At 63.5% G+C, this 54,742-nt stretch carries 60 protein-coding genes (1 of these 60 cut by a window edge); 32 read left to right on the top strand and 28 right to left on the bottom strand.

Features of this window, described 5'->3' with window-relative positions; all coding sequences use genetic code 11:
* Nucleotides 1–276, top strand: the 3' end of a protein-coding gene (locus XH88_RS24845; protein WP_271670885.1) for an alpha/beta fold hydrolase. The gene continues 480 nt to the left of window position 1, outside the view; only the last 276 of its 756 coding nucleotides appear in the window; its start codon lies beyond the left edge, outside the window; its stop codon occupies nt 274–276.
* On the opposite strand, the gene XH88_RS24840 is transcribed toward XH88_RS24845, so the two are convergent.
* Complete coding sequence (locus XH88_RS24840; RefSeq protein WP_271670884.1) at nt 262–1,638, bottom strand: hypothetical protein; 1,377 nt, start codon at nt 1,636–1,638, stop codon at nt 262–264. The two genes, XH88_RS24845 and XH88_RS24840, sit on opposite strands and share 15 nt — an antisense overlap.
* Nucleotides 1,639–1,977: 339 nt before the next feature.
* Here XH88_RS24840 and cysE point away from each other — a divergent pair, with 339 nt between their 5' ends.
* The 3 genes from cysE (at nt 1,978) to XH88_RS24825 (ending at nt 4,442) form a co-directional block, all read left to right on the top strand.
* Nucleotides 1,978–2,802, top strand: a complete 825-nt coding sequence (gene cysE / locus XH88_RS24835; protein ID WP_220014608.1) for a serine O-acetyltransferase — start codon at nt 1,978–1,980, stop codon at nt 2,800–2,802.
* A gap of 123 nt (nt 2,803–2,925) precedes the next feature.
* A complete protein-coding gene (locus tag XH88_RS24830) occupies nt 2,926–3,144 on the top strand; it encodes a DUF3126 family protein (RefSeq protein WP_007602550.1) in 219 nt (72 codons plus the stop codon).
* A 92-nt stretch (nt 3,145–3,236) separates the two neighbouring features.
* A complete protein-coding gene (locus XH88_RS24825) occupies nt 3,237–4,442 on the top strand; it encodes an FAD-binding domain (protein ID WP_271670883.1) in 1,206 nt (401 codons plus the stop codon).
* 18 nt (nt 4,443–4,460) lie between these two features.
* Here XH88_RS24825 and XH88_RS24820 read toward each other — a convergent pair whose 3' ends face one another.
* Both XH88_RS24820 and XH88_RS24815 read right to left on the bottom strand, forming a co-directional pair.
* Nucleotides 4,461–4,709 (bottom strand): hotdog domain-containing protein, encoded by a 249-nt coding sequence (locus XH88_RS24820; RefSeq protein ID WP_442868468.1) that lies wholly within the window; start codon nt 4,707–4,709, stop codon nt 4,461–4,463.
* Between the two features lie 198 nt (nt 4,710–4,907).
* Complete coding sequence (locus XH88_RS24815; RefSeq protein ID WP_271670881.1) at nt 4,908–5,627, bottom strand: hypothetical protein; 720 nt, start codon at nt 5,625–5,627, stop codon at nt 4,908–4,910.
* A gap of 223 nt (nt 5,628–5,850) precedes the next feature.
* Here XH88_RS24815 and XH88_RS24810 point away from each other — a divergent pair, with 223 nt between their 5' ends.
* The 3 genes from XH88_RS24810 (at nt 5,851) to XH88_RS24800 (ending at nt 8,614) form a co-directional block, all read left to right on the top strand.
* Entirely contained in the window at nt 5,851–6,180 is a 330-nt protein-coding gene (locus XH88_RS24810) for a DUF6949 family protein (protein WP_271670880.1), read from the top strand.
* 79 nt (nt 6,181–6,259) lie between these two features.
* On the top strand, nt 6,260–6,790 hold the full coding sequence (locus XH88_RS24805) for a gamma carbonic anhydrase family protein (RefSeq protein ID WP_271670879.1): 531 nt from the start codon (nt 6,260–6,262) through the stop codon (nt 6,788–6,790).
* A 129-nt stretch (nt 6,791–6,919) separates the two neighbouring features.
* Nucleotides 6,920–8,614 (top strand): PAS-domain containing protein, encoded by a 1,695-nt coding sequence (locus tag XH88_RS24800; protein ID WP_271670878.1) that lies wholly within the window; start codon nt 6,920–6,922, stop codon nt 8,612–8,614.
* A 28-nt stretch (nt 8,615–8,642) separates the two neighbouring features.
* Here XH88_RS24800 and XH88_RS24795 read toward each other — a convergent pair whose 3' ends face one another.
* On the bottom strand, nt 8,643–8,807 hold the full coding sequence (locus tag XH88_RS24795; protein ID WP_271671015.1) for a hypothetical protein: 165 nt from the start codon (nt 8,805–8,807) through the stop codon (nt 8,643–8,645).
* Between the two features lie 116 nt (nt 8,808–8,923).
* Between XH88_RS24795 and XH88_RS24790 the strand changes: the two genes are divergently transcribed.
* Both XH88_RS24790 and XH88_RS24785 read left to right on the top strand, forming a co-directional pair.
* Nucleotides 8,924–9,229, top strand: a complete 306-nt coding sequence (locus XH88_RS24790) for a hypothetical protein (RefSeq protein ID WP_271670877.1) — start codon at nt 8,924–8,926, stop codon at nt 9,227–9,229.
* Between the two features lie 101 nt (nt 9,230–9,330).
* Nucleotides 9,331–9,699, top strand: a complete 369-nt coding sequence (locus tag XH88_RS24785; RefSeq protein ID WP_271670876.1) for a hypothetical protein — start codon at nt 9,331–9,333, stop codon at nt 9,697–9,699.
* 216 nt (nt 9,700–9,915) lie between these two features.
* Here XH88_RS24785 and XH88_RS24780 read toward each other — a convergent pair whose 3' ends face one another.
* The 6 genes from XH88_RS24780 to XH88_RS24755 form a co-directional block, all read right to left on the bottom strand.
* Nucleotides 9,916–10,410, bottom strand: a complete 495-nt coding sequence (locus XH88_RS24780) for a hypothetical protein (protein WP_271670875.1) — start codon at nt 10,408–10,410, stop codon at nt 9,916–9,918.
* A 270-nt stretch (nt 10,411–10,680) separates the two neighbouring features.
* Complete coding sequence (locus tag XH88_RS24775) at nt 10,681–11,412, bottom strand: aspartate/glutamate racemase family protein (protein WP_271670874.1); 732 nt, start codon at nt 11,410–11,412, stop codon at nt 10,681–10,683.
* A 5-nt stretch (nt 11,413–11,417) separates the two neighbouring features.
* A complete protein-coding gene (locus tag XH88_RS24770) occupies nt 11,418–12,296 on the bottom strand; it encodes an ABC transporter permease (protein ID WP_271670873.1) in 879 nt (292 codons plus the stop codon).
* Nucleotides 12,297–12,299: 3 nt separating this feature from the next.
* Nucleotides 12,300–13,259 (bottom strand): ABC transporter permease, encoded by a 960-nt coding sequence (locus XH88_RS24765; protein ID WP_271670872.1) that lies wholly within the window; start codon nt 13,257–13,259, stop codon nt 12,300–12,302.
* Nucleotides 13,259–14,548 carry an ABC transporter substrate-binding protein gene (locus tag XH88_RS24760; protein ID WP_271670871.1) on the bottom strand — a complete coding sequence of 430 codons (1,290 nt, stop codon included), beginning with the start codon at nt 14,546–14,548 and terminating at the stop codon, nt 13,259–13,261. The genes XH88_RS24765 and XH88_RS24760 overlap by 1 nt, the downstream gene beginning before the upstream one ends.
* Nucleotides 14,549–14,591: 43 nt before the next feature.
* A complete protein-coding gene (locus XH88_RS24755) occupies nt 14,592–15,578 on the bottom strand; it encodes an ABC transporter ATP-binding protein (RefSeq protein WP_271670870.1) in 987 nt (328 codons plus the stop codon).
* A gap of 265 nt (nt 15,579–15,843) precedes the next feature.
* On the opposite strand from XH88_RS24755, the gene XH88_RS24750 reads away from it, so the two are divergent.
* Nucleotides 15,844–16,551, top strand: coding sequence for a GntR family transcriptional regulator (locus tag XH88_RS24750; protein WP_271670869.1), 708 nt, complete (start codon nt 15,844–15,846; stop codon nt 16,549–16,551).
* 120 nt (nt 16,552–16,671) lie between these two features.
* Here the strand turns inward: XH88_RS24750 and XH88_RS24745 are convergent, their stop codons facing one another.
* Nucleotides 16,672–17,208 (bottom strand): peroxiredoxin-like family protein, encoded by a 537-nt coding sequence (locus XH88_RS24745; protein WP_271670868.1) that lies wholly within the window; start codon nt 17,206–17,208, stop codon nt 16,672–16,674.
* A gap of 75 nt (nt 17,209–17,283) precedes the next feature.
* On the opposite strand from XH88_RS24745, the gene XH88_RS24740 reads away from it, so the two are divergent.
* Complete coding sequence (locus tag XH88_RS24740) at nt 17,284–18,141, top strand: AraC family transcriptional regulator (protein ID WP_271670867.1); 858 nt, start codon at nt 17,284–17,286, stop codon at nt 18,139–18,141.
* A gap of 139 nt (nt 18,142–18,280) precedes the next feature.
* Here XH88_RS24740 and XH88_RS24735 read toward each other — a convergent pair whose 3' ends face one another.
* Nucleotides 18,281–18,907 carry a transglutaminase-like cysteine peptidase gene (locus XH88_RS24735; protein ID WP_271670866.1) on the bottom strand — a complete coding sequence of 209 codons (627 nt, stop codon included), beginning with the start codon at nt 18,905–18,907 and terminating at the stop codon, nt 18,281–18,283.
* Nucleotides 18,908–19,235: 328 nt separating this feature from the next.
* Nucleotides 19,236–19,847, bottom strand: a complete 612-nt coding sequence (locus XH88_RS24730; protein ID WP_271670865.1) for a PilZ domain-containing protein — start codon at nt 19,845–19,847, stop codon at nt 19,236–19,238.
* A gap of 198 nt (nt 19,848–20,045) precedes the next feature.
* Here XH88_RS24730 and XH88_RS24725 point away from each other — a divergent pair, with 198 nt between their 5' ends.
* The 4 genes from XH88_RS24725 (at nt 20,046) to XH88_RS24710 (ending at nt 24,112) form a co-directional block, all read left to right on the top strand.
* The gene (locus XH88_RS24725; RefSeq protein ID WP_271670864.1) at nt 20,046–21,197 is read left to right on the top strand and encodes a zinc-binding dehydrogenase; all 1,152 of its coding nucleotides are present in this window, start codon (nt 20,046–20,048) and stop codon (nt 21,195–21,197) included.
* Nucleotides 21,198–21,323: 126 nt separating this feature from the next.
* Complete coding sequence (locus XH88_RS24720; RefSeq protein ID WP_271670863.1) at nt 21,324–23,075, top strand: serine hydrolase; 1,752 nt, start codon at nt 21,324–21,326, stop codon at nt 23,073–23,075.
* Entirely contained in the window at nt 23,075–23,488 is a 414-nt protein-coding gene (locus XH88_RS24715) for a VOC family protein (RefSeq protein WP_271670862.1), read from the top strand. Before XH88_RS24720 ends, XH88_RS24715 begins: the two co-directional genes overlap by 1 nt.
* Before the next feature lie 111 nt (nt 23,489–23,599).
* Nucleotides 23,600–24,112: a hypothetical protein gene (locus XH88_RS24710; RefSeq protein ID WP_271670861.1), complete on the top strand. Its 513-nt coding sequence runs from the start codon at nt 23,600–23,602 to the stop codon at nt 24,110–24,112.
* Between the two features lie 11 nt (nt 24,113–24,123).
* Here XH88_RS24710 and XH88_RS24705 read toward each other — a convergent pair whose 3' ends face one another.
* Both XH88_RS24705 and XH88_RS24700 read right to left on the bottom strand, forming a co-directional pair.
* Complete coding sequence (locus tag XH88_RS24705) at nt 24,124–24,477, bottom strand: cupin domain-containing protein (protein WP_271670860.1); 354 nt, start codon at nt 24,475–24,477, stop codon at nt 24,124–24,126.
* A 73-nt stretch (nt 24,478–24,550) separates the two neighbouring features.
* On the bottom strand, nt 24,551–25,039 hold the full coding sequence (locus XH88_RS24700) for a hypothetical protein (protein ID WP_271670859.1): 489 nt from the start codon (nt 25,037–25,039) through the stop codon (nt 24,551–24,553).
* Here XH88_RS24700 and XH88_RS24695 point away from each other — a divergent pair.
* Both XH88_RS24695 and XH88_RS24690 read left to right on the top strand, forming a co-directional pair.
* Entirely contained in the window at nt 25,032–25,286 is a 255-nt protein-coding gene (locus tag XH88_RS24695) for a hypothetical protein (protein ID WP_271670858.1), read from the top strand. The genes XH88_RS24700 and XH88_RS24695 overlap by 8 nt on opposite strands.
* Before the next feature lie 83 nt (nt 25,287–25,369).
* The gene (locus tag XH88_RS24690) at nt 25,370–27,367 is read left to right on the top strand and encodes a DEAD/DEAH box helicase (protein ID WP_271670857.1); all 1,998 of its coding nucleotides are present in this window, start codon (nt 25,370–25,372) and stop codon (nt 27,365–27,367) included.
* 67 nt (nt 27,368–27,434) lie between these two features.
* Here XH88_RS24690 and XH88_RS24685 read toward each other — a convergent pair whose 3' ends face one another.
* Entirely contained in the window at nt 27,435–27,740 is a 306-nt protein-coding gene (locus tag XH88_RS24685; protein ID WP_271670856.1) for a hypothetical protein, read from the bottom strand.
* Between the two features lie 121 nt (nt 27,741–27,861).
* The gene (locus XH88_RS24680) at nt 27,862–28,365 is read right to left on the bottom strand and encodes a GNAT family N-acetyltransferase (protein WP_271670855.1); all 504 of its coding nucleotides are present in this window, start codon (nt 28,363–28,365) and stop codon (nt 27,862–27,864) included.
* Nucleotides 28,366–28,519: 154 nt separating this feature from the next.
* Between XH88_RS24680 and XH88_RS24675 the strand changes: the two genes are divergently transcribed.
* Together XH88_RS24675 and XH88_RS24670 are read left to right on the top strand one after the other, a co-directional pair.
* Complete coding sequence (locus tag XH88_RS24675; protein WP_271670854.1) at nt 28,520–28,900, top strand: COG4315 family predicted lipoprotein; 381 nt, start codon at nt 28,520–28,522, stop codon at nt 28,898–28,900.
* 351 nt (nt 28,901–29,251) lie between these two features.
* Nucleotides 29,252–29,743, top strand: a complete 492-nt coding sequence (locus XH88_RS24670) for a phasin (RefSeq protein WP_271670853.1) — start codon at nt 29,252–29,254, stop codon at nt 29,741–29,743.
* Nucleotides 29,744–30,020: 277 nt separating this feature from the next.
* Here the strand turns inward: XH88_RS24670 and XH88_RS24660 are convergent, their stop codons facing one another.
* Together XH88_RS24660 and XH88_RS24655 are read right to left on the bottom strand one after the other, a co-directional pair.
* Nucleotides 30,021–30,812, bottom strand: coding sequence for a Crp/Fnr family transcriptional regulator (locus tag XH88_RS24660; RefSeq protein WP_271671010.1), 792 nt, complete (start codon nt 30,810–30,812; stop codon nt 30,021–30,023).
* A gap of 197 nt (nt 30,813–31,009) precedes the next feature.
* Complete coding sequence (locus tag XH88_RS24655; RefSeq protein ID WP_271670851.1) at nt 31,010–31,564, bottom strand: PAS domain-containing protein; 555 nt, start codon at nt 31,562–31,564, stop codon at nt 31,010–31,012.
* Between the two features lie 451 nt (nt 31,565–32,015).
* Between XH88_RS24655 and XH88_RS24650 the strand changes: the two genes are divergently transcribed.
* Nucleotides 32,016–32,825, top strand: coding sequence for a rhomboid family intramembrane serine protease (locus XH88_RS24650; RefSeq protein ID WP_271670850.1), 810 nt, complete (start codon nt 32,016–32,018; stop codon nt 32,823–32,825).
* A gap of 188 nt (nt 32,826–33,013) precedes the next feature.
* Complete coding sequence (locus XH88_RS24645; protein ID WP_271670849.1) at nt 33,014–33,442, top strand: CBS domain-containing protein; 429 nt, start codon at nt 33,014–33,016, stop codon at nt 33,440–33,442.
* 7 nt (nt 33,443–33,449) lie between these two features.
* Here the strand turns inward: XH88_RS24645 and XH88_RS24640 are convergent, their stop codons facing one another.
* Complete coding sequence (locus XH88_RS24640; RefSeq protein WP_271670848.1) at nt 33,450–34,478, bottom strand: patatin-like phospholipase family protein; 1,029 nt, start codon at nt 34,476–34,478, stop codon at nt 33,450–33,452.
* Nucleotides 34,479–34,724: 246 nt separating this feature from the next.
* Here XH88_RS24640 and XH88_RS24635 point away from each other — a divergent pair, with 246 nt between their 5' ends.
* Both XH88_RS24635 and XH88_RS24630 read left to right on the top strand, forming a co-directional pair.
* Complete coding sequence (locus tag XH88_RS24635) at nt 34,725–35,792, top strand: hypothetical protein (RefSeq protein WP_271670847.1); 1,068 nt, start codon at nt 34,725–34,727, stop codon at nt 35,790–35,792.
* A gap of 331 nt (nt 35,793–36,123) precedes the next feature.
* Nucleotides 36,124–36,387: a hypothetical protein gene (locus tag XH88_RS24630; protein WP_271670846.1), complete on the top strand. Its 264-nt coding sequence runs from the start codon at nt 36,124–36,126 to the stop codon at nt 36,385–36,387.
* 140 nt (nt 36,388–36,527) lie between these two features.
* Here XH88_RS24630 and XH88_RS24625 read toward each other — a convergent pair whose 3' ends face one another.
* A complete protein-coding gene (locus XH88_RS24625; protein ID WP_271670845.1) occupies nt 36,528–36,971 on the bottom strand; it encodes a hypothetical protein in 444 nt (147 codons plus the stop codon).
* Between the two features lie 355 nt (nt 36,972–37,326).
* Here XH88_RS24625 and XH88_RS24620 point away from each other — a divergent pair, with 355 nt between their 5' ends.
* Complete coding sequence (locus XH88_RS24620; RefSeq protein WP_271670844.1) at nt 37,327–39,789, top strand: putative bifunctional diguanylate cyclase/phosphodiesterase; 2,463 nt, start codon at nt 37,327–37,329, stop codon at nt 39,787–39,789.
* Here the strand turns inward: XH88_RS24620 and XH88_RS24615 are convergent.
* From XH88_RS24615 to thrS, 3 genes are all read right to left on the bottom strand, one after another.
* On the bottom strand, nt 39,775–41,043 hold the full coding sequence (locus XH88_RS24615) for a serine hydrolase domain-containing protein (protein WP_271670843.1): 1,269 nt from the start codon (nt 41,041–41,043) through the stop codon (nt 39,775–39,777). The genes XH88_RS24620 and XH88_RS24615 overlap by 15 nt on opposite strands.
* A gap of 63 nt (nt 41,044–41,106) precedes the next feature.
* Nucleotides 41,107–41,670 (bottom strand): nitroreductase family protein, encoded by a 564-nt coding sequence (locus XH88_RS24610; RefSeq protein WP_271670842.1) that lies wholly within the window; start codon nt 41,668–41,670, stop codon nt 41,107–41,109.
* Between the two features lie 93 nt (nt 41,671–41,763).
* A complete protein-coding gene (gene thrS / locus XH88_RS24605) occupies nt 41,764–43,806 on the bottom strand; it encodes a threonine--tRNA ligase (protein WP_271670841.1) in 2,043 nt (680 codons plus the stop codon).
* 186 nt (nt 43,807–43,992) lie between these two features.
* On the opposite strand from thrS, the gene XH88_RS24600 reads away from it, so the two are divergent.
* Entirely contained in the window at nt 43,993–45,168 is a 1,176-nt protein-coding gene (locus tag XH88_RS24600; protein WP_271670840.1) for an MFS transporter, read from the top strand.
* A 91-nt stretch (nt 45,169–45,259) separates the two neighbouring features.
* The gene (locus XH88_RS24595; RefSeq protein WP_271670839.1) at nt 45,260–45,652 is read left to right on the top strand and encodes a hypothetical protein; all 393 of its coding nucleotides are present in this window, start codon (nt 45,260–45,262) and stop codon (nt 45,650–45,652) included.
* A 15-nt stretch (nt 45,653–45,667) separates the two neighbouring features.
* Here the strand turns inward: XH88_RS24595 and XH88_RS24590 are convergent, their stop codons facing one another.
* On the bottom strand, nt 45,668–47,011 hold the full coding sequence (locus XH88_RS24590) for an alpha/beta hydrolase (RefSeq protein ID WP_271670838.1): 1,344 nt from the start codon (nt 47,009–47,011) through the stop codon (nt 45,668–45,670).
* Between the two features lie 334 nt (nt 47,012–47,345).
* On the opposite strand from XH88_RS24590, the gene XH88_RS24585 reads away from it, so the two are divergent.
* The gene (locus XH88_RS24585) at nt 47,346–48,713 is read left to right on the top strand and encodes an APC family permease (RefSeq protein ID WP_271670837.1); all 1,368 of its coding nucleotides are present in this window, start codon (nt 47,346–47,348) and stop codon (nt 48,711–48,713) included.
* 2 nt (nt 48,714–48,715) lie between these two features.
* The gene (locus XH88_RS24580) at nt 48,716–49,930 is read left to right on the top strand and encodes a hypothetical protein (protein WP_271670836.1); all 1,215 of its coding nucleotides are present in this window, start codon (nt 48,716–48,718) and stop codon (nt 49,928–49,930) included.
* On the opposite strand, the gene XH88_RS24575 is transcribed toward XH88_RS24580, so the two are convergent.
* The gene (locus XH88_RS24575) at nt 49,931–50,143 is read right to left on the bottom strand and encodes a hypothetical protein (protein WP_271670835.1); all 213 of its coding nucleotides are present in this window, start codon (nt 50,141–50,143) and stop codon (nt 49,931–49,933) included.
* 91 nt (nt 50,144–50,234) lie between these two features.
* Nucleotides 50,235–50,573 carry a membrane protein insertion efficiency factor YidD gene (yidD, locus tag XH88_RS24570; protein ID WP_271670834.1) on the bottom strand — a complete coding sequence of 113 codons (339 nt, stop codon included), beginning with the start codon at nt 50,571–50,573 and terminating at the stop codon, nt 50,235–50,237.
* A gap of 241 nt (nt 50,574–50,814) precedes the next feature.
* Between yidD and XH88_RS24565 the strand changes: the two genes are divergently transcribed.
* The gene (locus XH88_RS24565) at nt 50,815–51,714 is read left to right on the top strand and encodes a hypothetical protein (protein WP_271670833.1); all 900 of its coding nucleotides are present in this window, start codon (nt 50,815–50,817) and stop codon (nt 51,712–51,714) included.
* A 5-nt stretch (nt 51,715–51,719) separates the two neighbouring features.
* Here the strand turns inward: XH88_RS24565 and XH88_RS24560 are convergent, their stop codons facing one another.
* Nucleotides 51,720–52,175, bottom strand: coding sequence for an iron-sulfur cluster assembly scaffold protein (locus tag XH88_RS24560; protein ID WP_271670832.1), 456 nt, complete (start codon nt 52,173–52,175; stop codon nt 51,720–51,722).
* A gap of 240 nt (nt 52,176–52,415) precedes the next feature.
* Between XH88_RS24560 and folE the strand changes: the two genes are divergently transcribed.
* The 3 genes from folE to XH88_RS24545 all read left to right on the top strand — a co-directional run bounded on the left by folE (nt 52,416) and on the right by XH88_RS24545 (nt 54,702).
* Nucleotides 52,416–53,108: a GTP cyclohydrolase I FolE gene (gene folE, locus XH88_RS24555; RefSeq protein WP_271670831.1), complete on the top strand. Its 693-nt coding sequence runs from the start codon at nt 52,416–52,418 to the stop codon at nt 53,106–53,108.
* Between the two features lie 27 nt (nt 53,109–53,135).
* On the top strand, nt 53,136–53,558 hold the full coding sequence (gene hisI / locus XH88_RS24550; protein ID WP_271670830.1) for a phosphoribosyl-AMP cyclohydrolase: 423 nt from the start codon (nt 53,136–53,138) through the stop codon (nt 53,556–53,558).
* Between the two features lie 124 nt (nt 53,559–53,682).
* Nucleotides 53,683–54,702, top strand: a complete 1,020-nt coding sequence (locus XH88_RS24545) for a lytic transglycosylase domain-containing protein (protein WP_271670829.1) — start codon at nt 53,683–53,685, stop codon at nt 54,700–54,702.
* Nucleotides 54,703–54,742 lie beyond the last annotated feature (40 nt).

The following is a 54,742-nucleotide window of genomic DNA, read 5'->3' as shown; positions in this document are numbered from 1 at the left end:
GCCTTTGCCGATCAGACCCGCTCGGATCGGCGTGCGCTCGCAGCCTGCCTGCGCGGCACGCGCGATCTCATGACCAGGCAAGAGGCCGCCCGCATCGAGGTGCCCGTGCTGATCGCGGTCGGCTCGACCGACGACGTTGCGGGCTCGGCCAGCGCGTTAGGTGAGATCATCCCCGGTTCGGAAGTGCTCGATATTCCGGGCCGCGATCACATGCGCGCGGTCGGGGACAAGGTCTACAAAGCAGGCGTTTTGGATTTCCTGTCACGCCGCGGGTGAAGTCTCGTTGGCCGACCCGTCGTCGCCAGGCGAGCGAAACAGCGCCATCAGCACCACGAAGGTCGCCACCCATACCATGCGGGCCCCGTAGCGGTCGTGCGGCCCCGAGATCACGCCGCAGATGAAGGCATTGCCGAGCAATGCCAGCGTTACGGTCGTCGCCAGCAGAGTCAGATCGTCCAGCCTGCGATGGGCGAGTGCATGTCCAAGCAGCGCGACCAGCGCCAGCATCGAGATCAGCGCGACCGGCACGTGCAGCCAGTTGACGTAGTCGAAATTGAGGCCCCAATGTTGCTGGCGCGCAGCGCGCATCGGTGCCACCTGTGCAGGGATGTAGCGTTCGATGATGCCGTAGGTGTGCGGGATCCAGACGCTGGAGCCTTCGCCGGTCGCGACGTGAAGCAATTGCTGGCCCATCGCCCGCAGCGCCGCACCGGCTTGCCATGCTGGATAATCGGCGAGTGAATGCACGACGATGTAACCCATCTCGTCGTTGAGCCCATCGAAGCGGCCGAGCGTGTTGAACATGCTTTTGCCCCACAGGAATTCGTCGGCGGTTGCCGGCAGCTCGTTGCGATAGGGGCAGAGCTTGAAGTTCTCGTGGGGGCAGTGGTCATTCAGGAAACGTGCGACGATGCCGTCCTGCATCATGCGGCCGAATGCGACGCCGTAGCCGCCGGGTGTCCAGGCCCATTTGCCCGACAGCGCATGGTCGGCCGAGATCAGCATCAGGGCGCCAACGACGATCGTGAGGCTCGCCTGGGCGAGGCCAGCGATCGGAAGGCGATGCCGAAGGAACGGGCGCATGGTCCAGCCAACCACGCAGAGCCCGAGCAGCACGCCGAGCGTGGCGCTGTGGGTTGCGGCGGAGAAGGCGGTGAAGACGAACAGCGAGGCCTTCTCCAGCCCCGAGATACGATTGCCCCCGACGACCAGGAGAAACAACGACAGCACCGACAGCCCGGCAAAGATGTCCGTGAGCAGCATGCTCGCCAGCCAGGGCAGGGCGGTCGACAGGATCAGCACCAGGCTGATCGCGACGAAGCGGAAGGTTTGCATCATCGAGAGCACGCGCAGCGTCAGTTGCAGCAGCCACAGCGTTGCCAGCGACTGGAGCGCGAGGTTGATCCAGAAGCCAAAACCTTCGCCAAAGTGCAGGTAGATGCCGAATACGGTGGAGCGGCTGGGGACGAGATAGCCCTCGTACCAGCGCGCCAGATAGCCGCCGGTATCCCATTGCAACAGCGGATAGCCGTTCCAGAACGCCGGCGCGATCATGAGGAGGGGGAGCGCCACCGCCGCCAGCCGCAGCCAAAACGTACCCGCGGCGCGCGCGCGCAATTGATCGGTGGTGATGCTCAAAATCGCTCCGTCCTCTCTCGGACCATGCCCGCAATAACGGTTGTGACGAAATTCACCAATAGTTTGACGCCGCCCGGCTTGAATTTGGCGAGACTCTGACCATTTTGAGCCGACCTTGCCGTCGGGGGCGCTAGAAAAACCTGTTGTGTTTCAAAGATTTGGCATGCTTTCGCGGGGCAAGGCGCTGTTCACTCTCAGGCAAGCCCGTCAGGACTTTGTCGCCTACACTGTGCTATAGAGCGTTTTCGAGCGAAGTGGATACCGGTTCGCGTAAAGAAAACGCGACAAAACAAAAAACCTAGAGCCAACAAAACCAGCCAATTCGAAAGAGCGAATCCCATGGCAGTGCATCAGGTCAATCCCGGAGGAAAGCTCGCAACGCTCGATCCGATCTGGGACCGGATCCGCGGCGAAGCCGAGGACATCGTCCACCGCGAGCCCGAGCTTGCGACCTTCATTTATTCGACGGTGCTGCATCACAGCCGCCTCGAAGATTCGGTGGTCCACCGCGTCGCCGACCGGCTCGATCACTCCGCGCTGTCGGGCGACCTGGTGCGGCAGACCTATGACGAGGCGCTGCGCGATGATCCCGATCTCGGCAACGCCTTCCGCGCCGATCTCGTCGCCGTCTACGACCGCGATCCCGCGACCTCGCGCTTCATCGATCCCTTGCTCTACTTCAAGGGCTTTCACGCCATCCAGACCCATCGGCTCGCGCACTGGCTCTATCTGAAGGGCCGCAAGGATTTTGCGTATTACCTCCAGAGCCGCGCCTCTGCGGTGTTCCAGACCGACATCAATCCCGCCGCGCGCATCGGCCGCGGCATCTTCCTCGACCATGCCACCGGCTTCGTCTGCGGCGAGACGGCGGTGATCGAGGACGACGTTTCGATCCTGCACGGCGTCACCCTCGGCGGTACCGGCAAGGAGAACGAGGACCGCCATCCGAAGATTCGTCACGGCGTGCTGATCGGCGCCGGCGCAAAGATCCTCGGCAATATCGAGATCGGTCATTGTGCGCGCATCGCGGCCGGCTCGGTCGTGGTGAAGCCGGTGCCGCACAACGTCACGGTCGCGGGCGTACCCGCCAAGATCGTCGGCGAGGCCGGCTGCGCGGAGCCGTCGCGCACCATGGACCAGATGATCAACGCGATGGGGCTTTGAGCTCGTCAGGAAGGGCCGGGTTCTCGGGCCCTTGTCGTCCCCAAATTCTTTGGCAATTCATGCTGGCGGTTCGTCGCGTCTCGTCCTAAAACCCGCCGACCAAATTTCGATCGGAGACTTGCCGTGGACGTCAAAGAAGTCAGAAAGCTGGATGCGTATCTGAAGCGCGTATTCGGCAATCCCAAGATCCGCGTCGTGCCGCGGCCGAAGAAGGATGACAGCGCCGAGGTCTATATCGGCGAGGAGTTCATCGGCGTGCTGTTCGTCGATGACGAGGACGACGATCGCTCATTCCAGTTCCAGATGGCGATCCTCGAAGACGATCTCGTCGATCAGGAATAGTCCGGCTGGCTCGGTGACGCGGAACTTCCCGCGTCATCACACGTGGTTGACGTGGCGATGCAATCGATCGCCGCACCTCCCATATCCTCTTCATGAAGACTGTGCTGATCTCCGGGGCGGGGATCGCAGGGCCAACCTTGGCGTATTGGCTCAAGCGCGCCGGCTACGTGCCGACGCTGGTGGAGCGTGCGCCCGTGCTTCGTCGCGGCGGCTACGTCATCGATTTCTGGGGACTGGGCTACGATATCGCCGAACGCATGGGCCTGCTGCCGGCGATCGATCGGGCCGGCTATCATGTGCGCGAGTTGCGGATCGTCGATGAGGGCGGTCGGCGGGTTGCCGGTTTCGGTACACGCGTGTTCGACGAGCTCACGGGCGGACGCTTTGTCACCTTGGCGCGAAGCGATCTGTCACGCCTGCTGTACGAAAAGATCAGCGCTTCCACGGAGGTCATCTTCGACGACGAGATCGTTGTGCTCGAGGAGCGGGACGACGAGATCGGGGTCCGCTTGCTGCGTGGCGGAGAGCGCCGTTTCGATCTCGTGATCGGGGCTGATGGTTTGCATTCACAAGTACGGCGCCTTGTGTTCGGGCCGCAACCGGCTTTCGAACGTCATCTCGGATACGGCGTCGCCGCGTTCGAGGTTCATGGTTACGACAGGCGCGACGAAAATACGTATCTCATGCACACCGAGCCGGGCCGCATGATCGGGCGCTTTGCCCTGCATGATAATCGAACGCTGTTCCTTTTCATCTTCGCCGACGAGGCCGGTCGATGGCCGACGACGCATGCCGATCAGAAGGCAAAGCTGCGCGACATCTATCGCGGCGCGCGATGGGAGTGGCCAAAGATTCTGGACGAACTGGAGCGCAGCAATGATCTCTATTTCGACCGTGTCAGTCAGATCAAGATGGATGGGTGGTCGAAAAACCGCATTGCCCTGATTGGCGATGCGGCCTTCTGCGTCTCGCTGGCGGCCGGGCAGGGCTCGGCTTTGGCCATGATCTCCGCGTTCGTGCTTGCGGGCGAGCTCGCGCGCGCTGACGGGCACCACCGGGAAGCCTTCAAGGCCTACGAGGCCCGGCTTCGGAGCTATATCGCCGCCAAGCAGCGCGGAGCTGAGCGCTTCGCCGCAGCCTTTGCGCCGAGGACCTCATCCGGTCTTTGGTTTCGAAATCAGGTCGTCAGGACCTTCTCATGGCCGGGCGCGGCAAGACTGATGGTTGGTCGCGACATCGCGGACAGGCTGGACCTGCCGGACTATCGCTGGGACCGGCGCGATACGGCGAGCGCCTGAGCTGGCGACCTCCGGGATTTATCTCTTCGCAAGAATGCGCAGCCGCGCGGTAGCGTCGGCAACCGCGATGTACCGCATGTCGACGAGTTCGGCCCGCACGACCACGTCGCGCTCCGTCTGCTCGACGACGCGCGCCCGCGCCGTGATCGGTCCGACTGCCGCCGGTTTCAGGAAGCACGTATCGAGCTTCTTGGTGACCACGGTCAGGCCGGGCGCAAGCGCAGCGCGGCAATGCCTGTCGCCGAGACGCGTGTCATCATGGCGTATGATTTGCCTTGATGGCCGTCGGCTGGGAGCACAGCTCCTGCATCATTCGAATTTTCCGATGCTGGCATCATGCCCCTGTTTTGCCCGACAGGTCGAGTCGCAATTCGTAAAAATCGAAGAAGTGAAAAATACGAAGAAGCGCCAGTCGCTTGGTTACTGTGCATGGGGTTGTTTTCGATTTCTTTGTCGCGGCCGGGCTCAGCCGTGCGGCCCGCGCAGCTGCGCCGTCAGCCTGTCCATGGCGTCCGCGACGTCGCGCCATTGCGACAGCCAGCTGCGCGGAAAGCGGAAGGTGAGGTCGGCGGCGCCGACGCGGCGCTCGGACAGGCAGGTGCCGGGCGTGGCTGCATCGCGCGTGCAACGTGCCGTCAGCGCGGGGGATGTCGCCGAATATAGATCCTCGCTGCCATAGGGCGTGTCGCTGCGGAACGGGCGCATCGTCAATCCGTCGCCAGATGTCGTCGCGGCCTGGTCGAGATAGCGCGGATAGATCGTCGACGTTCGCTGCTCCGGCGAGAGCGCATCGTGATGCGCTGATATCGACAGGAAGATGCGATCGATCGGCTGCATGGCCGTATCGACGGTGTCCGCGGTCACGTGCCGCGGTCCGTTCGGTGCTTGCAGCGAGGGATAGAGGAAATCGAGATCGATGCGCTCCTGCGGTCCGGAGTGCCGCTGGATCTTCATCCGGATCGCAGAGATCGGCAGATTGAACAGCGTCCCCCCGACGCTGACCGGCAGCTTGTCCGGCGCGTCCGCACCGCCCGTGCTCCAGGTCGGCCACAGCAGATAGGCGACCAGTGCGACCGCGCTTGCCGCGAAAACGATGGTGAGTGCGAACGGGACGATATGCGCCCGGCTGCGCGTCTTTGCGCCTGTCCTGGAAGACCGAGGGGAGGTTAGTGAAAACACCGTCATGACGTCGCGCAAGATGACCGGAAGTCGGCCGGTGGCCGACGAATCACCGGCGAATATGCCATGCGGCGGCGAATTCGCGCAGGGTTCCCTGTGTGGGGCAACGGGAGGGGGCTCTGCGCGGGACGGGCGGGATCGTTAACCTTCCCTTAAGGATAATGTAGCGTTAACCGGCGCTATTTGTCACAGGAATGGACCTCGCGTTGCGTTAAAGCGGACTGTTCCGATGACACCTGAAGCTCTCAATACTTTCTTCTCGATCTGCATCGGCTTTGCGCTCGCGGGCGCCCTCGCGAACGGATACCAGGCGCTCTCGCAGCGACCCGCCGGCTTCGGGCTGTTGCAGGAGGGCGTCGCTGCCCGGACCTTTGCAGCGGTGCCGTTCCTGGTGTTCGCGGCGCCCTTCATCATCATGCGCAACACGCTGCGGGGCATGCGGCTGGAAAGCCGTCGCTTCGAATTCGTGATGATGGCGACCGTCATCGCCGGCTTCTGGAGCATGATGAGCGGCACCTTCTTCCTGATGACGCTGCGCGCGACCGGCGTTCTGGGCTGACGCGTTCCAGGGTTGCGCGGCGGGCCCCTTTGCCTCCACGCCGTCGTTTCGCTATGGCTTAACGCGACAGGAGACCTCCATGGCGATCTACGAGCTCGACGGGCAGGCGCCCGATCTTCCCTCTGACGGCAACTATTTCATCGCGGAGACCGCGACCGTGATCGGTCGCGTGCGCCTGAAGCCGGGCGCCAGCGTCTGGTTCGGCGCCGTGCTGCGCGGCGACAATGAGTGGATCGAGATCGGCGAGGGCGCCAACGTGCAGGACGGCTCGACCTGTCATACCGATCTCGGCTTCCCACTCGTGATCGGGAAGGACTGCACCGTCGGCCACAACGTGATCCTGCACGGCTGCACCATCGAAGAGGGCGCACTGATCGGCATGGGCTCGATCGTGATGAACGGCGCCAGGATCGGCCGCAACAGCATCGTCGGCGCTGGTTCCGTCATCACCGAGGGCAAGGAGTTTGCCGAACGCTCGCTGGTCATCGGCTCTCCCGCGCGCGTGATCCGCACGCTCGACGATGCTCAGGTGCAGCGGATGGGGAGCGCGGCGAGGTTCTACGTCGCCAATGGCCCGCGCTTCAAGAAGGGCCTGAAGCGGATCGGCTGAGGCCTGCGCCGCCTGCGCATCGACTGCGCGGCACGGTTCCAAACCGTAAAAATACCGGCCGGTAATTTAATCCTCCGCTAGCGCGGCGGTGCTTATCCTGGAGCACTTTCAACCAGGAGGAGCAGCGCCATGGGAGCTAAGGCGCTGGAATCCGGCTTTGCCACCGGAACCAGCTTTTTGAAGAAATTGGTGCGGTTCGTGCGGGGCGCCGACACGCTGAGCCTTGCGGAGAAGGTCTACAGCATCGCGGGCTTCCTCGCGATCATCACCACCTTCCTGCTCGTGATGTCGATCCAGACCGTCCGGTTGCAGACGACCTATCGTCACATGCATGTCACCTCCGCAGAGGCCGAGATCGGCATCGGACGCATCAACGCGCTGATCTACGCCATCGTGATGGAATCGCGCGGCATCTACATCTCCGCCGATCGTGGTGCGGTGAAACAGTTCGCCGACGCGCTGGTTCGGCGCAACCACGAGCTCGCGGAGACCGTGAAGAGCATGGAGCGGACCGTCGGTAGCGACGAGGCCGAACTCTTCTCCACTTTCCGAGAGCGCATCGCGCAATTCATCGACTTCCGCCAGGAGCTGGTGCGGCGCGGTCTCGAGATCAGTCCTGCAGCGGCGCGCGAATGGGGCGACAATGATGCCAACCGCACGCTGCGCAAGAAGCTCAACAGCGATCTCGAGGCGCTCGAACGCATTTACGGAGAGCGCGCCCGTCAGGCGGACCAACTCGCCGACGAGAACCGCTACGCCGCCGCCTACCTGTTCATGCTCGGGCTCGCGGCCCTCCTTCTCGCGGGGCTGAACGTCGTCGTGATGCGCGGCTCGGTGGTCGGCGCGCTGGCCGAGATCACGCAGGCGACCGACCGGATCGCCCAAGGCGACGTCAGAAGCAAGGTGCCGCATCTCGCCCGTCACGACGAGATCGGGCATCTTGCGCGCGCCGTCCAGAACTTCCGCGACGCCGTGGCGCGCATCTTCGAGCTGGAAGAGCTTGAGCTCGGCACCGCACAGGCGCGCGACGCGGCGATGACCGAGCGCGACAAATTCAACGACAAGTACCAGGCCAAGAAGTGGCAGCTGTCGGCCGCGATCAACAGCATGCCGCACGGTCTGATCATGCTCGATGGCAAGGCGAGCGTTGTCGCGATGAACGCCAACTACCGCAAGATCTACAACCTGCCCGAGACGATCCAGGCCGGATCGACGCTGGAAGAAATCCTTCAGCACCGGGTCAAGAGCGGGTTGTTCAGCGGCGACGTCACGAAATATGTCGGGGCTGTGCTCGAACGGATCGCCAGGCGTGAACCGACGGCCTATGAGATCAGCTTGAATGACGGCCGCACCATCAAGATCTACGAACGCCCGATGGACGGCGGCGGCTGGGTGTCGGTGCAGGAGGACGTCACCGAGCAGCGCCAACGTGAGCGCATGCTCGAGCGGATGGAGCGCTTCCTCGCCACCATCATCGAGAACGTGACCGAAGGCATCATCGCCAAGGATGCGCGCAACCTGCGCTATCTGTTCATCAACAAGGCTGCCGAAAAGCAGATCGGCATGTCGCGCGCCGAAATCGTCGGCAAGACAGCGCGCGAATTGTTCTCCAAGGAAACTGCCGATCTGATCGAACAGCGCGACAAGCAGCTGCTAGCCCAGCAGCAGCAACTGGAGCCCGTCACCGATACGATCAACAATCCGATCCGCGGTCGGCGCCGGGTATCGTGGCGGCGCCTGCAAATCGGCGGAGCCGGAGAGGACTCGCATATCTTCGTGACCATGGTCGAGGATCTCGGCAAGGAGATCGGCGCCGCCGCGTAGCGGCCGGTCCGGGCCCTCCGGAGGGACATCAGCTTCCTTCGGATTCCCGTGCCTCGCCTGCGCCCGCGACTTTCTCGTGGCCGGCTGCCCACAGAGCATGCTCGTTACTGCCTTCCGGATACGGGTTGGCTTCCGGCGGAATGTTTTCGCGCGCTGCGCGCTCGCCGTCTGCAAAGGGATCGCGATCCATCATCATCCTGCTCTTGCCGATTCTGCTTCTGGCGCACCATCGAATCCTCAAGCTGATGTGAGGGGATTTGTTCCGGAACCTGGCTTTGCCGCGGTCGTTGACGGTCGAGGAGAATTCCCATGACCAGATTGTCCGCAAGCGCATCGATCAAGACGTTGATTGTCGTCTTCAGTCTTGCCGCAACGCCGGCGATATCCTTCGCGCAAGGCACCGGGGGAGCCACGGGATCAACTGGCGGCGTCGGCAATGCGCCGTCGCCGCCGCCTGGCACCAACAGCCTGGGCACGGCACAATCCTCCGGCGCCAACACGGCGCCGGGTGTCACCACCGGCACCGCCGGTGCCAACCGCGACGCCGACGCGACGGTGAGCGCCGAGAACCGGCTGCTCGACAAAAAGATGAAGAGCATCTGCCGCGGTTGCTGACGCTCGCGCCGAAGTGAGCCACCCTGCCTATCGTCAATGCTCGAGCGACGTTAGCTTGGCCCTGTTGCAGCGTGGAGCGTTTCCACGCGGAGGGTGAGTTGATGTTGCGCAAGATGATGATGGCCGCACTAACCGTTGCAGCGGTCGGTCTCGCAGCGCCCGGGGCGGCGCAGGCGGGAAGCGGGTTCGGGCATGGCGGCGGATTGCATGGCCGTGCCTGGAGTCATGGCGGCTGGGGCCACCGCTGGCATGGCGGCGGCTTCTGGCCGGGTGTCGCCATCGGTGCCGGCATCGCAGGCGCTGGCTATTATGGCGCCTATGGCTACGGCTACACGTACTACGGCGATCCCTATTTTTACGATTACTACGGCGTCGGCCACGAGGACTATGGCGCGCAGTGCTATCCCGTGCCGCGGCGGGTGATGACGCAATGGGGCTGGCGCGTCCGTCGCGCTCAGGTCTGCGAATAAGGATTCAGGATTGGCGGGGTCCCCCGCTGAGGCATTTAAATACCGCCATAAAGAAACAAGGCCGTTGACGCAGTATACCGTCAACGACCTTGCCAGCCCCGGATATTGAAATCGGCTCACGCCATCCGGTATGGGCGAGCATCGCGCGGAATCACACGGACGAATGTGATCCATTTCACAAGTGACGAAAATAAAGGCCGGCGGCCCTGGATCCAATCAGCCGCGAGAGCGTTTGCGGGCGCTGGCATGAACGCGGTGACGCGCCGGTCTCTTCGAAGTAACCGAGGGTGTCTCAGCCTCGGTGGCGCGGACGCTGGCAAAGGATTGCCGCAATCCGTCGATGGATTCGTTCAGATTGGCGACTTGCTCCGACAGGCGCTTGGTGTCGGCCTGCTGCGAGGCGAGCAGCCGTTTCATGGTCGAAAGCTGGTCCTGTACGACCTGAAGCTGATCGATCGATTCCTGCTGGGTCACTTCCAAGCCCTTGGTCTTCTCGACGAGCTGCTCGGAGGCCAGCGCCGCGCGCGCCTGAAGCTGCCGCGAGGCGATCACCCGATCGGTCTCCGGCGTAGCGCCGGTATAGGCACGCCAGATCGCGATCGAGGTGACGCCGGCTATCAGCAGGAGCAGCGCCGCAGCCGCCAGCGCGATCGGCTGGGCACCGAGACGGAGGAGGGGATTGGACGGTGTGTCCTCTGCGAGATCGATCATCGCTGACAAAACCCAAATTGAAACTTGGTGAGTGGCGAAGAGCGGCAGCACAAGAATGAAGAACAAGGCGGCCGAGACGTCCCGAAAGCGTTACAGTTCAGCAACAAATGGGACGAAAAGGTGACCACCGGGGAAAAAAGCGAGCTGGCCCAAGGCGAAAGCGCCCGCGCTCGAGGGCGTGCGCCACGAAAAACCCGCGCAGGCCTCATTCGGCTTGAGCGGGAGAGCGTCAGGGAAGGCTCGACACCCCGCTATGCGGGGATCGCAGGTCTACGGCGCAAACCCCGCCAACGGCCCGGAATAGGTCTTCGTCCGCGGCGCCGCGTAGGGGCCGAGCCGGGATGTCGTCAAGCCCAGCCGCACCAGCCCCTCAGCCAGCGTCACCGCAGCCGCGACGCCGTCGACGACGGGCAGGCCATGCTCGTGCGCGAGCTCGGCAGCCAGATCGGCCATGCCGGCGCAGCCGAGCACGATGGCCTCCGCGCGGTCGTCGCGGATCGCGGCCGTGATTTCCGTAGAGATCTTTCCAAGGGCCGCTGCGTTGCGCTCCTCGAGCGCGAGCACGGGGACCTCGGCGGCGCGAACGCGGGCGCAACGATCGGCGAGGCCATACTTTCTCAGGTTATACTCGATCGGCACGATGGAAGCGCCGAGCGTCGTCACCACGGCAAAGCGCGCCGCGATGAGGCTCGCCATGTGGAAGCCCGCTTCGCCGATGCCGATCACCGGCGCCTTCGCCGCAGCGCGTGCGGCATCGAGGCCGGTGTCGTCAAAGCAGGCGATGATGTGCGCCTCCACGCCATCGCGCTCGGCCTCACGGATGCAGCCGAGCATGCCGGGAACGGCGAAGGCCTCGTCGTAAAATCCCTCGATCGAGACTGGTCCCATCGTGGGCTGGCGCGCATCGATCACGGTGCCGGCCTGCGCGACCGCGCGCGCCGCCGCTGCGATCTTCGCCGTCATCGACGCGGTCGTGTTGGGATTGACGATGTGCAGCCGCATCTTGGTCAGACAAGTCCCTTGCCGGCGTCCGAGCCCCTGGCCGCCTGCCGCTTGTTGAGCATGTGGATGGTGCCGAGCGCAAGCGCGATCACCGCAAAGGACACCGCGGAGATGATGGTGCCGAGCGCATAGATGTCAGGGTTCGTCACTGTCGTGGTGAGGCCCTGGAGATCGAGCGGCAATGTGTTTACCGCGCCGATTGCCTGGCTGGAGCGCGCGAGCTCGTCCCAGGACAGCGTGAAGCCGAACAGGCCGATGCCGATCACCGAGGGCAGGATGATCGGCAGCACGACATGACGGAAGGTCTGCCATGGCGTCGCACCGAGATCGCGCGCGGCTTCTTCGAGCCGGGGATCGAAGCGGTTGAAGATCGCGAACATGATGAGCAGGCCGAAGGGCAGCGTCCAGGTCAGATGTGCGCCGAGCCCCGAGGTCAGCAGACCCATCGAGGTTTCGAAATTCTCGTTCCAATGCGCCTTGATCAGGTCGTCGATGATACGAAATTCAAGCGAGATTCCGAGCGAGGTGATGATCGAGGGAACGATGAGGCTTGCGATTGCCGAGTAGAACAGGATGCTCTGCGCCCTGAACTTCCTGCGAAAGGCCATGCCGGCCGCGACCGACAGCACCACGGTGACGACCATGACGATGATGCCGAGCAGCAGCGAGCGACGGAAGGACGCGCCGAGATCGATGATGCCGGTGCCCTGGAATAGTTTTGCCAGCCAGTAGGTCGACACGCCGTTCATCGGGAAGGTGAGGCCACCCTGCGGCCCCTGGAATGACAGCACGTAGATCGCGATCATCGGGCCATAGAGGAACAGCACATAGGCCGCGAAGAAGATCGCGAGCACATAGAAGCTGCGCGGACGTCCTTCCTTCATCGCCTACAGCTCCTTCTTGATGTCGACGATGCGCGACATCATGGTGATGATCAGGAACGTAATCACGAGCAGGATCACCGCATTGGCGGCCGCGGCGGGGAATTGCAGCGCGTTCACCCGCGTCTCGATGATTTTGCCGGCGGCCGCGATCTGCTGGCCGCCCATCACGCCGATGGTGATGAAGTCGCCCATCACGATGGTGATGACGAAGATCGAGCCGATCACGATGCCGGGCTTGGCCAGCGGAACGACGACGTTGACCAGCGTCTGGAAGCCGGTGGCGCCGGCATCATAGGCCGCCTCGATCAGCGATTTGTCGATCCGGATCATCGAATTGAAGATCGGTACGACCATAAAGAAGGTGAAGAGGTGAACCAGCGCCAGCACCACCGAGAATTCGGAGAACAGCAGCCATTCCACGGGCTGATTGATCAGGCCTGTCTTCATCAGGCCGGAGTTCACCAGGCCATTGCGCCCCAGCAGCGGGATCCAGGCGATCATGCGGATGACGTTGGAGGTCCAGAACGGAATCGTGCAGAGCAGCGACAGTCCCATCTGCCAGGTCTTGGACTTGACGTGGAAGGCGAGGAAATAGGCGACCCAGAAGCCAATGAAGAGCGTGATGGCCCAGACCAGGAAGCAAAGCTTGAGCGTCTTCAGATAGGTCTTTGCGATGGTGCAGAGATCGGGAAGCTGCGCGATGCAGCCTTCGAACGTGTCGGTATAGCCGCGGCCCGAGAAGGCCGGCAGCAATTGATATTCGTTGTAGTCCCAGAACGAGACGATGACGACGAAGACGAGCGGGATGAGAAAGAAGGCGAGAAACACCAGCATCATCGGCCCGGCTTGCAGCCAGGAGACGAAGGAGGGCGACAGGCGCGCCGCTTTCGCAGGGCGCGCCGTGTCCGATCCCCGGACGAGGTCCGGGGATGCCTGTTGCAGGATGTCTTGCGACGTATCCATCACGCGGCGATGAACTCGTTCCACTTGCGGACCATGTAGTCGTTCTCGTCCATTACGGCGTTCCAGCACGCGACCGCACCCATGCGGTCCTCGTAGGAGCCGCCGTCACGCACGGCGCCGGCTTTCTCCAGCAGCGAGCCATTGGGCGCCTTGATGTCCTTCTCGGCCGGCTTGCCTTCCATCCAGTAGGCCCACTCGTAGGGCTCCATGTGGGCTTTCGCGGTGGACAGCACGGCCGAGTAATAGCCCTGGCGGTTGAGGTAGGCGCCGGCATAGCCTGACAGGAACCAGTTGACGAACTCGTAGGCCCAATCGAGCTTGGCGCCCGAGACGCCCTTGGAGACGCAGAAGCCGGAGGCCCAGGAGCGATAGCCTTCCTTCAGCGGCTGGAAGGTGCAGGCGATCCCCATCGAGCGCACCTTCGTCACCGCGGGCGACCACATCGACTGGATCACCGTTTCGCCCGAGGCCATCAGGTTGACGCTCTCGTTGAAGTCCTTCCAGAACGCGCGGAACTGTCCGGCCTTCTTCGCCTCGGTCATCACCTTCATGGTGAGATCGATCTCGTCCTTGGTCATGTTGCCCTTGTCGGCATATTTGTGCTTGCCGGTGGCTTCCACGACCATCGCGGCATCCATGATGCCGATCGAGGGGATGTTGAGGATCGAGGCCTTGCCCTTGAACTCGGGATTGAGCAACTCGGACCACGAATTGATCGGGCGCTTGATAAGATCAGGACGGATGCCGAGCGTGTCGGCGTTGTAGACCGTCGGAATGAGAGTGACGAACTCGGTCGGCGTCTTGGAGAAGGTCTTGGAGTCCTTGCCTTCGAGATAGAGCACCTTCCAGGGCGCGGTGCCCTGGCCGCCGATCTTCTTGCCGCCGGGCGTCTCGCCCTTGGTGAAGACGGGGGTGATGTTGTCGAATTCCTTGATCTTCTTGGCGTCGAGGGCAAGGATGTTGCCCGACGGCACCAGCTTCTTCAGCGAGAAATATTCGGTGTCCAGCACGTCGAACGAGTTCGGCTGGGTCATCACGCGCTTGGTGACGTCGTCGGTGGTCGCGGTGATGTATTCGATCTTGATACCGGTGTCCTTCAGGCACTGCTTGGAGATGTCGTCGCCCTCGTTCACGGCGGTGCCGAGATAGCGCAGCACCTTCGGCTCGGCCGACATCACGTAGGGGAAACCGGTAATGGCGCCGGAGCCGGCGGCGAGGCCCGCGAGACCCGCGGTGCCCTTGAGTAGCGTGCGGCGGCTGACGCCGGTCTTTTTGGTGGTCTCGGTCATTCCAGTCACTCCTCTGTGTTGCGCATTTTCTGTGATGACGGCGCTATTGCAGGCGTTGCGCCTTGGCGGGATCCCAGGTCGCCAGCACGCGATCGCCCGGACGGAACGGGTGGACGTCGAAGGTGGCTTCGGGAACGTGGGAGAACAGGGCGGTGCCGTCCTCGAGCGTGAGCGAGACGGCGATGTAGGAGCCCTGGTACTCGGTCTGGGTCAGCAGCGCCGGCGCGCCGAACGCGCCGTCAGTGAACGGCACGATGCCGAGCTGATCGGCGCGCACGGCGATGAGGTTGCCGGCGTCGCTGAGCACGTTGTGGCCGCCGATGAAGCGCGCCACGAATTCGGTGCGGGGGTGATGGAAGATGTCGCGGGCCGAGCCCTGCTGTTCGATCCTGCCGTGGTTCATCACCACGATGTGGTCGGCGAGCGCCATCGCCTCTTCCTGGCCGTGGGTGACCTGGATGAAGCTGATGCCGAGCTCGCGCTGCAGTCGCTTCAATTCGCCCCGCATCTTGACCCGTAGGAACGGATCGAGCGCCGACAGCGGCTCGTCGAGCAGGAGGATTTGCGGCTCGGTAATCAGCGCGCGGGCGAGCGCGACACGCTGCTGCTGGCCGCCGGAGAGTTGTGCCGGAAGCCGTGCGGCGTAGGGGGTCATTGCGACCAGCTCCAGCAGCTCGCCGGCGCGCTTGTTCCGCGTCGGCTTGTCGACGCCGCGCATTTTCAGGGCAAACGCAACATTGTCGAGCACCGAGAGGTGCGGAAACAGCGCGTAGGACTGGAACATCATCGCCGTGCCGCGCTTGGCGGGCTCGAGATCGGTGACGTTCTGCGCGCCGAGGATGATGTCGCCCTCGCTGACCGCCTCGTGGCCGGCGATCATGCGCAAGGTCGAGGTTTTGCCGCAGCCGGAGGGGCCGAGCAGGCAGCAATAGGTGCCGGCGGGAATCTTCAGATTGACGTTGTCGACCGCCAGTGTCGTGTCATAGCGCTTGGTGACGGCGACCAGTTCGAGAGCGGCGGGAGTGGCCATGGTGTGTCCGCGAGAGGGCGATGCTGCGCCTCTCTCCGCAAGGTCCGTGCCAACAGCGCCAGGATTGCCGAATTCGAAAACTGTGCAGCGGAGTCAGGTCGTTAGATTGAATCCGGCGCGTTTGGTGCGACGCACGGGCGGGCCGGCATGTGCACACGAAATGGGCGAAGATTGTATAAAGTTTCGCCTGTGATTGGATACAGCTCGTCGATTACCATCCAGGGCCGAACGCCGATCGAGCCCTCAAACCCAACACTTCGAACTGATGGCCGCCAAATCCCGCCCGAAATCCGATGCGCCCGACGTGAGCGATCGCGTCGGCCGGATCAGGGAGGGCGTCACCGCGGCGATCCTCGAGCATCGCCTGCTTCCGGGCACCAAGCTCGGCGAGGACGAGATCGGCGAGATCTATGGCGCCAGCCGCACGCTGGTCCGCACCGCGCTGCAACAGCTCGCGCATGAGGGTATCGTCAACATCGAGAAGAACCGCGGCGCCTTCGTCGCTCGCCCGACGCCGGCCGACGCCCGCGAGGTGTTCGAGGCGCGGCGGCTCATCGAGCCCACCATCGTCGATCACGCCGTCGATGCTGTCTCGCCGGCCTGGATCGAACGCCTGCAGCAACACCTCACGGAAGAGCGCGAGGCCGAGTTGCGCGGCGATGCGCGCGCCTCGGTCCGGCTTTCCGGCGAGTTTCACCGGCTCGTCGCCGAGATGAGTGGCCACAGCATCTATCTCGGTTTCCTCAAGGAGCTGATCGCGCGTTCCTCGCTGATCATCCTGCTCTATCGCCGCCACGATACGCCCGCCTGCGGCACCGATCATCATGCCGAGATCGTCTCCGCGATCCGCATGCGCGACAGGGAGGCCGCGCGCGCGCAGATGCTGTCGCATCTGAACGAGATCGAGGCCGAGCTTTTCTTGAAGGATCCCGCCGCCGACGAGCTGCGGCTCGCGGACGTGCTGGGGGCCTGATCAATTGGGCGTTGACGTGAAGAAATCACGGGACAACGCCCACTGGGTGATTGACGGGGCACGCTGGCGTTGCGCGCGCAGCAAGGGGTAACTGCCTCGCTCCCGACTCGCTTCTCATTCTCAAACCGCGCCGGTGAATTCACCTCGCGCCGGGTAGTTGTTCTTGATGACGAAGTCGAGTGCCTGAACCATCTCGCCGAAGTTCGGCCGCACGAATGGCATCGACTGCACCGATAGATAATAGATGGTCTTGTCGGGGCGGATCAGGAAGACGCCGGGCTCGGAGAACAGCGCAGGCTCCTCAATGCCAATTGAAGTCTTGCCGCGCGATGCGGAAATGTAGAGGCCCCATTCGCGCGCTTTGGGAAGGCTCAGTCCGTAGCCGAAACGCAGCGCTGAAGCGCCTACCTTCTCAGCCATCGACCGTGCGCGCTCCTCATTGTCGGAGCTGACCGCGATTGTCGTCACGCCGCGCTCGGCGAAGGCCGGCGTATGGCGTTCAAGCTCCTTGAGGTAGTTGGCGCAGATCGGGCAATGCAGGCCGCGGTAGAAGCAGATGAGCGTGAAACGGTGTGGCGTTTCATCGGCGAGGACGAAGCGGCCGAAGCCAAGCGTTTCGACCGACAGATCCGGCGCCTTTTGTCGGGGGGTGAGCATGAGGACTCCGATTGGGCAAGTTGGCCAGGTTTCAGGCCGTTGCGAGAACGCTCCCTCTTTGCCATACTCTCGAACATGAAACATCCAGAATACATGATTGAAAATCCTGAAAGACCCAAGCGCGACCGACTGGCCGCCTTCTTCGAGGCCTTTGACCTGTCAGTGGCAATGGTCTCGCAGGACGCGGCCGGTGCGACGGCCAACCTGGTCGTAACCGGCCAAGCTGGCTTGGCCGAGCGGGTGGTCCTTTACGCCAGGGGCGACAACCGGCGTCAGCCCAACTTGCTCGTCGCCGCAGTGGTCGATTTCGGCGGTTCAACGAACCCTTTGATGAATGCCCTGCCTGAAATGGTGGAGGTCAACCTCGACGGCCGCCCGACCTTGCAGGCCTTGGTCGGCATCTTTGTTACCGAGGGACATGGCAATCGCTGCGGCCAGCGCGTCGCTCTGAACCGGCTGTGTGAGCTGATCGTGCTATTGGTGTTGCGAGAGGCGATCGATGCGGGTGCGACGAAGCCGGGTCTTCTTGCGGGCCTCTCGCATCCCGCTCTGCACCGGGCGATCGTGGCGATGCATGATGATCCGGCGAGATCCTGGACTGTCGAGCAACTCGCCGAAATCACCGGCATGTCGCGCAGCCGATTCATGGACGTCTTTCCCAGAATCCTCGACACAACGCCCGCCGCCTATCTCAATGCTTGGCGCCTGATGCTCGGGCAACGGGAACTGGCTCGAGGCGGGCAGGTGAAGTCGGTGGCTCGTCGTGTGGGTTTTGGAAGCGCTGCCGCATTCTCGCGGGCCTATTCGAGGATGTTTGGCTCTCCTCCGATATCGGTGCGAACCGCGCGGCCGGAGGTCGGTAACGCATCAGCGCCGACAAAGGATGAGGGTGGCGAGCCAGCGTCGATCTTGCCTGCAGGCCTTGCAGACTGAAGTGCGCGCTACGGCGTGCGCGATACGACACCCAAAAAGGTTGCGGCCAGCCATTGGGGGATGGCTGGCCGCGCGCGAACCGGTCTGGGACGGGGAGGGGTGGGGATGTGACCGGGCCGCGTAACTCGTTCTCTGTTAACTACTGATCTCTTGCGCTGGCGGTGGAGACCGCCGGCTTGGTGTCGCCGAGCGAGACCCAGACGTTGGGATCGCTCTGCGACTGGCGCTTCACGAAGCGGTAGCCGGTCTCCGTCCAGGCAACGACGCTCTCGTTTTGATTGTCGAGAACGAACTCGCCCTTGTCGGTCTTCACCGTCAGCACCGCGTGGCCTTCGCCCTTCTTGTCGCGCACGACGGTGATGAGCAGGGCCTCGCGCGGCCAACCCGCATCCATCAGCATCTTGCGCTTCAACAGCACGTAGTCTTCACAGTCGCCGTAGCCGTCGGTCGGCAGCGACCACTTCTCGACCACGCCCCAGTGGTCCTGGTCGGTCAAAGGCTTGACGGTCTCGTTGACCCAGCGATTGACCTTGACGAGGTCGCGCCACGCGCTCTGCGACATCACGATGTCGCGCGGCTGCGTCGGCCCGCCCTGACACTGAGCGGCATTCTCTGCGCAAAACTCGACCCAGCCGATTGGCGCACGCGTGGTATCGCCAAGGCTCGCGTAGAGCACACGGCTTTCACCAGCCTGCGCTGCTGCGCCGATCCCGAAGAGCATGGCAGCAAGTGCCAGTGCCTTCCCCTGTCCCCTGAAGTCCAACATTGCGGCCCCCGTTTTTTGTTGGGACCACATTGCGCATGGAGCTTTGAGTTGCCGCTAAGCCAGCCAAGTCAACTCGAGACGAATGCAAGTAAAAGGCGCGGCTAATTCGATCTATACTTGAATTGAATTTGAATAAAATTTGAGACGACTGCAATTGATTCAAATTGTAGGGATTAACGCGGGAACGCTGGCGGAACTGCCATTTCTGGGCTGAGAGGGTCGCGCGTTAACCCGACTGAGGCCGCAGCCGGACGCGAAAAAGGCGGCCTCCGCATCGCGCAGGCCGCCTTTGAGGCTGGAATAACAGGGGTTTTGGCGCGCTTTCGCTTTACCGCGCGGTAACGCTCTCTTCGAGTGTCTCCATCGGCTGTTCGCGCATGAACTCGAGCGCGAAGCCGTCCTCGAGGTTTCGGACCACGCGGCCCTGGACCCGGCCGAGCAGCACGATCGATTTCAGCGGTGGGCGGTTCTCGGCGGCAATGGCCGCGCCTGACAGCGAGAGGTCGATGATGCGGCAGGTCATCTTGGTGCCGTCCTCGAGCGTCAGCACCGCGATCGGGTTGCGCGGCACGATACGGTCATGGCGGCGGTCCTCCGGCAGGTTGAGGATGTCGCGATTGGCGAGCCAGGTCAGCTGAGCCGCGAGCTTGTCGCGCTTGCGCGGCGTCGCCCCGACCGTCATGGCGAAGCCGTTGTCGATGATCCGGGTGATCTTGCCCTCGACCCGGCCGATATGGTCGAGATAGGCGACCACGCGGTCGCCGACATTGCCGATGCCGGGCGCCAGCAGCGCGAGCCCGCCGGGCGACATGTTGATCACCTGGCAGGGGAATTCACGGCGGTCCGGCAGCATGTAACGGCCGAGCAGGTGCACCTTCACCCGCTGGAAACGCCGACGTTCCTCGGTGGCCGGAAGAAACTTTTTGTTCGCCAACGCCATTTTCACTACCCGACCCCCCGCCCGGGCGGAGTCCGACACGACCCTAAGGTGTATAGGGTTAATGCCGCGTTATGATTTGGCGCGGCGAATACCGATCGACACAATGCGTTCAAAAAGCCACATCGGCGGCCGGATCGCCCCTAAGCTTTCCTGGCTGCGCGCCCATAAAGTAGGCAAAGCAGGCGTGAGGAAACAGTTATGGAAACGATCCGCGTATGCACCCACGCAGGGCCGGGCTCGGAGCCCGTGATCAAGACCGTGCCGTGGCCGAAGGTCGGCCGCAAAGGTGCGCTGATCAAGATCGGCGCGTGCGGCGTCTGCGGCACCGATTTGCATATCCTGAAAGGACATTGGCCGAAGCCGCTGCCCTGGCCGTTCACGCTCGGACACGAGCTCGGCGGCGTCATCGTCGAATGTGGCGATGAGTTCACCGAAGACTTCATGAGCAAGCCGCTCAAGGTCGGATCGAAGGTGATGATCCCGCCGCTGATGCCGTGCGGCCGCTGCTATTATTGCATCCATTATCCGCAAACCGCGAACAAATGCCTGACGCCGGTCTATTACGGCCGCTATCTCGGCTTCGACAAGGCGCCGCATATGTGGGGCGGCTGGGCCGAATATGTCTATGTCGATCTCGACATGCTGCCGGGCACCAAGATCTACAAGCTCCCCGACGACATGTCGCTACGCTTGGGCGCGCTATCGGAGCCGCTGACCTCCTGCATCCGTGCATTTAACCGGGCGGCGCGGGCCGGCGGTTTCAGCTGGGGCGATACGGTCGTGATCCAGGGCTCGGGCCCGATCGGCATTTTGGCGGTCGCAGCGGCCAGGGAGATGGGAGCAGGGCGCGTGATCTGCGTCGGCGCGCCGGAGGAGCCGCGGCTCAAGCTCGCGCGCGAGTTCGGTGCGGAAGCGACGGTCGACATCGAAGAGCTCAAATTGCCGCAGGAGCGCATCGCGCGGGTCCGCGAGATCGTCGGCGGCTTCGGCGCCGATCTCGTGATGGACTGCTCGGGTCATCCGAGTGCCGGCCCTGAAGGCATCGAGATGCTGCGCGACGGCGGCACCTATGTCGAGATGGGCCAGTTCACCGACGCCGGCTCGATCGACACGTCCTGGCATCGCATCTGCACCAAGGACCTCAACGTGCTCGGCTCCTGGGGTTTTACGGGCAACGATCTCCCGCTCGGCGTCGACATGCTCTATCGCACGGCGAACAGGTATCCCTGGCTGAAGATGCAGACGATCTATCCGTTCACGGAAGCGGGCGTTTCGCAGGCGGTGAAGGACGCGATGGCGATGAAGACTGTGAAGTCGACGATCGTGCCGTGGCCGGAATTGGTGGAATAGCGCGATCTCTTACATCCGTGGCGATCTCGCCACATAAGCTCCAATTCTCTACGAAATTCCGCGCCCTGACTTTCCATTTCACGTTGATGTCGCTAGCGTGCACACGTTGGAGGTCGTGTACTGATCATGAACAGCTCATCCGAGATGCCAGATGCGCTTGGGTCTCTCATTCCCGATATCGATCGGCTCGCCGCGGAAGCGATGGCGGTCTGGAAGGTCCCGGGCGCTGCGCTCGCCATCGTACAGCACGGCGAGGTCGCACTCACGCGCGCCTATGGCCAACGCGATGTCGAGGCCGATCTTCCGGTCACCCCGCACACGCACTTCGTAATCTGCTCGATCACCAAGTCGTTCACCGCCACCGCGATCGCGCTGCTGCACAACGAGGGCGCGCTCAACTGGAGCAAGCCGGTCCGCGACTATCTGCCGGAGTTTCGTCTCTCGGATGCGGTGGCGACCGAGCGCGTCACCGTGCGCGATCTGCTCAGCCATCAGTCCGGGCTGCCGCGGCATGATTGGATTCATCTGCCCGGCGATCTCGCGCCGGCCGATATGCTGCCCTTGATGCGGCACCTCGAACTGAGCCGCGACATTCGCGCCGTCTGGCAGTACAGCAATCTCTGCTACAACGCAGCCGGTCTCCTGATCGAGCGGGTGAGCGGGAAGAGCTATGAAGCCTTCGTGCGCGAGCGCCTGACCGATCGGCTCGGCATGACCGTCAGTTTCTCGCTCGACGAGTTCGAAGCAGGACCAGAGCCGGCGCGGCCCTACAAGATCGACGTCGACACGCGGTCGCCGGCACTGCGGTTGCCAATCCGCACCACGGCCGCGGGCGCCATCAACACATCGGTCGCCGATCTCGCCAACTGGATGCGCCTGCACCTCGGCAAGGGCGAGTTTGAAGGCGAGCGCCTGCTCCCGGCCGCGCTGGCGGAGCAACTGCACGCGCCGCTGGCGCTGGTCGCCAAGTCGGAATTTGCCGAGTTCAGCCACGCCCACTATGGATTAGGGTTTCAGTCCAACGCCTATCAGGGCGAACGCCACATATCGCACGGCGGCGGGTGGAACGGCTGGGGCTCGTTCATGACCCTGGTCCCGGACGCCGGCATCGGCGTCGCCGTGCTGACCAACCGCAGTTCGAGTCAGATCCCGCCGATTCTGACGTGGTACATCATCGACCGGCTGCGCGGCCGGGAGCCGATCGACTGGCTCTCGCGCTTCCGCAAGATGCGCGACGACTTCATCGCCCATGTCCCGGCCGACAAGGAGGCGCGCGAGAAGGCGCGTCATAAGGACACCAAGCCCGCGCATGAATTGTCGGCCTATGCGGCCGATTATGCCCACCCCGCCTATGGTGTCATCGAGATCCGCGAGCGGGACGGCGCGCTGCACTGGTCGTGGCGCGGCATGGGCGCGCCGCTATCGCACTGGCATTTCGAAACGTTTGTCACGCCTGAGATCATCGACAAGCTTCATCCGGATAATCTTCCCATCACCTTCCAGACCGACCGCGAGGGCAATATCGTGCATCTGTCGGCGCCGCTGGAGCCGATGGTGAAGGACATCGTGTTCGAGCGCCGTGCCGCCGGCGACTGCCTCGATCCCGCTTTCCGCGAGCGCTGTGTCGGGGAGTTCAGGAGCGGCGCCATCACCCATCGCGTGACCTTGGACGGCGAGGGCAGGCTGATTTTGAAGTCGGACTATCAACCGGCCTATCGGCTTGAGCCGCAGCAGGGCCGCCGGTTTCGCATCGCCGAGTTGGAGGGCTTTGCCGTCGAGTTTCGCGGCGAGGGGCAGAGCATCGGACAAATCGTCTTCCACCAGCCGAACGGCACGTTTCTCGCCGATCGCATGGTGGAGGAGGGCGGGGAGCGCTGATGGCACGCGAGCCAATTCGTCCGCGATCGCCCTTCAGCGCCATCCGCGCGATCGATTACACCGTCATTTTCGTGCGCGACATGGACGCGATGCGGCGCTTCTACGAGGACGTGCTGGCGTTTCCTCTGCTGCGCGAACTGTCGCCGAACTGGATCGAGTACGGGATTGGCAGCAACACGCTCGCCTTGGCGCGGCCGAGCCGCACCGCGGCTGACGCACCGACGCCGTTGGGCAGTGCCTCACTGCAATTGGCTTTCAAGGTCTCCGCGGCCGAGGTTGGTGCCTGCGCCGAGGAGCTCGCACGCAAGGACGTCGCGCTGCTGTCGCCGCCAACCAATCAGCCCTTCGGGCATCGGACGCTGTTTTTCAGGGATCCCGATGGCAACCTTCTGGAGATCTACGCCGAGATCTGAAGCCGGCCGAACCGAAATGCCGCAAAAGTTCCACACCGAATCCGCGAATGATCCACGCTGAGGTGAAACTTAGGCCCAGGTTCCGACTTTCAGTTCACCGGAGAGTTGATCGTGAAGCGGATCCTGGAACCCATCACCTACGTCCTGGCGGCCATCTACTTCCTGGTCGATGCGGTGTTCATGGCCGTGGCGCTGCCGATCTCGCGCTGGCTGGCGCGGCATTTCGAGTTCAAGCGGCTGCGGGCCTGGATCAAATCGCTGCCGCCTTATCCGTCGCTCGCGCTGTTTTCCGTGCCCGTGATCATTCTGGAGCCGATCAAGCCGGTGGCCGCCTACCTCGTCGCGACAGGCCAATTTCTGAGCGGCGTAGCGGCATTTGTCGGCTGCGAGCTGCTCAAGCTGGTGCTGGTCGAGCGGCTGTTCCATCTCACGCGTGACAAGCTGATGCGGATCCCCGCATTCGCATGGAGCTACGGGAAGTTCACAGAGATGAGAGCATGGCTCCAGGCCACCGAAGCCTGGCGCGCCATCCGCGCCCTGAGCCAAGCCGCGAAAGATTTTGTCGTGCGGACCAGAGCAAGACTGGCCGGGGGCTTCAGCAGGCTGGTGACATCAAGGGATTAGATGCGCCCCGGTTATGCGAACTTCCGTGCTGCAGCGGTGGCCTTGTCGCCCGTGTTGGGCGTACCGCTCGGCTCGATCAGCATGAGATGAACTTCCTCGCGTGCCACCGGCCGATGCTCGACACCCTTGGGCACGACGTAAAGCTCGCCCGGACCGAGCGTTACGGTACGGTCCCGCAATTCGATGTCCAGCTTGCCCTTCAGCACGAGAAAGAAATCGTCGGTGTCGTCGTGCTTGTGCCAGGTGAATTCGCCCTTCACCTTCACCACCATCACGTCGCAATCGTTGAAGGTCGTGACCGTGCGCGGCGACCAGAAATCACTGAAGGTCGCGAGCTTGTCGGCGAGGGAAATGCTGTCGGCCATGCCTTCACCCATCCTGTTCTGTTGTGAGGCACGATTTGGGCTCGAATGGCCGGCGCGACAAGAGCGGCCACCATCAACCGGTCGATCCCGCTTTGCCAATTTTCGACCAGGCGTCAAACTCACCTACCTTCATCACCGTCGCGCCCACCACCTTGGCGCCCTCCAGCTCGCGCACGATGCGTTCGTCCGGCCCGACGATGCCGAGATCGAACTCGTGCTCCGGCGTGATCAGGATCACGCGCTGGCCGACGATCACCACGACTGTCATGTCGTTGCGCTCGCCTTCCTCGGCCCAGGCGCGGATCTCGCTGGCGTAGGGCTCCCGGCGCCACGCATTGGGGGAGCCCGGGTCGCAGCGGATCTCGAGGCCGTCTTCCGAGGTGGTCAAAACGAGTTTTGAACGGTTCGGCTTCCAGCGTTCGTCCACGAGATCGTTGACGAGCCAGAGGCAGGCGAACGCGGCGCATTCGGCTGGCCGCCGGTCATAAATCGCGCAACCCCGGCCGGGCTTGCAATGCGCGCACCAGGTGCTGGCCGGCTTGGCGAGCGCCTCGATGGCCATCACCTTGCAGCAAAGCGTGCAATCGCCGCAGCGCCGTTGGTCTGACGAGGTCATCCATGCATTCTTGGTACGTTCAGTCGGGGCCAATTTAAGCGAGATGGCAGCAAAAGTCCGCCGTTCCGGCTCAAAAGCGCGGCCTGGGCGTCCCAAAGCTGTTCACCCTGTCGCCAATGCCATGCATCAAAAACATGGTGATTTGGCCGCTGTTGGCGTAAAGAGCGTCCAAATCAAATCATCATGGGTGTGACCGGGCCCTCTGCCGCGAATGCAGCAGTGTCAGGCCCCTCGGCTTTCCGTTCCGCGCCCGGACCAACCAAGGTTTTCCATCCCGTGTCCTTTCCGGCCCTGACCCCGCCGCTCGCCCGCGCCCTGGCTGAGCGCAATTACGATTCACCGACGCCGGTTCAGCTTGCCGTGCTCGGTGAGGATACCATCGACCGCGACCTGCTGGTGTCGGCCCAGACCGGATCGGGCAAGACCGTCGCCTACGGTCTGGCCATGGCCAAGGACCTGCTCGATGGTGCCGAGCGGTTCGCGCAGGCCGCAGCACCTCTGGCGCTGATCGTCGCGCCGACCCGCGAGCTCGCTTTGCAGGTCCAGCGCGAGCTCACCTGGCTCTATGAGCATGCGCAGGCGCGCGTCGTCTCCTGCGTTGGCGGCATGGATCCGCGCCGTGAGCAGCGCGAGCTGGCCGCTGGCGCCCATATCGTCGTCGGCACGCCCGGCCGCCTGTGCGATCATCTGCGTCGCAATCGCCTCGATACCTCGGAATTGAAGGTCGTCGTGCTCGACGAGGCCGACGAGATGCTCAATCTCGGCTTTCGCGAGGACATGGAGTTCATCCTCGAGACCACGCCGGAGACGCGGCGCACCTTGCTTTTTTCCGCGACCTTTCCGCGCGGCATCGTGGCGCTGGCAAAACAGTATCAGCAGGATGCATTTCGCATCGAGGTCGCGGGCGACGAGGGCGGGCACGCCGACATCGAGTATCGCGCCATCCGGGTCGCTCCCGGTGATGTCGAGCATGCGGCCGTCAATATCCTGAGGTTCTACGAGGCGCCGAGCGCGCTGGTGTTCTGCAACACGCGCGACGCCGTCCGGCATTTGCAGGCGGCGCTGCTGGAGCGCGGCTTCTCGGTTGTCGCGCTGTCAGGCGAGTTGACGCAGAACGAACGCACTTTGGCGCTTCAATCGCTCCGGGACGGACGCGCCCGCGTTTGTGTCGCGACAGATGTTGCGGCCCGCGGTATCGATCTGCCGAGTCTCGACCTCGTCATTCATGCCGACCTGCCGAACGACCCTGAAGTGATGCAGCACCGCTCGGGCAGAACCGGACGCGCGGGCCGCAAAGGCGTCAGCGTGCTGCTGGTGCCGCCGGCCCGGCGCCGTCGCGCAGAGTTGCTGCTCAATCTGTCAGGCACCGAGGCTGTCTGGGGTTTGGCGCCGCAGGCCGACGAAATCCGCAAGCTCGATCATGAGCGCATGAAGGACGCGTTGTTTACCGAGGAGACGACATCAGACGATCTGGAGCTGGCGAAGGCCCTGCTGGCCGAGCGGTCGGCCGAGGACATCGCCGCGGCGCTCGCGCGGCTCTATCGCGCGCGGCTGCCGTCGCCGGAAGACATCATCGATCCCGGCGAGGATCGCGGACGGCGGGACACCCGTCATCGCGACGATCGCGCATCGCGTGGTGACGATCGCTCCGAGAGGCCTCGCGCCAAATCGGGGAAATCCTCGAAGCATGTCATGGCGGAGCCGACCGTCTGGTTCCGCGCCGCCATCGGCCGTCGCAAGAATGCGGAGGCGCGCTGGCTGCTGCCGATGATCTGCCGCCGCGGCGGCATCGACAAGCGCGACATCGGCGCGATCAAGATCATGGACACCACCACCGAGTTCGAGATCTCCGAGCGCGTCGCGGAGGCCTTCGCCGTCAAGGTCAAGCGCCCGGACAAGGAGGACAGCATCCGCATCGAGCCGATGACGGGTGCGTCGCAAGGCCGTCCTGCCGTGGACAAGCCGCCGCGGCGCGATGAAGGGGACGAGGATCACGTTGTCCGCCGCAGCGACGATCCCTGGAGCGCGAACGGGCCGAAGCAGCACGACAGGCCGCGCGGAAAGCCTGAAGCGAAGCATCAGGGCAAGCCGCACGCCAAGCCCCATGCCAAGCCCCACGTTAAGTCTCATGAGGGCGGGAAATTCGGCAAGCCGGCGTTTGGGAAGAAAAACAAGACATTCGGCAACAGATCCGGTGACGCCAAATATGCGCCGTCGGTCACTGAATGGCCGGGCGCGCCGGGCAAGAAGGGCAAGAAGAAGCGCCGCGGTTGAATTGCCGTCGGCAGTGATGATGCCGCCGGATTGCACCGGCGACATCATCTGAACTGTCGTTGTGGGCTCAGCGGCCACCGCCGCCTCCGCCACCACCACCGCCTCCTCCGCCGCCACCACCGCCGGCGTCGCGCATCGCCGAATTGTAGCGCGGATCGGCCTGCTTCATGTAGGTCGGCGACGTATCGCGATCGAGGCGAATGACGGGGCGCCGACCGGGTGCCGGATCCTGCAGGTTGAGGATGCCGCAGCTTTCGAACAAGCCGACGTCGCAGCCATAGGTGCGAAACTGTAACGCGTTGGCACTGGTTGCGGTGAATGCGGTCGTCGCAACGAATGTGATCAAAGCAACTTTGGGCAATGTGAGTTTCATGGAAATTCTCCAGCCTCAATTCGGCGAGACCGGAATGGCTCGCACAGTTCTTCGACGGGAGCTGATCGAAGCCGGTTCGAAGTCGGGCTTCACGCCCGCGTGAGCCGCGCACGAGGAGCGCCTATCTGCCGAGCTCGCGCAGCATGTAGGTCGCGGTTGCGCCGTAGGACGACAGCTTGTCGTGCAGCGCCGCATCCGCTGCGACGGGGTGGAAGCCGAGACGCTCCCATAGCACGCGCGTGCCGTAGACCGAGACCAGGGCAAGGGTCGTGATGCCGGAAGATCGCGCGATCTGCTCGATCTCCGTGACATAAGCGCGCGCCACGCCGCCGCGATAGTCGGGCAGCACGGCGACGTCGTGCAGATAGAGACAGTCGGCGGCCTGCGGCAATCGCTCGAGGAAGCCGTCGAGAGGCGGGATGTGTTGCCGCATCCAGGGATGGGCGAGGCCGTAGCCCGCGATCTCGTTGGCTATGGCAAGCACGCGACAGCCGTCAGGATAAAGCCGCATCTTCTCCGAAAGCACTTCGGGACGCTCGGGTAGATCAGGATGAATCCGTGTCGCGATCGCGCTGATCGCTTCGAGATCTCCTTTGTGCGCGCGGCGCCAACGCGGCTTGCTCATTCCTGCTTGCTCCGTATCGACCACCGCAATTTATTCCGTCGCATCGATACGCGCAGCCAAAAATATCTTTGCGCACGTTCGAGGAATAGTGCGCGCATTGCGGCGTCCTACCCATGCAAGCAAATTTTCTGGCCAATGCATGACAGGAGACACCATGACGACATCCTCGATCCGCCTCGCGCTCACGTTCGTTGCGTCCCTTGCGATCAGCTCCGCTGCGTTTGCGGCACCGCCGACCAAGACCGGCAAGGGCAGCGTGCTGACCGATGCCAAGGGCATGTCGCTCTACACCTTCGACAAGGACACGGACGGCAAGTCGGCCTGCAACGGCCCGTGTGCGACAAACTGGCCGGCGCTGAAGGCCGAGGCCAGCGACGCGCCGGGTGACGGCTACACCATCATCATCCGGGACGACGGCTCCAGGCAGTGGGCGCACAAGGGCAAGCCGCTCTACACTTTCGCCAAGGACACCAAGCCCGGCGACATCACCGGCGATGGTTTCCTGAACGGCGCCTGGCATCTGGCGATGCCGTGATGGATCGATAGCGAAGGGCCGGGCGTCGCTGGTGCAGGCGGTGTCCGGCCCCCAACGCCGGAGCTGATCTCAGGTTGGCGTGTGCGCCTGCAACAACTTCAAAGATGTAAAACGCAGTCTGCGCCGCTTCGCCGCATGAATTGATTTAATTTTGCGCCGAGAGTCCGAAAGCGAACCGAACCCCAGACTTTCGTCGGTCATAGTCGGCTCTGCAAGGGGGCGGGGGCGGTTATCCGCAGCAACAATCCTACCGCATTGAAAAATGGGAGTACTGGTGTCCCGGCGCCACAGGCACCGCTGGATGCCACGGGGAGTCTTCAATCCATGATCTAGTTTCGCTTGAGAGGATGAATGCCCGTGAGTGATGTCAATTTGAACGCAGACACGAATGCCGCTCCGCAGAACGGAGGAGCCAACGGAAGCGCAAAGCTCCAGTTCGACGTACCGTTCTTCAACATGCAGACGATCTTCGGCAATTTCGCCGAGCAGGGCGCGACACGGGCCCAGGCGAATTTTGCGCAGATCAAGGCGACGTCCGAGGAGATGACCGCAGCTCTCTGCGATGCCTGCTCGACCAATGCCAGGCGGGCCGCCGACTACCGCACCAAGGTTATCGAGATATCCCACGTCAACACCATTTCCACGCTCGAATTCTTTTCCCAGCTTGTCGATGCGAGGTCGTTTGCCGATCTCGTAGATCTCTCTACCGCCCACAGTCGCAAGATCCTTGAAACAACTTCGGCCCAGAATCGCGAGCTCTGGGACCTCGCCCGGAAGGTTGCGACCGAAACGGCTGATCCGATCAAGCAGAGCTTGAACCGGGTTTTGCGTAGCGCTGCTTGAATCGAAGCGGTTGGCCGCGCCGACCGGCTGGGTGAGCGTCTTCGCAAGAAAAGATGCCGTCCAGCCGGTTGCGGCCCCCTCATAATCGAGGTGATGCCAATCTGGAGGAAATCAGGATGGGTATGGTCATGATCAAGTGCCCGGAAACGGGAAGCGCCATTCCGACGGGCATCGAGATGGATGGCGAAAGGTTCCGGTGCAGCGCGGTGTTCTTTTCGCGCACCTATTGCAGGATGTGCGCCGCGACGCACGAATGGTTCGCCAGAGAGGCGTGGGTTTACGAGTCAGTCTTGGCGAGCGGTGGCTCCGGAGGGAGGCAGCCTGTCCGCGCCGGTGCGGCGTGACGCAGCCTCGGCGCCTCCTGCGAAACGATCCGATCGATCCTGCGGCTCATCACCTTGTAGCACTCACAGGCGACGGCCTCGAGCCGATGCCTGTCGATCTCGAGCTGGCCGCGCCGGCTGGATTTGATCGCGCGTGAGGTTCGCAACGCGCTCACCACATGCGTGACCGTGGTACGCCGGACGCCGAGCAATTCCGACAGCGTCTCCTGCGTCAAGGACAAGATGTCACCACCGTCGGTCCGGTCGTGAATGTGCAGAAGCCAGCGGGCGAGGCGCGCTTCGACGGAATGCAGCGCATTGCAGGCCGCGACGTGCTGGAATTGCGTAAGCATCGCCCTGGTGAGAAGCTGAACCGAGTTTGCGATGGCGGGACTGCGTTCGAGTGCGGTGTGAAATCGCGCGGGCGAAATCTGCAGCGCTGTCCCCGCCACGCGCACGACAGCGGTCATGGGCGATCGGGTCGGGGCGAGTGCTGTCATCAGCCCGACGCTCCCATCGTTGCCGATCACGGCAGTTGCCGCCGTCTGTCCGTTTGGCAGCTCCATGATGAGGGCGATCGCGCCGCTGCAGGGAAACCAGAGATGCTCGACCTTGTCGCCCGATCGAACCAGGACTGCGTCGTGCGTGAGCGGTACTTTCCGCAGATGCGGTGCAAGCAAAGCGAAGTCCGCCGGCGGTAACGCAGCTAACAGGCGATTGCCAACTCGAGTCGCGTGCTCCATCACGGGAATCGTCCCTGGACGGAGGCCCGGCAGATGCATCTTCACCGGCCCGGCCGCGTGAACGCTTACCCACAGCGGGTTGGGCAAACGCACCTTGAATGTTAAGGTTCCAGTGACGGATTACAAGCGTGCGCGCACCTTTGAGCGGCCGTATTTTGGCCGCTGCTCGCAATGCTGCGCGTCGGACGCGAGAACTGGTCCTAGCGCAGCCCCTCGTACACCATCAGCCCGCGTGCGATCTGCAGTTTGCGGATTGCGCGCGGCAGCAATTTCTCCGGTTGGTGCAGATAGCGCCAGGAGGTGACGGTGAAGGCTGAAAGCGCGCCGCATTCGTCGTCGAACGGCGCGAGCACGCCGGTCAAGCTCACCGGCGTGTGCGGGCGGGCGTTGAAGGGCAGCAGCAGCAGCTCGAGATAGGCCTTGCTGCCGTCCTCGCGCAGCGCCGTGAGGCCGGCGATGGCACCTAACGTTTCGTCGGCAACGACGGTCGCGATTTCCTCGATCTCGCCGCGGCTCGCATCGGCGAACAGTGCGGCAAAGCCCTGGTCCTTGAGATCGCGGCCGGCGAGGGCGCAGACGCGGGTGCCGGCGACGCGGAATGGAAAGCCTGTCTTCGGCTCGCAGGACAGGACGAAGATATCGCCCAGTAGCTCGCGCACGGCGGCCGGGTCGATATCGGCCCGATCAGGGGCCCGCCCGTTGCCGCGCTTCTCGTCCCAATACGCGAAAAACGCGCGACTAGATGGATGTTTCATGACCGACGCTCACCCCTCGGCGCAACCTCATGGGACAAACCTGTCCCGCTTCAGCGCACCAGAGATCCCTTTGATGTTGTGCAGGAGGGGAATTGCAGCGTCCATGCCGCGGGGGCGTATTTGGCGTCGCGGGCGCTGTCTTTGCGTCGTTAACGTTAAATTAACTATGCGCTTTCGCCCGGCGTCGCCCTTGCTATGGTGGTCGCGGTCGCAAGCCTCGCCGCTTTCATCCAGGTTCTCGGCGGGGCCTGTACACGGGCGTCAAACAGTTTGGTCACTGGCCGCGGGGAGGGGTGGGGATACTCCTTGTTCTTCCGTTGCGCCGGGAAGGCCGACACGGACAGGCAGGGCTTCCCAGGGTCCTGCCTTTTCCCTTTGTGCACTTGCGCAAGGGCGGCAAAGGCGACTATCTGCAGGCTTGTAGTTTCGATCGCCTGAAAGCGAAACCGCCTTGGATTCCCCGCCACAACCCCCATCGGATCAGCCGGTCGTCGTCGAAGAGGCGCCCCGCGAGCCGATCCTGACGCTGCCGTGGCCGCTGACGGCCTATGTCGCCCTCCTGGCGCTGATTCATCTGCGGGTGCTGTTGCCGCCGGAGCTGGATAACTGGACCATCGACGTCTTTGGCTTCATCCCGAAGCGCTACGATTCCTCGCTGGTCAATCTGCAATTCGAGGGCGGAGCTGGGGCCAAGGTCTGGACCTTCGTCACCTATTCGCTGCTGCACGCCAACCTCACCCATCTCGCCTTCAACGTGCTGTGGCTGCTGCCGTTCGGCAGCGCGCTGGCGCGACGGTTTGGCGCGCTGCGCTTCTTCGTGTTCCTGGCGGTGACGGCGGCGGCGGGCGCGCTCGCCCATCTCGTCACCCACGAGCACGCGGTGGTGCCGATGATCGGCGCTTCGGCCTCGGTATCGGGCGCGATGGCGGCGGCAATCCGGTTCGCCTTCGTGCGGGGCAGCTTCCTGTCGTTCAGTCGTTCGGATGCAGATACCGCAGCCAGGGTTCCGGCTCTGCCGCTGTTGCATGCCCTGCGCGACGGGCGGATCATCGGCTTTCTGGGCGTGTGGTTCGCCCTCAACATCATCTTCGGTGCCGGCGGGATCGGCGTCGACGGTGAGAGTGCGGGCGTTGCCTGGCAGGCGCATATCGGCGGCTTCTTCGCAGGGCTGTTGCTGTTCGCGCTGTTCGATCCGGTGCCGCGCGTGCGAAGCGACGATGCTGCGGATGCGTCATCACGGGACCTTTCAAACGGTATTTGAAGCGGCGCTTGCAGCGCAGCCCGAATTCATCCATCATTCCCAAGAAGAATGTTCCGAAGCGACAAGCTGCTAGCAGCGATGCTTCGCAAAGCGCACGAGCGTGAAACCGGCGCCAAAACTGTTAGTTGAAGACTCGCGAACAAGTCCGGACCGCGGAAAGCGGACGGATCCGCTTCAGGGAGGCGACAATGACGGTACGTTCCATTCTCAACACCAAGGGCCACCAGATCATGAGCGTCGAGCCAGGCGCGAAGCTGGCTGCCGCGATCAAGCTGCTTGGCGAGAAGAAGATCGGCGCGGTGCTGGTGATGAACCAGAGCCGGCTCGAGGGCATCCTGTCGGAGCGCGACATCGTTCGCGTGCTCGGCGAGCGCGGTGCCGGCGTGCTGGAAGAGCCGGTGAGCCAGGTCATGACCCGCAAGGTCGTCACGTGCAAGGAGACCGACACGGTCGCCGAGCTCATGGAGATGATGACAACAGGCAAGTTCCGCCACCTTCCGGTGCTCGAGAACAACAAGGTGGTCGGCCTGATCTCGATCGGCGACATCGTCAAGCGCCGCGTCCAGGAATACGAGTCCGAGCAGGAAGCGCTGCGCGACTACATCAAGACGGCCTGAACCGGACTTACTCCGCCGCCTTTGGCGCGGCGCCTTTCGGCGCCGGCGCCAGCACGTCGATCGTTTCCTGGATCGACTCCAGCGCGCGTTCGGCGGCACGCGCGCCGTGCGCGATCAGATCGTCGGCGCGGTGGAAATCGAACCAGCCGAACTGGCCGACCCGCGGCGTGATCAGCAGGTCCGGCGGATCACCGGCGAGCCGCGCGCGGGTGATGCGGTCCTGCATGATGTTGAAGGCATCCACCATCACCGACGAAATGCCGGGACGCCCGGCGCTGCCGAAGAACTCGCGCTTGACGGTTTTCTCCGGCGAGAAGATGCGCGCAAAGCGCCGCTTGACCGGTGGCTCCTCGGTCATGGGCCCATCAGGCGCAGGCATCGCGCCGTGCGCATGGATCGTCGTCGAATGGGTGAAGACGTCGGTCGACAGGTTGACGGCGATGACGATCTCGGCGCCGAGCGCCCGCGCCGCCGACACCGGCACCGGGTTCACCAGCGCGCCGTCGACCAGCCAGCGGTCGCCGATCATCACCGGCGAGAAGATGCCGGGCAGGGCATAGGACGCGCGCATGGCCTCCACCAGGCGGCCGCGCGTCAGCCAGATCTCATGGCCGGTGCGGACCTCGGTCGCGACCGAGGCGTATTTCATCGGCAGGTCCTCGATCAGGGTCTGGCCGATCGATTCCTCCAGCCGGCTTGCGAGCTTCTCGCCGCCGATCAGGCCCGAACCGTTGAGGCGGATGTCGAGATAGCCGAGGATGTTGCGCACGCCCTGCAGGCTGCGCGCCCAGTCTTCCAGCGCGTCGAGCCGATTGGCCGCATAGGCGCCGCCGACCGCCGCGCCGATCGAGGTGCCGACCACGACATCGGGCACGATGCCGTTGGCCAGCAGTGTTCTCATGATCCCGATATGGGCGAAGCCGCGTGCCGCGCCGCCTCCCAGCGCGAGACCGAGGACGGGACGGCGGATGCTGCCGAGGCCGACCTTCTCGCCATTCGCACCGTTCACGCCCCGACCTTTCAAGATATCCAGCACCGAAACTCTCCTACTCCGGGCCAGCCCTCGTTCCAGAGTAGGCACCGCGCTTCCGCTTCGCCAGAAAGACGGCAAAGCTTGGTTTACAAGCGTTCGAGACGCAGTGGGCAGGAGTGTGGCGATGGCTGGTTGCCTCTGATGTAATCACGCAAGCGTCAACCGGGTTCCAAAGGTCGGCCGCGAAGTCGTATTTCCCAAGGTTTCAGAGGCTTGAATTTGCCGCGTTTTCGGTGAAAAGCAGAGGCCATGACTTTCGGGGGTGACGGCATCATCGGCTGGTGGCGCAGCGGCAGGCTGCGGCCGGCGCTTGTCTTGGCCCTGTGCCTCGTCGCCCTGGGCCAAAATACCGCCCAGGCGCAGCTTTTCTCCGATCGTCCGCCGCCGGTGCCGCCGGCTCCCGTTCCCGACCCCGGCGGGGCCGTCAGCCTGGCGCCGCCCTCAGGTCCGGGCGCCGGTCCGAGCCTGCCGCCGACCCTGATGCAGCCGAATACGCCCAGCATGCCGCCCGCGGTGACGACCGTACCGCCGGCAGCCCCCCTCAATGCGGCTGCGCCCGGGCAGGCCGTGCTGTCGCTGTCGGCCAAATACGGCAAGGACACCCCCGCAATCAGCAGTGGCCTGGTCTGGCGGGTATTTGCCGACCGTCCCGACGAGAACGGCACCTTCAAGCTGATCCGCGAAGACCGTAGCGCCACGCCCAACATCGTGCTGCCGCCCGGCAATTACGTCGTGCACGTCGCCTTCGGGCTCGTCAGCGCGGTGCGTACCGTCAGCCTGAAGGCCGAGACCGACCGCGAATCCTTCGTGCTGCCGGCCGGCGGCCTTCGCATCGAGGGGCGGGTCGGCACCAGCCGCATTCCGCAGAACCAGATCTCGTTCGCGATCTACAAGGGCAGCCAGTTCGAATCCGGCGAGCGCGCCGCGCTGGTGCCGAATGTCGCCGCCGGCGACGTCGTGCTGATCCCGGAGGGGACCTACTACATCATCTCCAACTACGGCGATGCCAATTCGGTGGTGCGCTCGGACATCCGCGTCCAGGCCGGCAAGCTCACCGACGTCACCATCACCCACCGCGCCGCCGTGATCACGCTCAAGCTCGTCAGCGACAAGGGGGGCGAGGCGCTCGCCAACACCGCCTGGTCGGTGCTGACGCCAGGCGGCGACGTGATCAAGGAATCGATCGGCGCCTTCCCGCGTGTCGTGCTCTCCGAAGGCGAGTACCGCGCCATCGCCAAGAACGAAGGCAAGGTCTACGAGCGCGGCTTCAACGTCGTGAACGGCGTCGACGGCGAAGTCGAAGTCGTCGCGCATTAGCGCTGCTTGGTCCTCGTCTATGAAGACCGGCTCGATCCTCGTCGGGGATTTGCACCAACTCTCATTCAGCGCACGAAGATGCCATCTCCCGTTACCTTTACTTAGGTGAGTACGCGCGCACCTGATCAGGGCGCTGTGTTCTGACCTGAATGCGCTGCAAGCGCGACCAGTCAGCGCCGCCAAACTGAGCTGCAAGATCGAGCAAACACCGGCGGCGTCGGCTTATTCCGGGATCGTCGCGACCTCGCGATACCGGTGCAGGATACATATTTCCGGCAATGAATTTCATTCGCTTTCCATCCTGTCGCGTTATATGTCGGGCGTCGATCCAATGGGGAAGCCGGCGCAGTCTTGGTGGGCTCGCGCGATCGGCCAGGAGCAGGGGACCAAGCGCGGCGGCATGTTCGAAGTGATCCTCACCAGGCGCAAACGGTTCGGTTGGCGGTGGCAGGTCTGTGACCACTCCGGCAAGATTTTTGCCGATGGCTTCGAGCGCACGCGGCCCTCAGCCAAATACCACGGCGAGCGCGCCCTGTTCTTCCTGCTCTCCCAGGCGCACTTGCGCAACCGCTCGGCGGCGTCGAGCGAGGATTAGTCGCGGCGAACGACGTTTCGTAGGGTAGGTTAGCCGAAGGCGTAACCCACCATCTGTTTCGACACATCAATCACTTGCGTTGCCCGACGGGCAAAACACGCTAGCCGTGGGGCAATTCCCTCCGCCAAAAATATTCCGCTTTACCGAAATTCGGAAAGGGCGTATGTGTTGCGGCAACCCGGCCCAAGGAAGAGGGGCGTATCGCGATCGTCACGAACGCGGGCCGGGCGGCGGTGGGCGTGGGTCACATCGGCGCGGAAGGCTTTCGCAGGGCGGGCAACCGTGAGCGAAAGCGTCGCGCACACGACCGGTGTGATTCCTGCGTACGGCAAAATCGTGTGGTCCTGGCGGCCGAAGTCTGTGCGCCAAGTCTTGCGGTGATGCGTGTGGTCCAACCGGACCTTCGCATCAGCTATCTGCAGGGCGACGGGGGCAATAGTGCAGCGCTCCCCGGGGAGATCACGACATAAGCCGTCAAACCACTGCGCAGGGAAGGCCGGATGTTTCGGCTTCACCTGTATGCCGCTGTGCAGCCTCTTGTAGCGCAACTCTTCGCACAGTGGACCGCGGGTGCCAGCCAGCACCCGGTCTTCCCTGCGCCCTTTTTCAGATGAGGGCGAGCTTGATGAAGCAAACCTCGGGCGAGATGCGCCGCGAGGATGCGAAGGCGTGTCTGCTTGCTCCGTCATCGCGAGCGCAGCGAAGCAATCCGGAAATGTATCCGCGGAAAGACTCTGGATTGCTTTTTTGCGCGTTGCGGCGCGTCCGGGACAAGAGGCGATCGCATTTCAAACCACTGTCATAGTTTCTAAGACGCGCTAACCATCGCCCGACTTAAAACTGTCATAATCGCCGAACGGAACCCGAGGCAGCGCGCTCTTTACACCGCATTAAGGGCGCTTGCATTGGATGCGGCGCGAAAGTGCGTTGGGGACTGCAATGAGTGCCGCGAAGAAGATGCCGGGCAAACCGGCCACCGAAATGTTTGACGACATCCCGGTGCTTCAGCGCAAATGGCGTGCCGCGTTGAAGCCGGGGGACCGGCTGCCGCGCTATGAGGATGTGATGCTCGGCAGTCTCGGACGGCTGGCCGATCACATCGCGCTGCTGAGGGGCGACGATACACTCGAGCTGTCTCGCAGCGGACGTTATGTGCAGAAATGGCTCGGCGAGGAACGCTGGGACATTCCGGTCGCGGAGCTGTCGCCCGATTGCGCCACCGCGCTGTCCGAAGCCGTGGCAAACGCGCTCGGCAACGAACAGCCGCACCAGGCCAGCGCACATTGCGTGCGCGACGGCATGGTCAGGACCTACGATCTGCTGGCGATGCCGACGGCCTCGCGCTGGGGCGCCAAGCTCGTGGGGGTCTACGTCAACGAGCGCGGTGCGCAGTACAATCTGCTCGACGCGATTTTCGCCGCGACTGACGATGCGGTGGTCTCGCTGGCGACGCTGCGCGATGCCGGCGGCAGGCCGTTCGATCTCCAGATCGTGCATCATAACAAGAGCGCGGGACTGCTGTTGAAGGTCGAAAGTGCCGGCTTGCTGTGGCGGCGGATCGGCGAGGGCAACACGCTGCTGGCCGCGCCCGAAATCATGGAATTCCTCCTCAAGGCGGTCTCCGGCGGCCGCGGCGAGCAGCTCGAGATCGAGCACGATGGCCGCTACCTCCGCCTCAGCGCCACCGCGTTTGCCGACGTGGTCTCGCTGACGATCTCAGATGTGACCGCACTGAAGCGGCGCGATGCCTCGTTTCGGCTGCTGTTCGACAGCAACCCGATGCCGATGTGGGTGTTCGACGCAGAGACCAAGCAGTTCCTTGGCGTCAATGACGCCGCAGTCCAGCATTACGGCTATAGTCGCGCAGTATTTCTGCGCATGAAGTTGCACGAGATCTGGCCCGAGGACGAGTGGGACAGCCACGCCGAGGCGCTTGAACGCATCGGAGATACCTACCACTCCTCGCGCAACTGGCGGCACTTGCGCGCCGACGGCAGCGAGATCGAGGTGCTGACTTTCGGCCGTCGCGTCGCCTTCGGCGATCGCGATGGCTATCTGGTCGCGGTGGTCGACATCACCGAACGCCGCAAGGCCGAGGCGCGGATCGCCCATATGGCCCATCATGACGGGCTGACCGATCTGCCGAACCGGGAATATTTCCGGGAGCGCCTGAAGCAGGCGCTCGACCAGGCCGGCGGCAAGCGCGTCGGCGTGCTCTACATCGATCTCGACCTGTTCAAGAACATCAACGATTCCTTCGGGCATCCCGCAGGCGATCGCCTGCTCAAGTTGGTCGCAGAACGCCTGACCACAGCGGTCCGCGGCGCCAATCTTGCGGCGCGCCTTGGCGGCGACGAATTCGCCGTGATACTGGCGGCCGACGTCTCGCCGAACGAGGCGAGTGCCTGCGCGACCTTGCTGATCGACATGCTGAAGTCGCCCTACGACATCGACGGTCAGGAGATGGTGATCGGCGCCAGCATCGGCATCGCGCTGTCGCCGGGCGACGGCGTGACGTCAGAGGAGTTGATGCGCAACGCCGACATGGCGTTGTACCGGGCGAAATCCGACGGCGGTGGCGTGCACCATTTCTTCGAACGCGAGATGGACCTGCAGGCGCAGAGGCGCCGCGATCTGGAGCTCGATCTGCGCCGCGCCTTTGCCAATGGTGAGTTCGAGCTGCACTACCAGCCGCTGGTGTCGATCGCCTCCGACCGCATCTCCGGCTTCGAGTCGCTGTTGCGCTGGCGTCATCCCGACAAGGGCATGATCTCGCCGGCCGAGTTCATCCCGGTTGCCGAGGACATCGGCCTGATCACGCAGCTCGGCGAGTGGGTGCTGCGCGAGGCTTGCGCCGAAGCAGTGAAGTGGCCCCTCGACGTCAAGGTCGCGGTCAATCTGTCGCCGGCGCAGTTCCGCAGCCGTAATCTCGTTCAGGTCGTGATCTCGGCGCTGGCGCAATCCGGCCTGTCGCCGAAGCGGCTCGAGCTCGAGATCACCGAGTCGATCTTCCTCGCCGAGACCGATGCCAACCTCGCGATCCTGCATCAGCTCCGCGAGCTCGGCGTCGGCATCTCCATGGATGATTTTGGCACCGGCTATTCCAGCCTGAGTTATCTGCGCAGCTTTCCGTTCGACAAGATCAAGATCGACCGATCCTTCGTCAAGGATCTGGCGCAGCGGCCCGATTGCGGCGCAATCGTCCGCGCGATCTCCGGCCTCGGACGCAGCCTCAACATCACCACGACCGCAGAGGGCGTCGAGACCGAGGATCAGCTCGACTGGCTGCGCGCCGAAGGCTGCAACGAGGTGCAGGGCTTTCTGTTCAGTGCGGCACGGCCGGCCGCCGAGATCGCAAAATTGCTGGCCGATTTCGGCCAGCGCGCTTCACGGGCGGCGTAGCTCCTCGGGATAGCAATCGTAGACCAGCGCCTTGAACGCCGGCGTGATGCGGCCGCGCTCGTTCTGGGTCTGCTGCATCAGCAGGTAGATCATGTCGAGCTTGGGATCGACGCCGAAATAGGTGCCGCTGCCGCTATCCCATTTCAATTCGCCGAGCGAGCCCGGCGGAGGCGGTTTCGCGTCGCCGGGATCGGTGCGTACCGCAAGGCCGTAGCCATAGCCAAAGCCGTCGCCCGGGAAATAGAAATAGTCGCGTCCGACGCCGGAGCCCGGTCCGATCTGGTCGGTCGTCATATCCTTGAAGGCGGCGGGGCTGAGATAGCGCTTGCCGTCGAACTCACCGCCGTTGAGCAGCATTTGCGAGAAGCGCTGATAGTCGGTGATGGTCGAGAGCAGGCCGCCGCCGCCGGATTGCCATTCCCGATGGGCAAGCCGTTCGCGCTCGGCATCGAGCAGGATCTGGTCGCTCGGCAGCGGCCGTGCCATGCGCTCGAGCTCGTCCAGTGTCGACAGCACGAATTTCGTGCTGGTCATGCCGAGTGGATCGAGAATGCGTTGCTTCAGGGCGTCGTACAGCGTCTGCCCGGTGATGATCTCGATGACGCTGCCGAGCACATCGGTGGAATGACCGTAACGCCACAACGTGCCCGGCTGCCGCGCCAGCGGCAGCTTGGCGATGCGATCGGCAAATTCCCTGTTATCGAACTGGCCGGCGAAGATGTCGGCTTCCTTGTAGGCGAGTTCGACCCATTTGCCGCCGATATAATCGTAGCTGATGCCGGAGGTGTGCCGCATCAGGTCCCTGATCGTCACGGGACGAACCGGAGGCACCAGATCGAGCGCCAGCGAACCGTCGGGCTTGGTGACCTCGAGACCCACTTTGGTGCCGGCGAAGAGGGGGACGTATTTCGACACGGGATCGGCGAGCGCGAGCTTGCCCTCGTCGATCAGCATCATCGCGGCGAGGCTGGTGATCGGCTTGGTCATGGAATGGATCGCGAAGATCGTGTCCGGCGTCATCGACAGGCGCGTCCTCACGTCGCGCACGCCGAACATCTTGAAATAAACAGGCTTGCCGTGCTGCTGGACGAGCACAATCGCCCCCGGCAATCGGCCGGTGGTGACCTCGTTCTCGAAGTACGAGGTGATGCGTCGCAGCTTGTCGGGCGCGGGGGCCGGGATGTCGGCGGCGCGGCTCCGCGCCATCGTGCCGGCCAGCATTGCGGCCCCGACCAGAAATTCACGACGCTTCATCCGGGCTTCCTCCCTCGCCGGGAACAAAGCCGCAAGACATCAGGAGCGTCAACAAGTCTTCGATTAGAAGCGCGTCACGATTTCGGAAAGGACCGGTCGCGGACGATCCTCGCTCGGCTTGGTCGGCTTGCCGATGTGGACGAAGCCGGCAAGTTTCTCGTCCGCCTTGAGGCCGAGGCCATCAAGCACGTCGCGATCGAAGGCGAACCAGCCCGTCAACCAGGCCGCGCCATAACCGAGAGCCGTCGCCGCCGTGACGATGTTCATGGCGCTGGCACCTGCCGACAATTCCTGCTCCCAAGCCGGCACCTTCGGATGCGGCTTGGTGAAGCTGACGATGCCGATCACCAGCGGCGCGTCAGTGAGGCGCTTGCGCTCGATTTCGATATCGGCGGCGGGCGCGCCGGGATTCTTGCGGGCAAAGACCTTGGCAATCACCTCGCCGGCGCGCTGACGTGCGTCGCCCTCGAAAATGATGAAGCGCCAGGGCACGAGCTTGCCGTGGTCGGGCACCCGCGCGCCGATGGTGAGAATGGTCTCGAGCTCGGCCGGCGAAGGGCCGGGGCCGGTCATCTCGCGCGGCTTGACCGAGCGGCGGGTCTTCAGGAGTTCGATGGCATCAAGCATTGGGATGATCTCTTCGGCTGGTCGTCGGGCGTGCCATGCCGAGATAGGCATGCACGCCCGCAACCGGAAGCGAATTTAGATCGATTTCAGAAATCAGGCCGCCCCGCGCGCCCGTCGCACGTCCGGCGGGGTCGCTTCGTCGACCAGCGCAGCGATGGCCTCCGCGGTCGTCATCACCTTCTGGCCATCACTGCCGAGCCGGCGGACCGAGACCGAATGCGTCTCGGCCTCTTTCTTGCCGACCACGAGCAGCGCTGGAATCTTGGCCAGCGAGTGCTCACGGACCTTGTAGTTGATCTTCTCGTTGCGCAGGTCGATCTCGACCCGAAGCCCCGCGCGCCGCGCCTGCTCCAGGACCACCTTGGCGTATTCGTCGCCTTCCGAGGTGATGGTCGTGACCACCGCCTGCACCGGCGAGAGCCAGAGCGGGAAGTTGCCGGCATAGTGCTCGATCAGGATGCCGATATAGCGCTCCATCGAGCCACAGATCGCGCGGTGCACCATGACGGGCGGTTTCTTGCCGCCGTCATGATCGATATAGAAAGCACCGAACCGCTCCGGCAGGTTGAAGTCGACCTGCGTGGTGCCGCATTGCCAGTCGCGGCCGATGGCGTCGCGCAGCACATACTCGAACTTCGGCCCGTAGAACGCGCCTTCGCCCGGGTTGATCTCGGTCTTGATGTGATTGTTCTGCGACTGGATCTCGCGCAGCACCGTCGCCATCACGCGCTCGGCATGATCCCACATCGCATCCGTGCCGACGCGTTTCTCCGGCCGTGTCGACAGTTTCACGGTGAGATCACCGGTGAAGCCGAAATCGGCATAGGTCGACAGGATCAGATCGTTGATCTTGAGGCACTCCTCGGCGAGCTGATCCTCCGTGCAGAAGATATGCGCGTCGTCCTGGGTGAAGCCGCGCACACGCATCAGGCCGTGCATGGCGCCCGATGGCTCGTAGCGATGCACCACGCCGAACTCGGCGAGACGGAGCGGCAGGTCCCGGTAGCTCTTCAGGCCGTGCTTGAAGATCTGGACGTGGCCGGGGCAGTTCATCGGCTTGAGCGCAAACCAGCGCTTGTCCTCGGCCTCGTCGCCGGCCGACTGCGCCGCGAACATGTTCTCGCGATACCAGCCCCAATGGCCCGAGGTCTCCCACAGCACCTTGTCGAGGATCTGCGGTGCGTTGACCTCGCTGTAGTCGCCGGTCAGGCGGCGGCGCATATAGGCGATGAGCTGCTGGAAGATGGTCCAGCCCTTCGGATGCCAGAACACGACTCCAGGGCCTTCCTCCTGGAAATGGAAGAGGTCGAGCTCGCGTCCGAGCTTGCGATGGTCGCGCTTCTCGGCTTCCTCGATCTGCTTAAGATAGGCGTCGAGGTCCTCCTGCTTGGCGAAGGCGGTGCCGTAGATGCGGGTCAGCATCGGGTTGTTGCTGTCGCCACGCCAATAGGCGCCGGCCACCTTCATCAATTTGAAGGCGCCTCCGACCTTGCCGGTCGAGGTCATGTGCGGGCCGCGGCAGAGATCGAACCAGTCGCCCTGGTAGTAGATCTTGATCGGCTCGTTGCCGGGAATGGCGTCGACCAGCTCGACCTTGAAGGCCTCGCCCTTGTCGCGGAACACTTGCTTCGTTTTCTCGCGGTCCCAGACTTCCTTGGTGAACGGCTTGTCGCGCGCGATGATCTCCCGCATCTTCTTCTCGATGGCGGCGAAATCCTCGGGCGTGAACGGCTCGTTGCGGAAGAAGTCGTAGTAGAAGCCGTTCTCGATCACCGGGCCGATGGTCACCTGCGTGCCCGGCCACAGCGATTGCACGGCTTCGGCGAGCACGTGGGCGCAGTCGTGGCGGATCAGTTCGAGCGCTTCCGGCTCGTCGCGGGTGATCAGCCTGAGGTTGGCGTCAGCTTCGATGGGATCGTTGAGATCGGTAAGCACGCCGTCGAGTGCCATCGCCACGGTGCGCTTCGCGAGCGAGGGCGAGATGCCCTTGGCGACATCGAGGCCGGTAATGCTCTTGTCATATTGGCGCTGGGCGCCGTCGGGGAAGGTAAGGGTGACTTTGGCGGCGGGGGTCACGGGCTTCAGGTTGCTGAGGGAATATTGGAAGCCGGATTCGGATTTGGGCTGGTCAGACATTGCTTTTCTCCTGAGGCTCACTCCTGCGAACGAGCGCAGGTAAGCGGGAACGAGCGATATATCAGGCGATTCGGCCCGTGCAATCCGGCATTTCCAAGAAAGTGGCGCGCAAAAGCGGAGGCAGCGCTCCAACTATTTCGGGCCGTGCCCTTTAACTCGTCACGAGCCGCCGCTACATGCGTTTGCATGGAAAATGCCCCCGCCGCCCGCCGTCTCGCCCCTTCAGCCCTGATGCTCGGCAATCTTGTCACCGGCTGCTCGGTCCTGGCGCCGGCGGGCATGCTGCCGGAGCTAGCGACCGGGCTCGATGTCAGCATCCATGCCGCCGGGCTCCTTATCACCTTTGGTGCGATCATCCTGTGCATCGGCTCGCCGCTGACGGCGTGGCTGACCAGCCGCATTGAACGGCGGATCTTGCTCACCATGACGCTCGCCGTGCTGGCTCTCGGCAATCTGGCCTCGGCCTTTGCGCCCGACTATGCGAACCTCCTCGCCATCCGCCTGGTGATGCTCGCGGTCGGCGCGCTGTACACACCGCAGGCCGCGGGCACGGCGGCGCTGATCGTGCCGGCGGAGCGGCGCGGCAGCACCATTGCCTATATCTTCCTGGGCTGGTCGCTCGCGGCCGCCGCCGGCCTTCCGCTGATCACCTTGATCGCCAGCCGCTATGGCTGGCGCGCCGCCTATGGCGAGATCGGTGCGCTCGGCTGTGTCAGCTTCCTGTTCTTGCTGATGCGGTTGCCGGGAGGCTTGAAGGGCGCCCCGGTGGATCTGAAGACCTGGGCCGAGGTCGGCCGCAGCAGGATCATCCTGCTCCTGCTTGCGATCACCATGCTGCAAATGTCGGGGCAGTTCGTCGTTTTCACCTACATGGGTCCGCTGCTCAACAAGCTCACCGGCGCCGGCCCTGATGCGATCGGTCTCGTGTTCGCGCTCTACGGCGTTTGCGGCTTTCTTGGCCTCGTCATCGCGACCCGCATTGTCGACACCGCGGGGTCTTACCGCACCTCCGTGCTGTTCACGTCCCTGTTGCTTGCCGGGATGACGGGCTGGGCGCTCGGTGCCGGCACGCTCGTGCTGATGGCCGGCGCGGTCGCGATCTGGGGGCTTGGCTTTGCATCGACCAATTCGATGCAGCAGGTGCGACTGGTCGCGGCCGCGCCGCCGCTGGCATCGGCGACCGTCGCGCTCAATACATCCGTCCTCTATATCGGACAGGCAGTCGGCTCCGCCGTTGGCGGGATGCTGTTCGCCCGCGAGCAGCTGCATATGCTCGGCTTCGTGGCGGTCGGCTTCGTCGTGCTGGCGGTCATCCTGGTGATCCTGACCCGGCGCCCGCCGCTGGCTGCCACCAAGGCCTGAATCCTGCGTTTTCGTCTGTGCAAGGCGCTTGGCAAACCGCGCGTCAGAGCGCTAGAAGGCCAGTCGTGGGGACCAAAGAGAGTTGACTGAGATGAGGATGATTCTGGCGGTTGCCGCGGTGCTCTATTCAGCCTCCGCGTTTGCGCAAACCGACAAGCCACCGATGGTGGGGGACAAGCCACTGGTGCAGGTCAAGCCCAAGGGGACCAAGGCTGGCACGAAGGAAGCGGCTGCCAAGCCGGCCTCCGCGGCGCCAAAAGGCAAGCCGCAATCGATCGCCGTAAGGCTCCAGGCGTGCCTCGACATCGATGACGGCACCAAGGACCGCCTCAACTGCTACGACGCCGTGATTCCGCCGGCGCCGAAGCCCAAGGCACCCAAGGCCAAAGGTGTCGCCGACTGCCGTTTCCTCAAGGAAGAGGACGAGCGTCTGGCCTGCTTCAATGGCTTTGCCGAGAGCATTCCGAAGCTGCCCAAGAGCTGAACAAGAGAGCTGCAATTATCGGCTCGATGCCGAAGAGCTGGTGGCTGCGACGCGCGTCAGTGCCAGCGCCGGCGTGGCGGACATCTTCACCAGCACGTCCTTGAGCGGATACTGTGTCCACGCGCGGTTGACGTAATCGCGATGGGTAATCCCATCGCCGGTTTCGACGAATACGACGCTGCCGGGACGCAAGGGTCCATCCATGTCCTCGGACACGCTGATACCCTTTTGCCTGAGCATGCTCATCAGCTCGCGGTCCCGCCGTGCGGTATAGTGCGTGTAGGAGCTGACGAAGAAGCCGGAGCGGTGGCTCTCGATCCACGACGCGAACTTGTCCATCTCGCCATAGACCGCATCGAGCAGCACGACGCCGCGGACGCGATCGCTGATGCCGCCGACCTCCAGACTCCAGGCGGTCGGCAGGAAGCCGCCGCTATAGCCGACGATCACGATCGGCATGTTGGCGAAGGCGCGCGCGCCGTTGGGATCGCCGGTGAGACGGGCGAGGTGGCTTGCCGATTCCTCCATGAAGCGCTTGAGGCCGCCCGGTTGCCAGAATTTTCCGGCGCTGGAATCGGCCGCGTCGACGGCCATCTGGGGGGCCAGCAGCACGGCGTTGGCGCCCGAGGCGGTGATCTGCTGCGGCACGAGCTGGCGGTCGCGCACGTCGCGTTCCAGCGTTGCCCCATTGCCATGGAAGAACACCACGATCACGCCGGGCTTGCGCACGTCGAAATGCTCAGGGACATGCACCAGCACGCGGCTGTCGTTGTAGGTCTCGTCCTGCCAGAACACGCGCCCTGAATAGCTGCGGTGGCCACGGCGGTCGCCCTTGGAGACGTTGAGAAAGGGCGCGTCGGAAGCGGGGTTGTTGCCGAAATAAGGAAAGGCCGAGGACTTCATGCTGACGAGGGTCGTCAGGTCCTCACGCTGCGGACGCTTGTAGGGGATCTGCGGCTCGAGCGAGGCGACCTTGTAGGGCGCCTGCTCTGGCTGAGGCTGTTGCTGCACGGCGCGTTTGGGCGAGAAATCCGACATCTGCCGTTGCAGCAAGCTTTCGCTTGCGGACGGGAAACGGTCCTTAAATTGCGGGGCAGGAAAGCGATCCTCGAACGTGTCGCCGCTTGCGACTTGTCGATTGGAGATTTGGGGATTGGTCTTCCCAACGACCTGGACATTGGCCTGGGAGCTCGCGGCGAGCGCTGTCGGATTGGGCGACTGGCCGCATTGAACCAATGTGAGCGAGAGTGGCACCAAGCCTGAGATCAGAGCAATCCGAAGTGCACGACCGCACGCGCCGGACGCCCTGGTCCGGTCAGCACGCACGTCTGCTTTCAATTTCGGAACGGCCCCGACCATCCACCCATGACCCCAAGTCACGTCTATCAAGTCACGTCTATCGGCAATATTGAGCTAATTGAGCCGACTGGCGTTTAGGCGACGTTAAGCGTCCGGAGAAACTCTCCCCACATCCGGAACGATCAAAAAAGACCACGCAATCGTGTCGCGATTGTGGGAGGGGAGCGCGGATTTCCGCGGTCGACTGCGGGTTTATCGGCAAGGAGCGGGTATTTAGGTGGCTAATTACCTATTTGGGCTGCCTCATTTAGCCCTTGTTAACCCTGCTTGAATTGACTGGACCAATCTGCACGATGCCTCCCACGAGGCGCGACGCCTGAGGCTAAGGACCCAGATGACGGCATCAGATGCGGGAACCGCGCCCTGGACCGGGCGGCTGACTGGAGGCGGCTCCGGGGTTTCCGTTCTGGTCGCAACCGCCATCGTCGTCGCCGATATGATCGGCGTCGGCGTCTTCACCAGCCTCGGCTTCCAGGTGAAGGACATCCCCTCGGGCTTCTCGATCCTCGCGCTGTGGACGATTGGCGGCATCGTCGCGCTGTGTGGCGTGTTCTCCTACAGCGAGCTCGGCGCGATGTTTCCGCGCTCGAGCGGAGAGTACAATTTCCTCGGCCGTACCTATCATCCGGCGTTCGGTTTTCTCGCCGGCTGGGTCTCGGCGACAGTCGGCTTTGCTGCCCCGGTGGCACTTGCCGCCATGGCCTTCGGCGAATACGCCAAATCCGTCATGCCAGATCTGCCGCCGATCCCGCTTGCCATCGGCGTGGTGTGGCTGGTCTCGATCGTGCAATTGACCGGGGTCAGGCACTCCTCGACCTTCCAGCTGATCTCGACCATCCTCAAGGTCGTGCTGATCGTTGCATTCCTCGTCGCCGGATTCGTCGTTGGCACGCCGCAGCCGATCTCCTTTGCGCCGCAGACGGGCGATCTCGCCCATATCATCAGTGCCCCCTTCGCGATCGGGCTGGTTTTCGTGATGTATTCGTTCTCGGGCTGGAATGCCGCGACCTACATCATCGGCGAGATGAACACGCCGCAGCAGAGCCTGCCGCGCGCGCTGCTTGCGGGCACCCTGATCGTCCTGGCGCTGTACGTCGCGCTCAATGCGGTGTTCCTTCATTCGACGCCAATCAGCGCGCTGGCCGGCCAGCTCGACGTCGCAAGCGTAGCCGGCAGCAGCATCTTCGGGAGCCTCGGCGGACGGATCGTCGGCGCGATGATATGCGTCGGCCTGATCTCCTCGATCAGCGCGATGATGTGGATCGGACCGCGTGTGATGATGACGATGGGGGAGGACATTCCGGCGCTGCGCGTGTTCTCGAAGAAATCGGTGAGCGGCGCGCCGGCCTACGCGATCCTGTTTCAGCTCGCGGTGGCCAATCTGTTGCTGTTCACCCGCAGCTTCGAGGCGGTGCTCGACTTCATCCAGTTCGCGCTGCTGTTCTGCTCGTTCTTCACTGTTGCCGGTGTGATCAAGCTGCGCATCACCGATCCCGACCTGCCACGCCCCTATCGCGCCTGGGGATACCCGTTCACGCCGCTCATTTTCCTGCTCGTGACCGCATCGATGATGTACTACCTCTTGACCGAGCGGCCCGTGCAGTCGCTGTCGGGGATGCTCGTCATGCTCTCGGGCCTGCTGATTTATGCTGTTTTCCGCAGGCGGCCGGTCGCCGCTGCCACGTCACCCGATCGCGAATAGACATGTTTCGATCCATGAGACTTGCGGCCGTCGCACTTGCGTTTTTGGGTGCGGCCATCTCGTCCGGGCGTGCGGCCGAAGTCACATTTGACGACACCGCGCGCTTCCTCGCAGGGATGCAGCCGTCGGCGGACTCGCCGCTGGTGCCGCTCACCAGGGACCCGTCCTGGCAGCATCACGCCAGATTCTTCGACGGCGCCTTCGCCGAGCTCGAGCAGCGGCAGATATCGAAGATCCGGAGCTGGTCGGACGTCAATCTCGCCGCGCCCCGGCCGACCATGTTCTACTTCTTCAGCGGTCCGGATTTCCTCTACGCAAACGCCTTCTATTCCAAGGCCAGCACTTACGTGCTGGGCGCCCTGGAGCCGGTCGGTGCAGTGCCCGATCTGACCAGGCTGCCGCGTAGCTCGGTCAATGCCGCGCTCTACAATGTCGAGCGTTCGCTTGGCTCGATCCTCAGCTTTTCCTTCTTCATCACCAAGCAGATGAAGGTCGATCTGCACGCCAACCAGGTCAACGGTACCTTGCCGATCCTCTACGTCTTCCTGGCGCGCTCCGGCAAAACCATCCGCAACGTCGAGATGGTCGCGCTCGACGACAAGGGCGGGGTCCATGGAGGCAATGACAATCCGGGGCCGAACGCCACGCGCGGCGTACGCATCACCTTTGCGGGCAGCGACGGCGAGGCGCGCACGCTATATTATTTCTCGACCGATCTTTCCAACCCGGGCGCGCGTGCCACCGGCTTCCTGAAATTCTGCGCGACGCTCGGGCCGGGCAACAGCCTGATCAAGAGCGCGTCGTATCTCTTGCACGCAGGCAATTTTACCGTGGTCCGCGACTGGCTGCTTGCCAACAGCGCGACCATTATCCAGGACGATTCCGGTATCCCGCTCGCCAGTTACAATCCGCGGCAATGGCGGTTCTTCCCGTTCGGCCGCTATCTCGGACCGATCGACGAATTCCCTGGCCGCTATCAGGAGCGCTACGCTGAATTGTTCACGCGTGCCCAGCCGATCGATTTCGGCGTCGGCTATCGCTGGCGGATGCATGAGTCGAATCTGCTGCTGTCCGTGAAGGTCCCGGGAAGCGAGATCGCCCCGGCCGCGGAGACGACGTCGTCGGCCGAGCCGCCGCCGAAGCCGCCGCGGTCGAAGCGACTACGTCCACCCGAGCCGATTCCGCCGCCACCCGGACGCTTCTTCTGGTTCCGCTGACTACCAATGCACGCTTTGGCTGGGCACGATGAACGCCGTCGTGCTCGGCGGTGTCGCAAGACTTGCCGACAGATACCAGCCGGAGCCGAGGACCAGCATGAGCAGCGCGATGATCGCGAGTATGTCGACGGTTCTGGGATCGTGTTCCCTTGGATTGAAGCTAAGGTGCGAACCAGGCCAGAAATGAAAATGACGGCTGATTTTCCAGCGCATTGTTGTTTCCTCCCGTGGGAGCATCACGACAACGCGAGGGCAGAGTTCCAGTTCCGCTCAGGGCAGAAATGCGCAAAGCACCGCAGCAAACTCAAGACGAATTGACCCCGCGCCAGCGAGCGTAGCGCCACGGCAAATACCAGCGCGCATTCTGCGGCGGAGTGAGGGGCACATTGTCGATCCCCGACGTGCCGAATGGATTGCAGCGCAACACGCGCGCGAGTGTCATCCAGCCACCGGCCCAGAGACCGAACCGCTCGATTGCCTCATCGCCATAGACGGAGCAGGTCGGCAGATGGCGGCAATTGTAGCCGACCAACGGCGAGAGCGTATGCCTGTAGAGCCAGATCAGCGCGCGGCCGAATCTGCGCGGCAGCCGCAGCGCCTCGGCGAGGGAAGCGGAACAATGCTCGCAGGCTGAATGCTTCATGTGCGCTGTGCCGCGATCGTGAGCGAGATCTTGCCCGGTTCCGGCGCAGGGAACAGCAAGCAGTTGTTTTTGCGCCATATTTTCCGTGCTTTTTGGGAGCAGTGCAGCAAGTCCCTATGGACGAACTGTATTCCCCCGGATACCATTTTTATGACACGCGTGAAAACATACGACTGTATGATCGACTCATCGAGCGCGAAGCGGGGATAATCGCGCGAATGGGCTTGGGGAAGGGATCAGTTTGAAACTTCTGAAGTCGCTCAACCTTCGCGGCTGGTTGCTGGTGGGAACCGCCGCTTGCGGAGTCGTGCTGGCAGGCGCCGTCGCGACATTCGGATCGTCGGCCCGAGCCGGTGCTGCCCTCGAAGAGCGCAAGCTGCCGATGAAATTCAGCTGGGTCGCCTGCGAACCCAATTGCCGCGGCTGGGTCAGTGCGGTGGGCATCATCACTGCCGATACGCCGAAGGATTTTGACGACTTTGCCCGCGGACGCCAGCTCGGCGGGGCCACCGTCGTACTCGACTCCAGCGGCGGTTCCGTCAACGATGCGATCACGCTCGGCCGGCGCTTCCGCACCCTCGGTCTTCTCACCACGGTCGGCATCACGCAGCAGAAGAGCGGGCAGGGCGCCCGTCCGACGGTCGCCTCGGAAGCCTATTGCGAATCCATGTGCGTGTTCCTGCTGCTGGCCGGCAAGAAACGTTACGTGCCGGAAGCGGCTCATGTTCGCGTCCATCAGATCTGGATGGGCGACCGCGCGGATGACGCCAAAGCGGCGAGCTACACTGCGCAGGATCTGATGATCGTGGAACGCGACATCGGCCGGCTCGCCAAATACACCTTCGATATGGGCGGTGCGGGTGATCTGCTGTCGCTCGCGCTCAATGTGCCGCCCTGGGAAGATCTGCACGAACTCAACGCGGCCGAGCTGAAGCTGACCAATCTCGTGACGACAGATCTCGTGGCCGACGTGCTGCCGCATGTGGACGTCACGGCACCTGCGGTGGCGGAGCTTGCACCGAAGACGCAGGCCAGGTTCGGCCAGGAGTCGGACCCTCAACCTGCCAAGTCGACCAAGACGGCGGAAGCCGTGGTCCCGCTCGCGGGCGTCGCGGCTCCAGCTTCGACGCCGCAGAAATAAGAGCTTCAGCCTTGCGCGGTAGCGGGCTGCTTCGCCCTCGCCTCGATCTGGCCGATCGCATCGACCACGGCGTCGAAGGTCAACAGCGTCGAGGCGTGGCGCGCCTTGTAGTCGCGGACCGGCTCGAGGAATTTGATCTCTTCCCACTTGCCTTCGGGAGGCGCTCCATTCTCCTTGAGCATCTTGCGAACGGTTTCGCGTAACTCACGGAGTTCACTCGCGGTCGAGCCGACCACGTGGCTTGCCATGATGGACGAGGAGGCTTGCCCCAGCGCGCAGGCCTTCACGTCGTGGGCGAAGTCGGTGACGGTGTCGCCCTCCATCTTGAGGTCGATCTTCACAGTCGAGCCGCACAATTTGGAATGGGCGGTGGCGCTGGCGTCGGGGTCCGCCAACCGCCCGAGCCGCGGAATATTGCCAGCCAGCTCGATGATCCGCTTGTTATAGATGTCGTTCAGCATGTGATGGAGTCCAACACTTACGAGCCGGATCGGCCTTGGCGGGCGCCGGCCACGATCCTATATAGGGCTGGAACTGGCGGAAAAACAGCCCGGCTTCGCTGGCGGTGATCCAGGTGTGCGCTGCCGGCGTTATTGCCAAATGGGCCTTTCGCCGAATACTGTTCTCTTCAGGCGTCCGGCGGCTTGTCCGCCTCGTCTGCCGGTGACACTCCGGCCGCAGGGCCGTCGAACGGAGTAGACATGGACGCGACGATCAAATCCATCCGCCCGAACAAGCCTTCCGACCGGCAGCTCGACAGCCGCCCGGCGGAGCTTGATCCCTCTGAATTCCTCGCCGCCGCCGTCCGTGCCGACCAGCCGCGCCCGGCGCGCGCCGAGGCGGAGGCGGCCGTGAAGACGCTGCTCGCCTATATCGGTGAGAACCCGCAGCGCGAGGGCCTGCTCGACACGCCGCGCCGCGTGGTCGAGGCCTTCGACGAGCTCTATCAGGGCTACCATCAGTGCCCAGCCGAGGTGCTCGACCGTACGTTTGGCGAGACTGCGGGCTATGACGATTTCGTGCTGGTGCGCGACATCGAGTTTACCTCGCAATGCGAGCATCACATGATGCCGTTCTACGGCAAGGCGCACATCGCCTATACTCCGGTGGAGCGCGTCGTCGGTCTGTCCAAGCTCGCCCGGCTCACCGACATTTTTGCCCGTCGGCTCCAGACCCAGGAGCATTTGACGGCGCAGATCGCAGCTGCGATCGACGAAATCCTGAAGCCGCGCGGCGTCGCCGTCCTGATCGAGGCCGAGCATACCTGCATGTCGGTGCGCGGCGTCGCCAAGCATGGCGCCTCCACCTTCACCAGCCGTTTCACCGGCATGTTCCGCGACAATCCGGCGGAGCAGGCCCGTTTCCTGTCCCTGGTACGAGGCCTGCAGCGCTGACCTCGCGAATGACTGGCGAGAGTTGCTGTGTCCGCTCACTCCCATGAGATCGAGGAAGGCCTGGTCTTTCTCCCCAAGTTCGATGCCGCCGGCCTTGTGACGGTCGTCGCGACCGACGTCGCGACCGGTGACGTCCTCATGGTCGCGCACATGAACGAGGAGGCGCTGCGCAAGACCATTGCCACGGGCGAGGCCTGGTACTTCAGCCGCTCGCGCAATGCGTTGTGGCGAAAAGGTGAGACCTCAGGTCAGACCCAGCGCGTGGTCGAGATCCGCACCGATTGCGACCAGGACGCGGTCTGGATTCGCGTCGAGCAGATCGGCGCCGCCTGCCACACCGGCCGCCGCTCGTGCTTCTATCGCAAGGTCGAGGCGGACGATGCAGGCGCGACGCTTGTGTTCGTCGATTCGGAGCGGCTGTTCGATCCGGACTCGGTCTACAAGAAGTAGCCCGGAATTGAATCGGGGAAGCGCGCCCCCGAATTAACCCCGCATTAACCATGCCTGTCCCACGGTGGGACGACGGGCGCCGAATTGCCGGCGCCTCCAATGCCGCGCGGGCGGGCACTCCATCATGTCGGTCGACAATTCCAGTGTCTCGCAGACGGCGTTTCTCGATCCGTCGCAGACGCGTGTGGCCGGCGCGATCAAGCAGGTCTCCAACCGGACCGGCGTCAGCTTCCAATACATGGTGACGACCGCCAAGATGGAATCGGATTTCGATCCGTCTGCGGGCGCCACCACCTCGTCCGCCCACGGTCTCTATCAATTCATCGACCAGACCTGGCTCGGCACGGTGAAGGAGGCGGGGGCCCAGCTCGGCTACGGCAACTACGCCGACGCGATCACCAGGACCTCGTCGGGCAGCTACACCGTCGATGACCCCTTCATGAAGCGATCGATCATGAAGCTCCGCGACGATCCCGAGGCTGCGTCCAGCATGGCGGCGGCGCTGACGCAGTCCAACAGCTTCAAGCTCACCGGTCTGCTCGGCCGCAGGCCCTCCGACAGTGAGCTCTATATGGCCCATTTCATGGGCGTCGGCGGCGCGGCGAAACTGATCGCCAATGCCGAGGACAATCCGCAAGCGGTTGGTGCGCGGCTGTTTCCCAACGCGGCCTCGGCCAATCGCTCGATCTTCTACGCCAGGGACGGCCGTGCCCGCAGCGTCTCCGAAGTCTATTCGGTGCTGGACGCGCGCTACGCCAGCGCGGCGAATTCGAAGGTCACCCGCAGCGCGATGGCGATGTATGGCGCTACGCCCTCGACGACGCAGGTCGCCAGCGCCAATGGCGTGCAGCCTGCTGCGCCGATCGTCGACAATGCCGTCTTCCTCCAGACCTTCCCGGACGCGCGAGGCGTCACGCCGGTGAGTGCGGCATCGTCAATGACCGTCGCTGACAATGCACCCTCCGCGCCGGCATTTCGCTCGATCTATCAGCCGGGCGACGCCACGCAGCCGGTCTCGACGACCGTGCAGAAACTGTGGGGCAACAACGCCTCGCTGACCTCGGTTGCGTCGGCGACGCCCAATGTCCGTCCGCCGCAGCCGCTCGATCTCTTCAGCGACCGCAGCGGCACCTTCTCAAGCTAGTGCGTTGCCGGCGCGGCTGATCGATCCTCAGCTCTTAACA

Origin of the sequence: Bradyrhizobium sp. CCBAU 51627 (assembly GCF_028128765.1) — a bacterium.
Taxonomy (GTDB): domain Bacteria; phylum Pseudomonadota; class Alphaproteobacteria; order Rhizobiales; family Xanthobacteraceae; genus Bradyrhizobium.
The sequence above is the reverse complement of the archived record's forward strand: the minus strand, read 5'-3'. Positions and strand labels throughout refer to the sequence as shown.

Coding starts and splice junctions, on each gene's coding strand:
- XH88_RS24770 (WP_271670873.1), bottom strand. CDS start 12,296: ATGAAGGAAGGACGTCCGCGCAGCTTCTATGTGCTCGCGATCTTCTTC.
- XH88_RS24545 (WP_271670829.1), top strand. CDS start 53,683: ATGTCGGTCGACAATTCCAGTGTCTCGCAGACGGCGTTTCTCGATCCG.
- XH88_RS24670 (WP_271670853.1), top strand. CDS start 29,252: ATGCCCGTGAGTGATGTCAATTTGAACGCAGACACGAATGCCGCTCCG.
- XH88_RS24795 (WP_271671015.1), bottom strand. CDS start 8,807: ATGATGGATCGCGATCCCTTTGCAGACGGCGAGCGCGCAGCGCGCGAA.
- XH88_RS24750 (WP_271670869.1), top strand. CDS start 15,844: ATGGCCGCCAAATCCCGCCCGAAATCCGATGCGCCCGACGTGAGCGAT.
- XH88_RS24800 (WP_271670878.1), top strand. CDS start 6,920: ATGGGAGCTAAGGCGCTGGAATCCGGCTTTGCCACCGGAACCAGCTTT.
- XH88_RS24685 (WP_271670856.1), bottom strand. CDS start 27,740: ATGAAACTCACATTGCCCAAAGTTGCTTTGATCACATTCGTTGCGACG.
- XH88_RS24780 (WP_271670875.1), bottom strand. CDS start 10,410: ATGATCGATCTCGCAGAGGACACACCGTCCAATCCCCTCCTCCGTCTC.
- XH88_RS24825 (WP_271670883.1), top strand. CDS start 3,237: ATGAAGACTGTGCTGATCTCCGGGGCGGGGATCGCAGGGCCAACCTTG.
- XH88_RS24560 (WP_271670832.1), bottom strand. CDS start 52,175: ATGCTGAACGACATCTATAACAAGCGGATCATCGAGCTGGCTGGCAAT.
- XH88_RS24705 (WP_271670860.1), bottom strand. CDS start 24,477: ATGGCCGACAGCATTTCCCTCGCCGACAAGCTCGCGACCTTCAGTGAT.
- XH88_RS24735 (WP_271670866.1), bottom strand. CDS start 18,907: ATGTTGGACTTCAGGGGACAGGGGAAGGCACTGGCACTTGCTGCCATG.
- XH88_RS24760 (WP_271670871.1), bottom strand. CDS start 14,548: ATGACCGAGACCACCAAAAAGACCGGCGTCAGCCGCCGCACGCTACTC.
- XH88_RS24610 (WP_271670842.1), bottom strand. CDS start 41,670: ATGCTTGATGCCATCGAACTCCTGAAGACCCGCCGCTCGGTCAAGCCG.
- XH88_RS24815 (WP_271670881.1), bottom strand. CDS start 5,627: ATGACGGTGTTTTCACTAACCTCCCCTCGGTCTTCCAGGACAGGCGCA.
- XH88_RS24580 (WP_271670836.1), top strand. CDS start 48,716: ATGTTTCGATCCATGAGACTTGCGGCCGTCGCACTTGCGTTTTTGGGT.
- XH88_RS24645 (WP_271670849.1), top strand. CDS start 33,014: ATGACGGTACGTTCCATTCTCAACACCAAGGGCCACCAGATCATGAGC.
- folE (WP_271670831.1), top strand. CDS start 52,416: ATGGACGCGACGATCAAATCCATCCGCCCGAACAAGCCTTCCGACCGG.
- XH88_RS24725 (WP_271670864.1), top strand. CDS start 20,046: ATGGAAACGATCCGCGTATGCACCCACGCAGGGCCGGGCTCGGAGCCC.
- XH88_RS24620 (WP_271670844.1), top strand. CDS start 37,327: ATGAGTGCCGCGAAGAAGATGCCGGGCAAACCGGCCACCGAAATGTTT.
- XH88_RS24805 (WP_271670879.1), top strand. CDS start 6,260: ATGGCGATCTACGAGCTCGACGGGCAGGCGCCCGATCTTCCCTCTGAC.
- XH88_RS24630 (WP_271670846.1), top strand. CDS start 36,124: ATGGGGAAGCCGGCGCAGTCTTGGTGGGCTCGCGCGATCGGCCAGGAG.
- XH88_RS24775 (WP_271670874.1), bottom strand. CDS start 11,412: ATGCGGCTGCACATCGTCAATCCCAACACGACCGCGTCGATGACGGCG.
- yidD (WP_271670834.1), bottom strand. CDS start 50,573: ATGAAGCATTCAGCCTGCGAGCATTGTTCCGCTTCCCTCGCCGAGGCG.
- XH88_RS24575 (WP_271670835.1), bottom strand. CDS start 50,143: ATGCGCTGGAAAATCAGCCGTCATTTTCATTTCTGGCCTGGTTCGCAC.
- XH88_RS24635 (WP_271670847.1), top strand. CDS start 34,725: ATGACTTTCGGGGGTGACGGCATCATCGGCTGGTGGCGCAGCGGCAGG.
- XH88_RS24595 (WP_271670839.1), top strand. CDS start 45,260: ATGAGGATGATTCTGGCGGTTGCCGCGGTGCTCTATTCAGCCTCCGCG.
- XH88_RS24765 (WP_271670872.1), bottom strand. CDS start 13,259: ATGGATACGTCGCAAGACATCCTGCAACAGGCATCCCCGGACCTCGTC.
- XH88_RS24695 (WP_271670858.1), top strand. CDS start 25,032: ATGGCCATCACCTTGCAGCAAAGCGTGCAATCGCCGCAGCGCCGTTGG.
- XH88_RS24585 (WP_271670837.1), top strand. CDS start 47,346: ATGACGGCATCAGATGCGGGAACCGCGCCCTGGACCGGGCGGCTGACT.
- XH88_RS24810 (WP_271670880.1), top strand. CDS start 5,851: ATGACACCTGAAGCTCTCAATACTTTCTTCTCGATCTGCATCGGCTTT.
- XH88_RS24655 (WP_271670851.1), bottom strand. CDS start 31,564: ATGAAACATCCATCTAGTCGCGCGTTTTTCGCGTATTGGGACGAGAAG.
- XH88_RS24680 (WP_271670855.1), bottom strand. CDS start 28,365: ATGAGCAAGCCGCGTTGGCGCCGCGCGCACAAAGGAGATCTCGAAGCG.
- XH88_RS24675 (WP_271670854.1), top strand. CDS start 28,520: ATGACGACATCCTCGATCCGCCTCGCGCTCACGTTCGTTGCGTCCCTT.
- XH88_RS24790 (WP_271670877.1), top strand. CDS start 8,924: ATGACCAGATTGTCCGCAAGCGCATCGATCAAGACGTTGATTGTCGTC.
- XH88_RS24745 (WP_271670868.1), bottom strand. CDS start 17,208: ATGCTCACCCCCCGACAAAAGGCGCCGGATCTGTCGGTCGAAACGCTT.
- thrS (WP_271670841.1), bottom strand. CDS start 43,806: ATGTCTGACCAGCCCAAATCCGAATCCGGCTTCCAATATTCCCTCAGC.
- XH88_RS24785 (WP_271670876.1), top strand. CDS start 9,331: ATGTTGCGCAAGATGATGATGGCCGCACTAACCGTTGCAGCGGTCGGT.
- XH88_RS24700 (WP_271670859.1), bottom strand. CDS start 25,039: ATGGCCATCGAGGCGCTCGCCAAGCCGGCCAGCACCTGGTGCGCGCAT.
- XH88_RS24730 (WP_271670865.1), bottom strand. CDS start 19,847: ATGGCGTTGGCGAACAAAAAGTTTCTTCCGGCCACCGAGGAACGTCGG.
- XH88_RS24740 (WP_271670867.1), top strand. CDS start 17,284: ATGAAACATCCAGAATACATGATTGAAAATCCTGAAAGACCCAAGCGC.
- XH88_RS24720 (WP_271670863.1), top strand. CDS start 21,324: ATGAACAGCTCATCCGAGATGCCAGATGCGCTTGGGTCTCTCATTCCC.
- XH88_RS24600 (WP_271670840.1), top strand. CDS start 43,993: ATGGAAAATGCCCCCGCCGCCCGCCGTCTCGCCCCTTCAGCCCTGATG.
- XH88_RS24590 (WP_271670838.1), bottom strand. CDS start 47,011: ATGGTCGGGGCCGTTCCGAAATTGAAAGCAGACGTGCGTGCTGACCGG.
- XH88_RS24615 (WP_271670843.1), bottom strand. CDS start 41,043: ATGAAGCGTCGTGAATTTCTGGTCGGGGCCGCAATGCTGGCCGGCACG.
- cysE (WP_220014608.1), top strand. CDS start 1,978: ATGGCAGTGCATCAGGTCAATCCCGGAGGAAAGCTCGCAACGCTCGAT.
- XH88_RS24755 (WP_271670870.1), bottom strand. CDS start 15,578: ATGGCCACTCCCGCCGCTCTCGAACTGGTCGCCGTCACCAAGCGCTAT.
- XH88_RS24715 (WP_271670862.1), top strand. CDS start 23,075: ATGGCACGCGAGCCAATTCGTCCGCGATCGCCCTTCAGCGCCATCCGC.